The sequence below is a fragment of the Maribacter sp. 4G9 genome (assembly GCF_002742265.1).
Lineage (GTDB): Bacteria > Bacteroidota > Bacteroidia > Flavobacteriales > Flavobacteriaceae > Maribacter.
The window spans coordinates 115,343-173,013 of record NZ_MDGL01000126.1 but is presented as its reverse complement, the minus strand read 5'-3'; the positions used below and the strand labels follow the sequence as shown (position 1 = coordinate 173,013).

Here is a 57,671-nt window from a genome sequence, read left to right as displayed (position 1 = left end):
AATACTTGGGGAAAGTACCAATAAACAATTGTTGTGAAAGAGCTTAGCGATGAAGTGTAGCTCTTGAAAAACGTTATTCACTCATATTTGAGGCTTCCAGAACGATAAAGACAGCCAATAGGCTGTCTTTTAAATCTTTAGATTATTTAGTGATATTATTCGAAAATAATGAATTCAGACCTTCTATTAACATCGTGTTTGGCAGCAGAACATGGTACTCCATCAGCACATTCATTCAACAATTTTGATTCCCCAAAACCTTCACTTAACAACCGGTCTTTTGAAATGCCCTTTTTCACCATATAATTAACAGTAGATTCCGCTCTTTTTTGGGATAACCATAAATTATAGGCAGCAGGCCCCCTACTATCCGTATGGGAATTGACCTTAATCTTCAAACTAGGATATTTTTCCATGGCCGCAATTACCTTTTCTATCTCTACTTCAGAGTCCTTTCTTATATTGTATTTATCAAAATCAAAATAAATCGTACTTAATTGCAAGAGTTTTGCCAAGTCGTCGCCATATCCGGCCGTTATACGGTCCCTTTCTAAATAAAAATCAATGATTTTTGGTTTACCATCAGATACTCCAATATACTCTTCATGAGGCGTATATCCTTCCATCAAAGCCCTAACAAAATTACCCTGATTGCAATCCAGCACTAGACTATAGGTTCCCTTAGAATCCGTAATCGTCGATAAGAGCTCTTCATTGTCCTCATTGATTACCTTAATAGTGGCACCAACCAATACTTGATTGGAAATCTTATCCCTTACCGTTCCCGTTACTTGTTGGATGCAATCAAATACCAAGAGTTCATTCTCTACAAACCCATAAATATCATCATAGCCCATTCCCCCTTCCCTATTGGAGGCGAAATAACCTTTTTTGTTTTCCTCGCTAAAAATAAAGGTAAAATCATCTTTAACGCTATTAACGGGATCGCCAACGTTCATAACGTTGCCATTAAAGTCCTTACGCTTTATTTTTGTCCCAAAAACATCCAAACCGCCCAATCCCGGATGTCCATCCGAAGAAAAATAGAGTATCTCCTCTTCGGTTACAAAAGGGAATGTTTCCCGGGCCTCTGTGTTTATATTACTTCCAAGATTTACCGGGGTACCAAAAGTACGATCCTTGTTAATTTCCACCATAAAAATATCAGAAGCACCTAGAGTCCCTGGCATGTCCGATGCAAAGTATAAGGTCTTTTCATCCGGACTCAAGGCAGGGTGTGCAACAGAATATGAATCGCTATTAAAAGGAAGTTCCTCTACCTCTCCCCAAGTACCATCTTCCATCATTTGTGCTCTAAAAATTTTCAGCCTAATGATGCCCTGCTCATCTTTTTTATATTTACCTTCTATAATGTTATTCCTAGTAAAATATAGGGTCTGACCATCCTTGGTTGTTATGGAGGTAGATTCATGTAAACGGGTATTTACATATTCATCCAACTTGACGACCTTGTTTAGGGATGCACTATCGGCATCTACTTTATATAAATCCAAAAAATCCTTCCCGTTCCATGTATGTCTATTTCTGGCAAAGTTCCCTGTGTCCCTATCGGAAGAAAAAATAAGCCCCTGTTCATAAAAAGACGGAGCAAAATCTGAATATGCCGAATTATATGAAAAGTTTTTTATTTCATATCTACCAGAATTCCTTTTAATTTCAGCCAGGTAATCCTCTGTACTCTTATATTGTTGTGCCCTTACATCATTGGAAGTGATTTCTGAGAACCTAGCCATTATTTCACCTGCCTTATCATATTTCTTCAAGGATTTTAAGGTTTGGGCATATTTGAAATAATCTTCTGCGGTTACTTCCGATTGAAATTCATTCACCAGTCTATCAAAGGTTTCACCTGCTTCCTTATATTCGGCATTATAGTAATACGAATTGCCCAATTTTCGCAGTAAATCAGCCGATACATACCCTTTGTCCAAGACCTTTTTATAAATATCGATGGCCGGACTAAAGGAATACTCTTCGTACTTCTCATTTCCCTTTTTTAAATACCGCTCTTGGGCAAATGATAGTCCAGAAGCCAATTGAGTGGTTATTATCAAAAAAAGGATAAATACTTTTTTAAACATGTGCATATTTTAGAAGAATCGAGGTGATACCAAACGTTGAAAAGATCTGACCAACTCAAACCTTAAAAAGACTTCAAAAGAGCCATCATTGAACTGGGTTCCACCAAGTTCCGTAGTTTCCCTATCATAGGCCAATCCTAACAAAAACTGTTCGGATATTTGAAAACCTACCAAAGCACTTGCTGCAGCGTCCCATCTGTATGCCGCACCAAAGGTAAATTTATCATTGAACATAAAATTGGCAGACAGGTCCACCTGTAAAGGGGCCCCTCCAACCACCTTGGTCAAAAGTGCCGGTTTAAATTTTAAATTTCCGTTCAGGTCAAACACATAACCGGTAATGACATAAAAATTGATTCTTTCTTTCGATAAAAATTCCAAGGCATTTGCATCAGTTTGGGAATTATCAAAGTGTTCCGTCTGTAATAGATTTGGAGCGGATAAACCTAGATAGAAATTATTGGTATGGTAGTACATCCCCAATCCAAAATTTGGCGAAAACCTATTTTCGATATTATCCGTACTTACAGGTTCCGCATCAAAATTTCTTAGTTTATTAAAGTCTAGGCTCAGAATATTGCCACCCGCCTTAAGTCCAAATGAAAGTTTTGCCTCCCTTGAAACATCTATGGTATAGGAAACCATTGCATCCAAATAAGTCTCCTGTACCGTACCATCTCCAATTTCGTCATTTACAATGGACACCCCATAGCCCAATTTGCTGTTTCTGATAGGGGAATGTAGGTTTAAGGTAAACGTACTTGGCGCACCTTCCAATCCGATCCATTGAGAACGGTATAGTCCTGCCATACTTAATTGCCCCCTAGATCCTACATAGCCAGGATTAACAGTCATGGTATTGTACATGTACTGAGTATATTGCGCATCCTGTTGCGCGCTTGCCCCATTTAAAAAGATAAAAGTAACAGCTAAAAAAGTTAGAATACAGTATCTGATTTTCATATAGTTATGCTTTTATCTGCTGATGTAAATATACTCACTATCCACAAAACTTTCCCCCTCCAAAGTCGTATAGTTAAATATGTAAAAGTATACCCCCGAAGGTAAATAATCTTCCACGCTCAGAGTAGATCGGCCCCTTGAACGGCCATCAAAAACATTATTTTGGTTATTATAGTTTTCCCCTTCGTAAACCGAAACTCCCCATCTATTAAAAATTTTCAAGGTACTTTGTCTTATATTTTCCGTACCTCGGATAAATAGAAAATCATTTTTACCGTCGCCATTGGGTGTCAACAATTGATTTACCTCGACCTTTAGGCTAATAATTTCCTCTACCAAAACACTTACGGTCGCCGTATCACAGTTACCTTCTGCATCACAAACCGTATACTCAAAACTATCCGTTCCATTAAATCCTTCCCGTGGAGTATAGGTTACCGTATCATCTGAAATATCGTCCGGGGTTCCGCCGTCGTTTATTTCCACTGTTCCATTTGCTGGGTCAGTTACCGTTAATTCCCCATCCGTAGGTATTCCCATATCATTATTCAGTATATCTATTTGGATGGAGGTATCCTGTGGTGTGGAGACTTCGTCATCGACGACATCCAACATCTGTGGCGTACCCACATTTATAGTTACCGTAGCGGTATCACAGTTACCTTCCGTATCACAAACCGTATACTCAAAGGTATCCGTTCCGTTGAAACCGGCATCTGGGGTATAGATTAGTACATCATCCGTGATGTCGTCCGGTGTTCCACCATCATCTATGGCTACGGTTCCATTGCTTGGCTCCGTAACCGAAAGTTCCCCATCTGCTGGTATCCCCACATCATTTGCTAAAACATCAATATCCGTTACTGTGTCTTGCGGTGTTGAAACCTCATCATCGACTACGTCCAACATCTGTGGTGTTCCCACCGTAATGATTACTGTGGCGGTATCACAGTTTCCTTCGTTATCACAAACCGTATACTCAAAGGTGTCCGTTCCGTTGAAACTGGAATCGGGGATGTAAAATAAAATATCGTCCGTGATATCGTCCGGTGTTCCGCCATTGTTAATTTCCACTGTTCCATTTGCAGGATCAGTTACGGTCAATTCCCCATCCGCTGGAATTCCCGTGTCGTTTGCCAAAACGTCTATTTCTACGGCCGTATCCTGAGGTGTATTTACTTCGTCATCTACTACATCCAATACCGGTGGTGTACCAACGATTATCGTAACCGTAGCTGTATCACAGTTTCCTTCCGAGTCACAAACCGTGTACTCGAAGGTATCCGTTCCGTTAAAACCGGTATCCGGGGTATAAATTAGTACATCATCCGTGATGTCGTCCGGTGTTCCACCATCGTTAATTTCCACTGTTCCATTTGCAGGATCAGTTACGGTCAATTCACCATCCGCTGGAATACCCGTGTCATTGGCCAATACATCGATATCGACAACCGTATCCTGTGGCGTGGAAACTTCATCGTCCACCGCATCCAGCATCTGAGGTGTTCCCACCGTTATGGTTACAGTAGCGGTATCACAGTTACCTTCCGTATCACAAACCGTATACTCAAAGGTGTCCGTTCCGTTAAAACCGGAATCCGGGGTATACATTAGTACATCATCCGTGATGTCGTCCGGTGTTCCGCCATCGTTTATCTCCACTGTTCCATTGGTTGGCTGCGTCACAGTAAGTTCTCCATCCGAAGGGATGTTTATATCATTCTCCAATACGTCTATTTCAGTTGTAGTGTCCTCAGGAATAGAGACCTCGTCGTCCACAACGTCAACAATGTCTGTCGTTGGATCTAAATAATCCGGAGTTCCATCGTTGTCCGTATCATCATTAGTCGGGTCGCCATCCCTGTCTTGGTCCTCGTCGGGTGTGTCGATACCGTCCCCATCGTCATCCAAATCGCGATAGTTCACGTCCTCGGTTCCGTCCGTGTCAGGTAGATCATTCGCCGGATTGTCAATCTCATCGTTCACGTCGAAACCGTCGTTGACATCATTACCCTCATAGCCGTCGTCCAGTCCGTCACCATCGGTATCGATACCCGTAAAGTTTTGGTCCGGGATACCGTCAAAATTGAAGTCGTTCCCCTCGTTGTTGTCCGGTACCAGATCATTGTCGGAGTCGTCGTCCAAATAGTCGACTTCATCGGTACCGTCCGTATTGACAGGGGTGAGTCCTCCGAGGTAGGCGCTGTTCACGCCATCATTGCTTAGATAGGTTGCATCATCGTCATTGTTGGGGGCAATGTACCCTGAAGTCGTCTGCGCCTCCACATTGTCCGGGATTCCGTCATTGTCGCTATCGATGTCCAAATGATTTGGGTATCCGTCACCATCGGAATCTAATGGATTTGTCAACGGGTCATTGTCTCCGTCAAGGTTGGAATCCTCCACCGTATCCAATATACCGTCGTTGTCATCGTCCAGATCGGCACTATCAGGAACCCCGTCACCATCGGTGTCAATTGTAGCACAAACATCAGGCTTAATGTACAAATGGACCCAATTTTCCAAATTTGTAGAAGTAGTAAAAAATTTAAGTAAACTGACATTCTTCTTCGAATACCATCTCGCCGCCTCAGGAAGAAAAAAAGAATTACTAGAAATATTTTCAACATAATATTCGTTTATGTTGGTAACGGATTGAATTGTATTTGGCAAATCATCAGTACTTAGGATGTAACCAACATTATCAAAGGCCTCGATTCCATCACGCTTGTGAGCCTGCAAATACCTGGAGTGTTCGGCGATTACATAAACGGGGGTTGTTCCTGAAAAACTGAAAACCAATGAATTGTTCTGGTTAACAGAAAAGAAATTCCCATAAACATTTTGATTCCCAAAACTGACAGATACAATAACACTTCCCTGAGGCAAGTTCCATTTACTGCTAATATCCTGTTCAAATTCTTCATAAATGTTATTCTGATTTAATTCAGAAATGTCAAAATCCTTAGTAAACAATTCCAAAAACTGATAGTCGTTACAATCATTATAGTTCCCCTCCAATATACCGCTATTGGAATGTGGGTTATTTAGTTTGGAGCCAATTACCAAATGAGCATTTGCGGCAAGAAAACCAATTAAGAACGTGAAAAGAATCATCCAATGTTTCGACTTAGAAACAAATATTCTATTGCCTAAATTTTTTATTTGCATAATGATAAGTTTTAAAACATATCACCAAAGCATGTAAGTCACGGGTTGTAGGATTTGGGATTCTCCTAAAGGGAAATTGCATGCAAGATACGTTCTTAAAATTCAAGTATTGTTTAATTCGGATAAGTTGTTAATAAATCTCTTTAAACTGTGAAAAAATACTTACATTCTCCCTATTCATAGTCTTTAAGATACCTTTTAACTTTAAAAGTCACTATCCTATTTAACCAAATTGAGAAACAAATACATCCCATTTACAAAGTGTTCAATTTAGCTTACTTTTGCGGCAAATTTTGACCGAATGAGTTTCAAAAAAGAGATTGAAAGAAGAAGGACTTTTGGTATTATTTCACATCCGGATGCAGGTAAAACTACACTAACCGAAAAATTACTATTATTTGGGGGAGCCATTCAAGAAGCAGGCGCAGTTAAAAACAATAAAATCAAGAAAACTGCCACTAGTGATTTTATGGAAATTGAACGCCAGCGAGGAATTTCCGTGGCTACTTCTGTTTTGGCCTTCATCTATAAGGATAAAAAAATTAATATTCTCGATACTCCCGGACACAAAGATTTTGCCGAAGACACTTTTAGAACATTGACCGCAGTGGATAGCGTTATCGTAGTCATAGATGTTGCAAAAGGTGTGGAGGAACAAACCGAGAAATTGGTGGAAGTGTGCCGTATGCGAAAAATCCCCATGTTGGTCTTTATAAACAAACTGGACCGGGAAGGACAGGATGCTTTCGACCTAATGGATGAACTGGAACAAAAACTAGGTCTTTCAGTTACCCCACTTAGTTTTCCCATTGGTATGGGCTACGATTTTAAGGGCATCTACAATATTTATGAAAAAAACATCAATCTATTTAGTGGTGACAGCAAAAAGAATATAGAGGAAACTATTGCCTTTGATGATATTGAAAGTCCAGAATTGGAAAAGATCATCGGCACAAAAGCAGCCGAGAATCTCAGAGAAAATCTAGACCTTGTTTGGGGTGTCTATCCGGACTTTAATAAGGAACTTTATTTAAAAGGGGAACAGCAACCGGTGTTCTTTGGTTCCGCATTGAATAACTTTGGGGTAAGGGAATTATTGGATTGCTTTATAGAAATTGCTCCTTCCCCAAAAGATAAAATGGCTGAGGAACGCTTGGTAAAGGCAGATGAAAAAAACCTGACAGGATTCGTATTTAAAATTCATGCCAATATGGACCCCAAGCACAGGGATCGTTTGGCATTCGTAAAGGTAGTGTCCGGTACGTTTGAACGGAACAAGCCTTATCATCATGTTCGGCTGGACAAGAATTTGAAATTTTCCAGTCCCAATGCATTTTTTGCGGAGAAAAAGGAAATTGTTGATGTTTCCTATCCTGGGGATATCGTTGGGCTCCATGATACTGGAAATTTTAAAATTGGAGATACCTTAACGGAAGGTGAAGTCCTGCACTATAAGGGTATTCCTAGTTTTTCACCCGAGCACTTTAGGTACATCAACAATGCAGATCCCATGAAGTCCAAACAGCTATATAAAGGGATTGACCAATTGATGGATGAAGGGGTTGCTCAGCTATTTACATTGGAAATGAATGGTCGAAAAGTAATTGGAACCGTTGGGGCCTTACAGTTCGAGGTAATCCAATATCGTTTGGAACACGAGTATGGTGCAAAATGTAGTTATGAAAATTTTCCTGTATATAAAGCCTGTTGGGTTGGGACGGAAAACACTAAAAGCGATGAGTACAAGGAATTTATCCGTGTAAAGCAAAAGTTTCTTGCCAAGGACAAAAGAAATCAGTTGGTATTTTTGGCCGATTCCCAATTCTCCCTGCAAATGACACAGCAAAAATATCCTTCCGTAAAACTATATTTTACTTCTGAACTAGAATAAAAAAGTCCCGCTTTCAAGCGGGACTTAACTTTTTTATGCCTCTCCTGTAGGACCAAAGTTTAAAGGTATGGTCGGTTGTTCATAATCCTTTATAGTACCATGGGCCTTTTCAAACCGCTGAACATTGTCATTTAATGCCTTTAAGAATTTTTTGGCGTGCTGGGGCGTCAAAATAATTCTACTTTTGACCTTTGCCTTTGGAGCACCGGGCATCAAACTAATAAAATCAACTACAAATTCTGATACAGAATGATTTATTATGGCCAAATTGGAGTATATACCCTCTGCCGTTTTTTCATCCAACTCTATATTGATTTGTTTCTGATTTTGATTTTTAGTTTCGCTCATACTATGTACAAATGATATTAAAAAAGAAAAAGCCCTCATATATGAGGGCTTTAATATTAGAATCTTAAGGCCTCTTTTCTAGCCATGATTTCATCGTATTCTTCCTTGGATCCTACGATTATGTTTTCATAGTCCCTCATACCGGTACCTGCAGGTATTTTATGTCCTACGATTACATTTTCTTTCAGACCTTCCAAAGTATCCACTTTACCACTAACGGCTGCCTCGTTCAAGACTTTGGTTGTCTCCTGGAAGGAGGCCGCTGATATAAACGACTTGGTCTGTAACGAAGCTCTAGTAATACCTTGGAGTATAGGAGTTGCTGTGGCAGCAACTGCATCCCTTGCTTCTACCAATGCCTTATCATTTCGTTTAAGAACTGAATTTTCGTCCCTTAGCTCCCTTAAAGTAACGATTTGACCTGGTTTAAGGTTATCAGAATCACCTGCTTCCATAACGACTTTCTTACCAAAAATCTCATCATTTTCGATAATGAAGTCATCTTTATGAATCAGTTGGTTTTCCAAGAAAATAGTATCTCCCGGATCTTCAATCCTTACTTTACGCATCATCTGTCTTACAACAACCTCAAAGTGTTTATCATTGATTTTCACACCTTGTAAACGGTATACTTCCTGTACCTCGTTAACCAAGTATTGTTGTACAGCTGATGGACCTTTTATCGCTAATATATCCTCTGGAGTAATAGAGCCATCAGAAAGTGGCATTCCCGCCCTTACGTAGTCATTTTCCTGAACTAGGATTTGGTTGGAAAGCTTTACCAAGTATTTCTTAACTTCTCCGAGTTTGGATTCGATAATGATTTCTCGGTTACCCCTTTTAATTTTACCAAAAGAAACAACACCATCAATCTCCGAAACAACCGCTGGATTGGAAGGATTACGTGCCTCGAACAATTCGGTTACCCTTGGAAGTCCACCGGTAATATCCCCTGCCTTAGCGGACTTACGAGGTATTTTGACCAAGATTTTACCTTCTTTGATCTTATCTCCATCGTCCACCATAATATGCGAACCAACAGGAAGGTTATAAGAACGTAATGTTTCTCCTTTATTGTCCTGAATAAGAAGCGTTGGAATCAACTTTTTGTTTCTGGATTCAGAAATTACCTTTTCTTGGAAACCTGTCTGTTCGTCAATCTCAACTTGGTAGGTAACACCTTGTTCAATGTTTTCGTACGCAATCTTTCCAGGGAATTCAGAAACGATAACTCCGTTATATGGATCCCAAGAACAAATTAGATCACCCTTTTGAACCTTAGCGCCATCCTCAACAAAGAGTTGTGAACCATAAGGTATATTATTTGTGCTTAGGGTAATACCAGTTTTGGCATCCACTACTTTAATTTCGGTAGTTCTGGAAATAACGATATCTACAGGCTTACCTTCTGAATTTTCACCCTTAACGATTCTCAAATCCTCTATTTCGGCGATACCGGCGAATTTTGCTTCAAGTTTGTTATCCTCAGAAATGTTCCCAGCAATACCACCCACGTGGAAGGTACGCAAGGTCAACTGAGTACCAGGCTCACCGATGGACTGTGCAGCTACAACACCAACAGCTTCACCTCTCTGTACCATTTTATTGGTAGAAAGGTTTCTACCATAACATTTGGCACAGATTCCCTGTTGCGCCTCACAAGTCAATGCTGATCTTACCTCTACGGTTTCTACGGGAGAAGCCTCAATTTTCTTAACATCGGACTCCATAATTTCCTGACCGGCAGTCAATAATAACTCCTCAGTAATTGGATCATAGACATTATGTAATGAGACACGCCCAAGAATACGTTCTCCTAAAGTTTCAACAATTTCCTCGTTCTTTTTTAGGGCTTGAACTTCAACACCTCTTAAAGTTTCACAATCTTCTATATTGATGATAACATCTTGGGATACATCCACCAAACGACGTGTTAGGTAACCTGCATCCGCCGTTTTAAGGGCCGTATCCGCAAGTCCTTTACGTGCACCGTGCGTAGAGATAAAGTATTCAAGGATTGAAAGACCTTCCTTAAAGTTGGAAAGAATCGGGTTTTCAATAATTTCACCACCACCGGCCGTAGATTTTTTTGGTTTTGCCATCAATCCACGCATACCTGTCAACTGACGAATCTGCTCTTTAGATCCCCTCGCACCGGAATCCAACATCATATATACCGAGTTGAATCCTTGTTGATCCTCCCTAATACGTTTCATGGCCAATTCGGTCAACATGGCGTTTGTAGAAGTCCAAACATCAATTACCTGATTATAACGTTCGTTATTGGTTATTAGACCCATGTTATAATTAGCCATAATATTATCTACCTGTCCGTTGGCATCGGCAATCATTTCATGCTTCTCCTTTGGAATAATAATATCCCCTAAACTAAAGGACAATCCTCCCTTAAAGGCGAACTCGTATCCCATAGTTTTAATCTTATCCAAGAAATCAGCAGTAGTAGGCACATCGGTAACGGATAAAATATCCCCAATAATATCCCTTAAGGATTTCTTGTTCAATACTTTGTTAATATATCCAGCCGCTTCAGGTACTTCCATGTTGAACAATACCCTACCTACCGTGGTTGGGATAATCTGGTAAACCAGCTCCCCGGCTTCATTGAAATCTTTGGCCCTTACCTTAATTCCCGCATTCAAGGCCACTTTACCTTCGTTGAAAGCAATTTCAACCTCTTCCGCAGAATAGAATGTCAAACCTTCTCCTTTTACTGGTACCTCTGGTGTGGATATACGTTCTTTGGTCATGTAATACAGACCCAAAACCATATCCTGTGAAGGTACAGTAATTGGAGAACCGTTAGCCGGGTTCAAAATATTATGGGAAGCCAACATCAACAATTGAGCTTCCAAAATGGCCTCTGGGCCCAATGGCAGGTGAACGGCCATCTGGTCACCGTCAAAATCCGCGTTGAAAGCGGTACATACCAATGGATGCAGACGAATTGCCTTACCTTCTATTAATTTAGGTTGGAATGCCTGAATACCCAAACGGTGCAACGTAGGAGCACGGTTCAGTAATACAGGGTGCCCTTTCAATACATTTTCAAGGATATCCCAAACAACAGGTTCTTTCTTGTCTATAATTTTTTTGGCAGACTTAACGGTCTTTACAATACCCCTTTCAATCAATTTTCTAATGACAAAAGGTTTGTAAAGCTCAGCGGCCATATCTTTTGGAAGACCACATTCGAACAATTTCATTTCTGGTCCAACAACGATAACCGAACGTGCCGAATAATCTACACGTTTACCCAATAGGTTCTGACGGAATCGTCCTTGCTTACCTTTCAAGGAATCAGAAAGCGATTTCAAGGGTCGGTTAGACTCGGTTTTTACTGCCGATGCCTTTCTGGTATTATCAAAAAGTGAATCGACCGCTTCTTGAAGCATACGTTTCTCATTTCTAAGAATAACTTCAGGAGCTTTGATTTCTACCAACCTTTTCAGACGGTTATTTCTGATAATTACCCTTCTATACAGATCGTTCAAATCCGAAGTCGCAAAACGACCACCGTCCAAAGGAACCAATGGACGTAATTCTGGCGGTATAACCGGAATTACTTTCATGATCATCCACTCTGGAAGGTTTTCACGGTTATCTTGAGATTCCCTCAAAGCCTCAACAACCTGAAGCCTTTTTAAAGCTTCGGTCTTTCTTTGTTTTGAAGTCTCCGTATTTGCCTTATGTCTTAATTCAAAAGAAAGTTCCTTCAAATTGATTCTGCCCAAAAGATCGATCAAACACTCGGCACCCATCTTCGCAATGAACTTGTTCGGATCGGTATCCTCCAAGTATTGATTCTCTTGTGGAATGGATTCCAAAATGTTCAAATACTCCTCTTCGGTCAAGAAATCCATTTTTTTAATTTCCTCACCTTCAGGACCTTTGGCAATACCAGGCTGAATTACCACGTATCTCTCGTAGTAAATAATCATGTCCAATTTCTTGGAAGGAAGGCCTAACAAATAACCAATTTTGTTGGGCAATGACCGGAAATACCAAATATGTGCAACTGGCACTACCAAATTGATGTGACCTACTCGATCCCTACGTACCTTTTTCTCGGTAACCTCAACACCACAACGGTCACAAACAATACCTCGGTAACGGATTCTTTTATACTTTCCACAGGCACATTCGTAATCCTTTACAGGTCCGAATATACGCTCACAGAACAATCCGTCACGTTCTGGTTTGTGCGTTCTATAGTTAATTGTTTCAGGCTTTAAAACCTCTCCCCTGGACTCTGCCAAAATTGCTTCTGGCGAAGCCAATCCGATTGAAATTTTATCAAACCTTTTTACTTGGTTATTATCTTTTATTCTAGCCATAATAGCGTACTGATAATGATTTTAATTGTGTTTAAAATAGCCCCAAAAGACCATTGCTTATTCTTCCAATCGAATATCCAAACCTAATCCCTTAAGTTCGTGCATCAATACATTGAAAGATTCTGGTAAACCGGGTTCTGGCATCGTCTCACCTTTTACGATGGACTCATAGGTCTTTGCCCTACCGATAACATCATCCGACTTAACGGTCAATATTTCCCGCAAGGTTGCAGAGGCACCGTAGGCCTCCAAGGCCCAAACCTCCATTTCTCCAAATCGCTGACCACCAAACTGGGCTTTACCACCCAATGGTTGCTGCGTAATTAAAGAGTATGGCCCTATAGAACGAGCGTGCATCTTATCATCTACCATGTGACCTAGTTTCAACATATAGATGACTCCCACAGTGGCAGGCTGGTCAAAACGCTGTCCCGTACCACCGTCATATAAATAGGTGTGTCCAAATCTTGGGATACCGGCGTCATCAGTATATTTGTTTATTTCATCCAACGATGCACCATCGAAAATAGGCGTAGCGAACTTTCTACCTAATTTTAGTCCGGCCCAACCCAATACGGTCTCATAAATCTGACCAATATTCATACGGGAAGGTACACCAAGAGGGTTCAACACAATGTCCACAGGCGTTCCATCTTCCAGGAACGGCATATCTTCTTGACGTACTATTCTGGAAACGATACCCTTGTTACCATGACGACCGGCCATTTTATCTCCTACTTTAAGCTTACGCTTCTTGGCTATGTAAACTTTGGCCAATTTCATGATTCCTGCAGGTAATTCATCACCAACGGAAATCGTAAACTTATCCCTTCTCAGGTTCCCTTGAAGGTCGTTCAATTTAATTTTATAATTATGAAGCAAGTCTGCGACAGAATTATTGGTATCGGCATCCGTAGTCCAACTTCCACCCACCAAGTGGGCAAAGTCATCAACAGAGTTCAACATTTTCATGGTATATTTCTTACCTTTTGGCAATACTTCCTCACCTAGATCATTCAATACACCTTGAGAAGTTTTACCATTTACCAACGTAAACAGTTTTTCAATCAAGATATCCTTTAATTCTTGGAACTTAACTTCATATTCCAATTCCAATTTGGATAGTTCCTCCTTATCCTCAGAACGCCTTCTCTTATCCTTTACAGATCTTGAGAAAAGTTTCTTATCTATAACGACACCTCTAAGGGATGGTGAAGCTTTCAGGGAGGCATCCTTTACATCACCGGCCTTATCACCGAAGATAGCACGCAATAATTTCTCCTCTGGCGTAGGATCGGATTCTCCTTTTGGAGTAATCTTACCAATTAAAATGTCGCCAGGTTTCACTTCTGCACCTATACGGATCATACCGTTTTCATCCAAATCCTTTGTTGCTTCCTCCGAAACGTTTGGAATATCATGTGTAAGCTCTTCAGCACCTAATTTAGTATCACGGACCTCTAAAGAATATTCATCTACGTGGATGGAAGTAAATATATCCTCCCTCACCACTTTTTCAGAAATTACGATAGCATCTTCAAAGTTATATCCCTTCCAAGGCATGAACGCTACGGTAAGGTTCCTACCCAACGCCAATTCTCCTTTCTCGGTCGCATAACCTTCGCACAATACCTGGCCTTTTTTAACCCTATCCCCTTTCTTTACGATTGGCTTCAGGTTAATGCTGGTACCTTGGTTTGTTTTTCTGAACTTCACCAAGTAATATGTCTTTTCATCCTCGTCAAAGGAAATCAATCTCTCTTCGTCCGTTCTATCGTACTTTATAGTGATTTTTTCAGCATCCACATATTCGATGGTACCATCACCTTCAGCATTGATCAATACCCTTGAATCAGAAGCTACCTGCCTTTCCAGACCGGTACCTACAATTGGAGATTGTGGTTTAAGAAGTGGCACTGCTTGACGCATCATGTTCGATCCCATCAATGCACGGTTCGCATCATCATGCTCCAAGAAAGGAATTAGGGATGCGGAAATAGATGCAATCTGGTTTGGTGCAACATCAGTATAGTGAATTTCAGCAGGATCAACTACCGGGAAATCACCTTCTTCCCTTGCAATAACCTTATCGGTATCAATCTGGCCATTTTCCTTAAGAGGAATGTTTGCCTGTGCAATCTTCATTCCTTCCTCTTCCTCGGCACTTAGATAGACGTAATTCTCCAAGTCTACTTTGGAATTCTCAACTTTTCTATATGGAGTTTCCAAGAAGCCCATTGGGTTTACCTTTGCGAATACAGAAAGGGATGATATCAAACCAATGTTTGGTCCTTCGGGTGTTTCTATAGGACATAAACGTCCGTAGTGTGTATAGTGCACGTCACGTACCTCAAAACCGGCCCTTTCCCTAGAAAGACCCCCTGGTCCAAGTGCCGATAACCTTCTTTTATGTGTTATCTCCGCCAATGGATTCGTTTGGTCCATGAACTGGGACAGCTGGTTGGTACCGAAGAAGGAATTGATTACCGAAGATAAGGTCTTCGCATTGATCAAATCGATCGGGGTAAATACCTCGTTATCACGTACGTTCATACGCTCACGAATCGTTCTTGCCATACGGGCAAGACCCACCCCAAACTGTTGTGATAATTGCTCACCTACCGTACGAACGCGACGGTTTGAAAGGTGGTCAATATCATCAATCTCCGCTTTCGAGTTAATTAACTCTATTAAATATTTTATAATGGTTATGATATCTTCCTTGGTCAAGACTTGTTTGTCCATTCCTATATCAAGACCCAATTTCTTGTTCATTCTGTAACGACCAACTTCACCTAAGTTGTAGCGCTGATCGGAGAAGAACAATTTATCGATAATACCCCTTGCCGTTTCTTCATCGGGCGGCTCGGCGTTACGCAATTGCCTGTAAATATGCTCAACAGCCTCTTTTTCTGAGTTCGTTGGGTCTTTTTGAAGTGTGTTGTGAATGATGGCATAATCAGACTGCGCATTGTTCTCCTTGTGTAAAAGAATAGTTTTAACGTCAGCCTCCAAAATTTCGGCAATATGCTCCTTTTCCAGAATCGTATCACGATCTAGGACAATTTCGTTTCTCTCGATTGAAACTACCTCGCCTGTATCCTCATCCACAAAATCTTCATGCCACGTGTTCAATACCCTTGCCGCCAATTTGCGACCAAGAACTTTTTTGAGTCCGGCATTGGAAACTTTCACTTCCTCCGAAAGATCAAAAATTTCCAAAATATCCTTATCCCTTTCAAACCCGATTGCCCTAAATAAGGTAGTAACGGGTAATTTTTTCTTTCTGTCGATATAGGCATACATGACACCATTGATATCGGTTGCAAACTCTATCCAAGATCCTTTAAAAGGAATCACCCTGGCAGAATATAACTTGGTCCCGTTGGCGTGAAAAGATTGTCCAAAGAAAACACCAGGAGACCTGTGCAACTGGGATACAACAACTCTTTCCGCTCCATTTATTACAAATGTACCACTTGGCGTCATGTAAGGAATGGTCCCTAAATAAACATCCTGAACTATTGTTTCGAAATCTTCGTGTTCTGGATCAGTACAATATAGTTTTAACCTCGCCTTTAATGGCACGCTATAGGTAAGACCTCGCTCTATACACTCTTGGATGGAGTATCTTGGCGGATCGATAAAATAATCTAAAAATTCCAGTACGAACTGATTTCTTGTATCAGTAATTGGAAAGTTCTCCATGAAGGTATTGTACAATCCTTCATCACCTCTTTGATCAGATTTGGTTTCAAGCTGGAAAAAATCTTGAAAAGATTTGATCTGAATATCCAAGAAATCCGGATAGTGCGGAGTATTCTTAGCGGATGCAAAATTTATTCTTTCAGTCTGATTTGTGAACATCTACGGACAGTGTTTTGATCGTGAGTACTATTTGGGTAGTATACCTCTTTATATACCTAATTCTATAAAAAGGCTTAGGTCTAACCGCAGAATGCGAAAAGACCTAAACCAAATGCAATATGGTTAAAGCTATTATTTAAGCTCAACTTCCGCTCCTGCTTCTTCCAATGATTTTTTGATACCTTCCGCTTCGTCTTTAGAGATACCTTCCTTAACAGCCTTTGGTGCGCTATCAACGATATCTTTAGCATCTTTCAATCCTAAACCGGTCAATTCCTTAACCAATTTAACTACTGCTAGCTTGGAAGCTCCTGCAGATTTCAATATTACATCGAATTCTGATTTTTCCTCTACGGCTTCTCCAGCATCAGCGGCACCACCACCAGCAGCAACGGCTACTGCAGCTGCAGCAGGCTCGATACCATACTCATCTTTTAATATAGCGGCCAACTCATTTACTTCCTTTACTGTAAGGTTAACCAATTGTTCTGCGAAATCTTTTAAATCTGCCATTTTCTATCGTTTAATAAAATTTTAAAATATACTTAGTTTTTAGTGCGTACTTATTTTTCAGATAATGTTTTAAGGATACCGGCAAGTTTACCTCCACCAGATTTAAGTCCGGAAATAACATTTTTAGCTGGGGATTGTAACAATCCAATAATTTCCCCTATCATTTCCTCCTTGGACTTAATGCTTACTAAAGCATCCAAAGTTTCATCACCTATATAAACTGCTTCCTCAACAAAGGCACCTTTTAATAAAGGCTTATTTGATTTTTTCCTGAAATTCTTGATAAGCTTTGCCGGAGCATTGCCAACTTCAGAGAACATTAAAGAGGTATTTCCCTTCAATACTTCAGGTAGTTCACCAAATTCCTTTTCGGAAGCTTCCATTGCCTTTGCCAGCAATGTATTCTTAACTACTGCCAGTTTGATATTTGCCTTAAAACAAGCTCTTCTTAAATCAGAGGTTGTTCCAGCGTCCATTCCAGAAATATCCGCTAGGTAAATAATGGAATTCTCACCCAACTGCGTAGTTAAATCCTGTATAACCGTTGCTTTTTCTTCTCTTGTCATAATTGATATTTTTAACTAGCAGTGCTTAAACTGACTTTGGGTCCAATTGAACACTTGGGCTCATGGTGCTTGAGAGAAAAATACTTTTCATGTAAACACCTTTGGCGGCAGTTGGTTTCATCTTGTTCAATGTTTCCAAAAGCTCCTTAGCATTGCCTGCAATTTTATCGGGAGAGAAAGAAACTTTCCCTATTGCGGCATGTACGATACCCGTCTTGTCAACTTTAAAATCAATTTTACCAGCTTTCACCTCAGATACGGCCTTTTCAATATCCATTGTCACTGTACCTGTTTTTGGATTGGGCATTAAACCTCTTGGTCCAAGAACACGTCCTAAAGGACCCAGTTTACCCATAACGCTTGGCATAGTGATGATTACATCAACATCTGTCCAACCGTTTTTAATTTTATCCAAATATTCATCCAATCCAATATAGTCAGCACCTGCTTCCTTTGCTTCGGCCTCCTTATCTGGTGTAACCAAAGCCAAAACTTTAACATCTTTACCGGTTCCATGAGGAAGTGTTACCACCCCACGCACCATTTGATTCGCCTTACGTGGGTCTACACCTAAACGCACGGCAATATCTACGGATGCATCAAACTTTGTACTTGTTATCTCTTTTACTAAAGCAGAAGCCTCTTCCAAGGAATACAATTTGTCCTTTTCAATTTTAGAGTGCGCTTCCTTTTGCTTTTTTGTCAATTTTGCCATTTAATTGCTTTTTAAGATTTTAAAAAGGTCTTTTACCTGCAACCTTCATACCCATTGAACGAGCGGTCCCGGCAATCATACTCATTGCCGCTTCAATCGTAAATGCATTAAGGTCTACCATCTTATCTTCAGCAATCGCCTTGATTTGATCCCAGGTTACACTACCCAATTTTACCCTGTTAGGTTCGCCAGATCCCTTTTTAATCTTAGCCGCTTCCAATAGCTGAACTGCCGCTGGTGGTGTTTTTACGACAAAGTCAAACGACTTGTCTTTATACACGGTGATAACAACTGGTAAAACCTTACCTTGCTTGTCCTGCGTACGAGCGTTGAACTGCTTACAGAACTCCATAATGTTAACACCGGCAGCACCTAAGGCGGGTCCAACCGGTGGCGATGGATTCGCTGCACCTCCCCTAACTTGTAGTTTAACTACTTTACCTATTTCTTTTGCCATTGTTTAAAATTAAATTGAAAGTGTGTTAATGGAAGCAACACTACTTTTAAATATGTAACAATTATCTTAAATCTTTTCTACTTGCATATAGCTTAGTTCCAATGGCGTTTTTCTACCGAAAATCTTTACCATTACCTCAAGCTTACGCTTTTCTTCATTAATTTTTTCAACGGTACCGTTAAACCCATTGAACGGGCCATCGATAACCTTTACAGTTTCCCCAAAAACAAAAGGTATTGCAACACTATCCGTATTTATGGTCAACTCATCTACTTTACCTAACATCCTGTTAACCTCAGATTTTCTTAGGGGTACAGGATCACCTCCTTTTGTTTCCCCCAAGAAGCCAATTACATTAGTAATGGAGCGTATTATATGCACCATTTCACCACCTAAATTGGCCTTCACCATAATATAGCCCGGAAAGTAAACCCTTTCCTTATTGATTTTTTTTCCGTTCCTAATTTGAATTACCTTTTCAGTTGGAACCAAAACCTCTTCTAAATAATCAGAAAAACCATGCCTATCGACCTCACTTTGGATATATCCCTTAATCTTGTTCTCCTGACCACTTACAGCCCTAACCACATACCATTTCTTTTCCAATACTTCTGACATAGAGCTCAAATTAATTTAAGACGTAATCAAAATACAGTTGAACTACTTTGCTGAATACCGTATCCACTCCCCAAGTCGCCAAGGCGAAAATGATGGAAAAAACAGCGACCACTACCATTAAGTTTGAGGCCTCAGCCCTGGATGGAAGGGTAACATTATTCCTGAGTTCTTCAACGGATTCTTTTATATATGTCAACATGTCTACTGTATTAAGTTCAAAAAAATCTAGGAATGTAACTTCCACAATTGCAAGTTTTGCTTTAAAATGAGATTTCCCTTGATTATGCCACGGGATAAACTTCTCGTTTTTTTGCCTTGCCAATTTTTCAGCACGGGAGGAGAGACTCGAACTCCCGACACCTGGTTTTGGAGACCAGTGCTCTACCAACTGAGCTACACCCGTATGTGTGCATCAAATTAATAAAAGTGACACACATATGTATTTACATTTAAAGGTATCCGCCTAAAAGACGGACACCCTTAAAGTATATTATCCATAAATAATTGGATTAATCCAAAATCTTAGTCACCTGACCAGCACCTACAGTTCTACCCCCTTCACGGATAGCAAAACGAAGACCTACGCTAAGTGCAATTGGTTGAATTAATTCAACGGTAATTGTAAGGTTATCACCTGGCATTACCATTTCTACACCAGAAGGAAGGGATATGTTACCAGTTACGTCTGTTGTCCTTACATAGAACTGAGGACGATAATTGTTATGGAAAGGAGTATGACGACCACCTTCTTCCTTTTTCAAGATATACACCTCAGCTTCAAATTTGGCATGTGGCTTTACAGAACCTGGCTTACAGATAACCATTCCACGGCTAATTTGAGATTTCTCAATACCTCTTAACAAGATTCCAACGTTATCTCCCGCTTCACCTCTGTCCAAAATTTTACGGAACATTTCAACACCGGTAATAGTTGAAGATAATTTTTCAGCCCCCATTCCAATGATATCTACAGCATCACCAGTATTAGCGATACCAGTTTCAATTCTACCAGTTGCAACAGTACCACGACCTGTGATAGTAAATACGTCCTCAACAGGCATCAAGAATGGCTTATCCACATCTCTTTCTGGCAATTCGATCCAACTATCAACAGCATCCATCAATTGCATAACAGTATCAACCCATTTCTGTTCACCGTTCAAAGCACCTAAGGCAGAACCAGAAATAACAGGTCCGTTATCACCATCGTACTCGTAGAAAGAAAGTAATTCCCTTACCTCCATTTCAACTAGCTCCAACAACTCCTCATCATCAACCATATCCACCTTGTTCAAGAAAACAACGATTCTAGGGATACCTACTTGGCGACCCAATAGGATGTGCTCACGAGTTTGTGGCATAGGACCATCTGTAGCGGCAACAACCAAAATAGCGCCGTCCATCTGGGCAGCACCGGTAACCATGTTTTTTACGTAATCCGCGTGACCTGGACAGTCAACGTGCGCGTAGTGACGGTTAGCTGTTTGGTACTCAACGTGCGATGTATTTATTGTGATACCTCTTTCCTTTTCCTCTGGAGCGTTATCGATAGAATCGAAACTTCTCTTTTCAGAAAGACCTGCGTTTGACAGAACCTCTGTAATAGCTGCAGTCAATGTAGTTTTACCGTGATCCACGTGTCCAATGGTACCAATATTTAAGTGTGGTTTGGAACGATCGAAAGTTGCCTTTGCCATGTTTATTTAATTTTTATTCTTAGTTTATATTAGTGTACAAATTTATACCTTAATTGAGCCAATGACGAGATTTGAACTCGTGACCTCTTCCTTACCAAGGAAACGCTCTACCCCTGAGCTACACCGGCGTAAAGTGTTGAATCCACCTGCGATATGGCAGACTCCTGCCTTCGCAGGAACGACAATAAAGTCAAGAAAATAGAGCGGGAGACCGGGTTCGAACCGGCGACATTCAGCTTGGAAGGCTGACGCTCTACCAACTGAGCTACTCCCGCTTATAAATTTTCAAAATTTCAATTCAATACTTATAGACAAAGCTATGTGGGGAGAGCAGGATTCGAACCTGCGAAGACATAGTCAGCAGATTTACAGTCTGCCCTCGTTGGCCGCTTGAGTATCTCCCCGCTTTATCAGTATTTTAAGAACTTAGGAGCCGATGGAGGGACTCCCTTCGACCACGCTCAGGATAAACTTCTCGTCCCAACAAACACCAAGTATTTTTTTATTTACTTTTTGTTTGCACCCCAATGCTTTTTCACTATTCCAGGAGCCGATGGAGGGACTCGAACCCACGACCTGCTGATTACAAATCAGCTGCTCTAGCCAGCTGAGCTACATCGGCACTTTTCATGCTTTTTTTAGCATAAAAAAGTCCGCTATTTCTAACGGACTGCAAATGTATAGATTTATTTGTTTTTTCAAAACAAATTTCAAAAAATTTTAATCATGCGTTGGCTCTTAATTTTTGCTTTCTCTTAATCAATTTTCTTTCCAAAGAATTACATGCCGTATCCACTGCCTCTTCAAACGATTTACATTGTTTTTTGACCATGAAATTATTCTTTGGGACATTCAACTTAATTTCCACAATCTTGTTTTCTTTGGAACTGGTATTCTCTACCTTCAAATAAACATCGGAACTAATAACCTTATCATAAAAAGTCTCCAATTTATCCAAACGGTTTTGCAGAAAATTTATCAATTTGACATCTGCATTAAAATTAACGGATTGTGCGTTTACTTTCATAAGCTGGGATTTAATGCCCCTTTTGCGATTTAGGGACGGAATTAAACAATCTATTTGTTTTTCCCTCTAGGGTGGGAAGAAGCATGTATTTTTTTAAGTTCAGCTATACTGTTATGCGTATAAACCTGCGTGGATGCCAAACTTGAATGGCCTAGCAACTCCTTGACAGAATTCAAATCAGCACCTTTATTCAAGAGATGTGTTGCAAAGGTATGCCTTAATATATGAGGGCTCTTCTTAACCTTGGCAGACACCTTTCTAAAATACTTATTTATAATTCTATAAACAAGGGTTTCGTATATTTTATTGCCTTTATCCGTCAATAATAAAAACTCTGAATTTTCAGGCGATAGCATTGCGTTTCTTACTAATAAATAGTCCTTTATAAGTGTTATGGTCTCCCTCATTAAAGGAATGATTCGCTCTTTGTTCCTTTTTCCCAAAACCTTTATGGTTTTTTCTTCAAGGTCCACGTCTTTAAGCTTAAGGTTTACCAACTCGGCCCTTCTAATTCCGGTAGCATATAATATATGTATCACAAGCATATCTCTCGTGCCTTCAAAATCATCGGAATAACTTATTACGTTCAGTACATGTTCCATTTCCATCTCAGAAAACGGAGTTTCCAATTTTTTTGGGGTTTTCAAGGCCCTATGCTTTGACAGAGGATTCGTTTCTATAGATTCAATCTTTTGTAGAAATTTATAGTATGCCTTAAGGGAAGCTATTTTCCTGTTTATCGTCCTATTGGAAATACCTGTGTCTGACAAGGTCACTATCCAACTCCTAATTATGGTGTAGGCAATAGTGTCAATGTTCCCTATCACAAATTCCGATTCGCAAAAATCCTTAAACTCCAAAAGATCTTTGCAATACGCCCTAACCGTGTGACCGGAATATTTTTTCTCCAAGGCAAGGTAGTCCGTGAATTGATCTAAAAGCATGTGCCAAAGTTAGGAATTGCTTCAGAGAAAACACCAAAAACAAAAAATCCCGCAAGATGCGGGATTTAGCTTATATAATATCAACTTCTAAAATTCCTCTTGGTCCCTTAGACTTTGAATGTATTGTGCTTTTTGTATTTGAGCTCTTCGCTCTACTGAAGGCTTAGTAAACTGTTGACGTTTTCTCAACTGCCTCATTGTACCTGTCTTATCAAACTTTCTCTTGAAACGTTTTAAAGCTCTATCTATGTTTTCTCCTTCTTTTACTGGTATAATTAACATGGGCTACAACCTCCTTTCTTTTGTGATTAAGGCAGCAAAGATAAAAACTAATTTAATATGGGCAACAATATTTCTCATTAATTGGTTGCGGGACGGTATTCCTTTTTATCTATGATAATCTTTGCGATGATTTCTCTAAGTATTTCCGAGGTTCCTCCACCAATAGGTCCCAATCTGCTATCGCGCAGCAATCGTGCCATGGGGTAGTCCTCAATGTACCCATAACCTCCTAAAAACTGTAGGCAATCGTAAGCGACCTCATCGGCCATTTTGGTGGATTTAAGTTTGGAAATGGTCGCCTCCTTCACAACATATTCCCCTTTGTCCAATCTGCTCGCCACATAATAATTGTATTGCTTACAAATTTCTATATCAGCATGTAAGTCAACTATTCGATGACGTAATGCCTGAAATTTATTTATGGTCCTTCCAAAAGCTTCCCGCTCAGACATGTACTGCATGGCATATTCCAAAGCATATTCTGCCCTGGCATGGGCATTCACGCCCATGATCAATCGTTCAAGGCTAAAATGTTCCATTATGTAGGAAAATCCCATGTTCTCCTCACCCAATAAGTTACCCGCAGGAACCTGCACATTGTCAAAAGCCAATTCGGCCGTATCCGAAGCACGCCACCCCAGTTTGTTCAGCTTATTTGCTGTAACACCCTTACTCTTACGGTCTACTACAAAAATGCTGATGCCCTTGTTTCCCAAAGCAATATCCGTCTTGGCGGCGACTACCATATAATCTGCATAAACACCATTTGTAATAAAGGTCTTGGAACCATTTAAGACATACATATCCCCTTTCTTGACCGCCGTAGTTCGCATTCCCGCCACATCGCTACCCCCAAAAGGTTCAGTAACGCAAAGACATCCTATCATTTTACCTTCTACACTAGGAACCAAGTATTTTTCCTTTATGTGTTGGTCCGCCTCTTTGTTCAGATGCGTCATGGCCAGATATGCATGTGCCCATATTGCTGCCGCGAAACCACCTGAATTGATTTTCTGCAGTTCCTCTAAAAGGATAATGGTGTAGAAGATATCTAGTCCCAAGCCACCAAAATCTTCGGGGGTGGCCAAGCCAAAATAGCCCATTTCACCGAACTTTTCCCAAATAAACCTTTCTATAGTCCCATTTTTCTCCCATTCCTCTATGTGGGGAACAACTTCCTTCTGTAAAAAATCCTTCAGGCTTTGCCTAAATAGAAGATGTTCTTCAGTGAAGTAAATATTGTTCATAGCATTATTTTTTGAGCGACAAATATAAAGGAAATCTATCAATACGGTCGGCCGGAAAATTCTCGATTTGCGTCAATTCGCGAAAGGATAGAATTTCACCGTTTTTAACCCGATAACTTACAATTCCTTCCGCAACACTCCTGGATATATACACTATTTTGGACAGTTCCCCTACCGATGCAGTATTGATATCTATTTTTTGAATTTCAGGTATGTTCAACACCTTGTATTTCTGAAGGATTCGTTCAGCGACAGTAGGCTCCAGGCCATATACGTCATACAGCTGGTCGTCCAACAAAAATCCGCCCAATCTATCCCTAAACTTTATAATTCTTTCGGAAAGTACATTCCCAACCCCATAAATGTCTTTAAGTTCTTCAAGTGTCACCCCGTTCAAATCCTTCATCGGAACAGATATCGATTTAGTACTTTTCTCTAGGTTGGTTGCATTCTTCAAAGTCTTTGTTTGACTATTGGCCCATTCCGGAAATTTAAAAAAGGGCGATATGAGATTCAATAAAGAATCAGAGACGCCGGTCACTTTCTGAAATTCTTCCTTGGAGTATACGTACAGGTCTTTATCCCTGAACTGGTGAAGACGATCGATTTCCTCTACGGACAGACCCAATGTATATCCTTTGAAATCCGATATGAAATTTGGATTGAAAGGGTAGAGTTTCAGCGAATCGCTTTTTTCACTTTCCTCTTTTATGTTATCAATTTTTACTTGCATATCCCTGTCCAAAACGATTGGTTCAAAATATACATTTGAAAAATGATTATACAACCAAAAAGAGGCTTGTACCAATACGATTAGTAAAAGCAAAAAGAAAATCCCACTTCGTTCCTGTTTTGTAAACTTGAAGTGGGATTTTTTCAATGATAACAGATTAAAACTATTCAGTAACGGCTTTTACCTTAAGTTTGATGGCATCCATATATTTTTTAAGCTCTCCCTTTACCTTAGGTGCCAAGATCACAATCCCGATCATATTTGGGACCATCATACCAAAAATCATTGCGTCTGAAAATCCGATTACGGAACCCATACTCGCAGAGGCTCCTACAATTACGAATAGACAGAAAATAATCTTATAGGTATACTCGGTTTTCTTTGTTCTTCCAAAAAGGTATGCCCAAGCCTGATAACCGTAATAGGACCACGAAATTTGGGTACTGAAAGCGAAAAGAATCATGGCTACCGTTAAGACGTATGGGAACCAGCTAATTACCGAACCAAATGCCCCTGAAGTCAACAAGATGGCATCGGCATCATTAAGACCAGCGTTTCCTGGGTCAACATTACCTGTTATAATAAGTACCAAGGCCGTCATTGTACATACGACCACGGTATCTATAAAGGGTTCCAATAGGGCTACCAAACCTTCTGAAGCAGGGTACTTTGTTCTTACCGCAGCGTGGGCTATTGAAGCAGATCCAACACCGGCCTCATTTGAAAAGGCCGCCCTTCTAAACCCTTGAATCATGACCCCAACGGCACCACCAACGATTCCCACAGGTGCGAAAGCACCTTGAATAATCTCATTGAAGGCCCAACCGATCATATCAAACTTGGCTATCAGCACAAAAAGGGAGGCTCCTACATAAATCACGACCATGAAAGGAACAATCTTATCCGTAACCTTGGCAATGGATTTAATACCCCCAATGATGACTATTCCAACCAAAACCGCCATGACCAATCCAAAAGCCCATCGGTAACCATAAAGAAAGGACTCGGTCCCACCTGTCATATTTTCAAAAAGCTGCACGGCTTGGTTTACCTGAAACATATTACCGCCTCCAAAAGAACCGCCGATACACATAACAGCAAACGCTCCGGCCAATATCCTCCCTAAGCTCTTGTTCTTAAGCCCCTTGTTCAAATAATACATGGGTCCTCCAAAAATAGTCCCATCCTTGCCAACGTCCCTATATTTTACACCTAAGGTACATTCCACAAATTTAGAGGCCATTCCCAAAAATCCGGCGATGATCATCCAAAAGGTAGCGCCCGCCCCACCAATGGAGACCGCTACGGCAACACCAGCAATATTACCCAGTCCAACGGTTGCGGATAGCGCTGCCGTAAGTGCCTGGAAGTGCGATACCTCCCCATTGGAACTTTCATCCCTTATGGTATCCAAAATATCACCATCGACTACAATCTCGTCCTTGTTATCCGCCAGATGCTTATCAAGGCTTTCCACCTTGTTCAAATCCACTCCGCCAGCAATACCATCTTCCCCATAAAGCTCCTTGGCCCCATATTTCTCAATATCCTCATACTTGCCCATTACAACCTTTAAGGCCGTCCATACCCCTGTAAAATTTATAAAACGGAAATAGATGGTAAAGAAACCTGCCCCCAATATCAATGGGAACAATACCCAATATATTTTTACATTCTCTGAAAAAGGTATCTGATAAAAAATAAACTCTACGAACCACCCTGTTAGGTCTCCGAAAACTTTATCGATTTTTTCATCTATCCCCATTTCATCGGCCTCTTGGGCCATGGACAAAAAAGGCAACAGGAAGGAACAAAGACTTAGAAGTTTATACTTCATACTTTTTTTGATTTTTAGTTAGTTAGTTTGGCAATATCACAAAAAAAATGAACCCAATCAAATTATAACGTTGAATTAACTCAAGTCAATATGGAACATTTCATTCAACTTTTTTATTTGCTCAGGTCTGCCTAAAACGATTACCTTACTTTTTGGCTGCAATTGAAGGTCCGCTTCAGGATTAATTATGTATTCGCCATCCGGTGCAATATAACCTATTATCGTACATCCGGTTTTTTTTCTTAGGTCCAGATCTCGTAAAGAATTACAATCTACCTGATTCGAGAAGTCCTCTATGGCCACTTCTTCCAAATTGGTGGTATGCTCCCCTTCCACCGATAGTTTGTCCATAAAGGTTATAAGGTCGGGCATTACGACCAATGAGGCCATATGGTCACCACCTATTTTATCGGGCATGATCACTTTATTGGCACCCGCAAGCTGTAATTTATGTTGGGAAGTAACCTGAGAAGCCCTACTAATGATAAATAGATTCGCATTCAATTGGCGTGCGGAAAGTACCACAAATAGATTGGCCGCATCATCTGGCAATGTAACGATCAAGTATTTGGCCCTCTCAATTCCGGCAGCGAGCAATACCTCATCTTCATTGGCATCGCCCTCCATAAAAAGGATCTCATCATCATATTTTTCCAAAAGCTCCTTGTCCCTTTCAATTACCACAAAAGGCTTTTTATACGCTTTAAGCCTTTCTACCGCCTGCATGCCGTTTCGACCAAAACCACAGACTACTACATGATTTGATAATTTATCGATCCTATTTTTCACTTTCTTCAATTTTAATATTTGCGGACTGTTTCTATTCAATAGGTATTCCGTGATAACGGAAATAGCAAAACCAAAGATAAACACACTGGTAACTATCAAAACGACAGTAAACATTTTCCCTTGAATATCCATGGGACGAACTTCAGAAAAACCTACGGTCGTAACCGTTATTATAGTCATATACAAGGCATCCATCCAAGAATAATCCTCAATATAACGATACCCCAAAATCCCAAAAAATAGCACCACTATCATTAATAGTAAAGCCACATAGAGTTTGGAACGAAAGAGCTTAATCATGACTATAAATCAAATACAGATGTTCTTTTGGTATAGATCAAATCCTTGATTTTCAACCAAAATGCCAAAAACAGATATAGGGCAAATCCAAATCCCAGGGTAACAAAAGTTAGATAGATAAAGGAAGTCCTCACAACCCTGGCCCTGATTCCAAGACGGTCCGCAATTCTCCTACAAACTTCAAATCCTCGCTTCTGAAGATAATGCAACAAATTATATAACATGTTCATAGGTATAAAATTAGGATTTTAAATTCAATAATTTAGCCCCAACGGCACACTGCAAGCATTTATTCCTAGTACAATAGTTGTTGTATAATTGTAATAGGGACTGGCTTTCAAAAGCGGAATTCACAGGAACATCCAAATGCCTAAAATTATCGATAATACTATTCTTTTCTTCATCAATATTTTGAATCAGGGAAAGTAGGGAGTCCGAATTGTAGTTCCCCTTATTTCTCAAATAACAGAATCTAACGGGAATTATCGTATTAATAATCAAAAGGTCCACAAATTTCTTGGAAATGCTCTTTGGCGATTTTTTTGATTCCTTTCCAAAGTTGAAATGTGTGTCCCAATAGGAGCTCGCCCTTATTTTAAAAAGCCCATATATCTCTTCTTTTGAACAATGTACCAAGTCGCGGAATAAATTATTTGAGGATGAATACAACATGGCGAACTGAGAAAGTCGAATAGTTGGAAAGTTGGGTGGCCTCAATTTAAAAAATGAAACTTTGGCCGCGCTTGTCAAATCCAGTTCGTATTTGGATTTTAAGTATCCAAAAGTTTTTTTCAGTTCAATATAATATGCATCCAAAATATAATCTGACTCCAACAATCCTGACATCCCGAATAATAGACATTCCAATTCAAACGGCTGCCCTACCAAGTGCCTCACCTGGGAAAAATTCAAATTCTTTCCCAAGCTGAAAAATGCCTCTCCATTGATTTTTGACCCAAAGTTCTTTAACAAAAGTGTAAACAAAACCTTTTCCCAGTCATTGCCAAATTCGTCCAATAGATTCAAGATGACCTTGGACTTTTCTTCCAACCGCTCCAAATACAAGCGATCTTGCCAGTTTTTAAAATCGAATCTAGAAACTTCATTTATATCCTTACCGCAATTGATAAACTGGCCGGAATTTCCCTTCATCAATTTTTGATATCCATCCAACAAATGGGAATCTATCAAGTTTTTTAATTCTAGGGTAGGTATTTCAGACCCGTCTTTTCTATAAACCGATACATCATCGTTCCAAACCACATGAAGTATGACATTGTCATAACTATTATCCTGTTCATGATGATGTACGTACCAGTCCGAAGCATTTATATGAATTTCTACATTCCCGGCCCAAAGTTGGTTCCCTATCCGTACTTGGGCATTAAAAAAATCTGGGCCGCTCAAAAGATTGTGGGAGCCTGCATTAAGAATTATAAGATTCTCCCCACCTGAAGTCTTTAACCCCTGGCTAGGATACTTTTTGTAATTCCAGATGTAGTGCAACAAATCTTCCCGCATGTGGCAGAATTAAAAAGACCCGCACAAGGCGGGTCTCCAATTTAAGTATTTAAATTCAATTTATTCGGCTACCTCACCTTCCCAGTTCATAAATCCTCCCTCCAAGTTGAAGGCGTTTTCAAAACCAAGACTGTTCATAATGGCACATGCCTGTCCAGAGCGATTGCCCGACCTACAGTATACATAATAATTCTTGGATTTGTCCAATTTCTCAAGTTCATCAATAAATCCCTGTCCTTTATAGATATCGATATTCTTGGAATTGGGAATATATCCTTCCTCTACCTCAGCCTCTGTTCGTACATCGAGTATAAAGGAATTATCATCTTCAGATAACTTGGAGGCCCACTCCTCTTTGGATAAATCTGCCATAATTTTTTTTTCAAAAATAGCGGATCTATTTAAATCGTTAAAAAAATATTTTAACAAAAATTTAATTCCAAAAAATTAGGAATGAATCGTTGCTTAACCATACATTTGTATATACAAATATTGTTTGTACATGAACGTTGAGGATATTATAAGAACCCGAAAAGAAATACCCTTGGAAGCCAGGACCCTCATCCATTTGACTTTGGTTAATAACAAAGTCAATGAAATCATGTCGGCCACCTTAAAACCTTTTGGGATTTCCATCCAACAATTCAATGTATTGCGTATCCTAAGGGGTCAAGAGAATAGGCCTGCAAACCTTTCAACCATCAATGAAAGGATGGTCACAAAAATGAGCAATACCACCAGATTGGTGGACAAATTATTGGCCAAAGACTATGTCATCAGAAAAATATGTCCTCAAAACAGACGAAAAGTAGAAATAAAGATTACTTCAAAGGGTTTGGATGTTTTGAATGAAATAGATGGCATAAAAATTGAAATGGAAAAAAAAATTCTTAAAAAATTTACTAAACGCCAATTAAAAGAGTTTAATGTTTTATTAGATAAATTTTAAAAAAACCATGAATAAAATAATCGAGGACTTAAATTGGCGCTATGCCGTTAAAAAATTTGACACCAATAGAAAGGTTAATATTATAGATTTAGAAACCTTAATTGAAGCAACAAGGCTTAGTGCCTCATCCTATGGTTTACAACCCTACCATATTTTCATTATTGAAGATGAAAAAATTAGGGAAGAACTAAGAAAACATTCATGGAATCAATCTCAAATCACAGATGCCTCCCATCTCATGGTTTTCACTATTAAAGAATCCTTTGGGGAAGAATTAATTGATGATTACATCGATAATGTGGTAAAGACTCGTGATATATCCAGTGAATCGGTTATGGGATACTCAAACTTTATGAAGTCAAAACTTATGGGGCTACCCAATGAGCTAAAAAGCAGTTGGACCTCCAGACAGGTATACCTTGCCCTTGGAAACCTCATGACAGTAGCGGCCTCCATGAAAATTGACACGTGCCCTATTGAAGGTTTTGAAAATGAGAAATATAACGAACTGTTGGGATTGAAAGATTCCAACCTCAACGCTATAGTGGTTTTGGCCGTTGGTTACAGGGCATCATCCGATGAAACCCAACACTTACCAAAGGTTAGATATCCCAAAGAAAGATTATTTACCCATTTATAATTATTTAAGAATATTACTAACAATTAAATTAAAGACATGAAAAAAACAATTTTAAGCTTGGCATTAACCATGATTTTCGGATTTTCTGCAACCGCAAACGCTCCCATTGATGGAGAGAAAAAAGATGTAAACGTCAGTGAAAGTAAAGTTACTTGGAAAGGTTATAAAGTAACTGGATCACATGAGGGAACCATAGATTTAAAATCCGGCCATTTGGTTATGGATGGTAACAAATTAACAGGAGGTGAGTTCGTAGTGGACATGACTTCGATAACCAACTTGGACATGGCCTCTGGAGAAGGAAAGGAAAAATTGGAAGGGCATTTAAAATCCGACGACTTTTTTGGAGTTGAAAATTATCCTACCGCCAAATTGGTAATTACATCCGCAGAATCCATGAACAAGAATTCCTATTCTGTAAAAGGTGACTTAACTATTAAAGGAAAGACGAACCCGGTAACTTTTGTTGTATCCATCTATGAGAATAAAGCTACGGCCACTCTCAAGGTAGATAGGGCAAAGTATGATGTACGATACGGCTCTGGAAGTTTCTTTGATAACCTAGGAGACAAAACAATCTATGATGAATTTGATTTGGTCGTAGATTTGGCTATCTAACATTCTACTTCTAAATTACTTAAACAAAAGACCTCTAGGAATTTACCTAGGGGTCTTTATTTTTTTATATATAAAATTGGTGCATTTCAATTTCCTTTCTATATTTACGCCAATGAAAACAATGAAAAATACTTGGTGGTGGAATAACTTACGACAGCATTCGTGAGCTAGTACTCCATGTAAAAAATATAGAGGCTTGTCATCACGACAGGCCTTTTTTAATTTATAACGTTTATCATGTCCTACACATTAAAGACATACTCAAAGAAAATACTTGCGGACACTATTACGCCCGTCAGTGTGTATTTAAAAATTAGGGATAAGTTCCCCAATAGCATTTTGCTTGAAAGCAGCGATTACCATGCAAATGACAACAGTTTTTCCTATATCTGTTGCAACCCTATTGCTTCGATAAAAATTCAGGATGAAAGAATTTACAAGGAATTTCCCGATGCCAGAAATGAAACTCTTGAAATTATAGAGGATACAGATGTAGTCTCGGAAATTGATTCTTTTGCCAAAAGTTTCAAAATAACTGAACAGGATTATAAATTTATAACCAACGGACTTTTTGGTTTCATGGCCTATGACGCCGTTCGTTATTTTGAAGATGTGGAAATTTCCAAAAAACCACACTCGGTCGAAATTCCGGATATCTATTATGCCGTCTACCAAAATGTAATAGCCATAAACCATTTTAAAAACGAAGCCTACATTTTTGCGCACTGTTATGATTCGGGGAATAATATTTCCGAAATAGAACGATTGTTGAACGTTAGGACATTTGCCTCCTACAATTTCTCCAAGGAGGGAGAAGTCAAAACAAACTTACTGGATGATGAATACAAGGAGCATGTGGAATTGGCTAAAAAGCACTGTCAGCGCGGTGATGTATTTCAATTGGTATTGTCCAGAAGGTTTTCCCAAAAGTTTAAGGGAGATGAATTCAATGTTTATAGAGCATTGAGGTCTATAAACCCATCTCCTTACCTTTTCTTTTTTGATTATGGCGATTTTAAAATTTTTGGAAGTTCTCCCGAAGCACAGTTGATCGTTAAAAACGGTAAAGCGGAAATACATCCCATTGCAGGCACCTATAAACGTACTGGAAACGACGAAAAAGACGCGGAACTGGCCAAAAAATTGGCCTTGGACGATAAGGAAAACAGCGAGCATGTGATGCTTGTAGATTTGGCCAGGAACGATTTAAGCCGAAACGGTAATTTGGTCAATGTGGACACCTATAGGGAGGTGCAGTATTTCTCCCATGTAATCCACTTGGTCTCCAAAGTTACGGGCATGAAAAAACCGGACATCCCCACCCTAAAAATTGTGGCGGATACCTTTCCTGCAGGAACCTTGAGTGGAGCACCCAAGCACATGGCTATGCAACTTATTGAAAAATATGAAAAAACGAGCCGGAGTTATTATGGAGGAGCTATAGGCTTTATGGATTTTAATGGCAATTTTAACCATGCCATCATGATCAGAACCTTCTTAAGTAAGAATCATGAACTTCATTTCCAGGCTGGTGCCGGGCTAGTTGCGGCATCCAATGCCGATGATGAGTTACAGGAAACGTACAATAAATTAGGGGCTTTGAATAAAGCCCTGGAAATCGCAGAAACTATCTAGATGGCAAGAAAGATATTAATGATCGACAATTACGATAGTTTCACCTATAATTTGGTTCACTATCTCGAGGATTTGGATTGCGAAGTAATTGTAAAACGAAACGACCAATTACATTTGGAAGACGTAGACGATTATGATGAAATTGTGCTTTCCCCAGGACCCGGAATCCCTGATGAAGCAGGCCTTTTAAAACATATTATTGAAAAGTATGCGCCAACCAAGCGTATTTTTGGAGTCTGCCTGGGACAACAGGCCATTGCCGAAGTCTTTGGAGGGTCCTTGGTCAATTTAGACCAAGTTTACCATGGGGTAGCAACTAAAATAAGAATTACGGTGGATGACTATATTTTTGACGGAATCAATAAAGAAATTGAAATAGGCAGATATCACTCTTGGGTGGTAGACCCCAATTTGCCGGACTGCCTTGAGGCAACTTCTATAGACGAGAACGGACAGATTATGTCGCTTAGACACAGGGATTACGATGTTAGGGCCGTACAGTTTCACCCGGAGTCGGTTCTTACTCCTAGTGGAAAAAAGATATTGGAAAACTGGTTAAATGGCAGCTCACTTTCCACCAAAGGGGAAACAAGCATGAATAAGAAAAATAGTATTAATTAATAATACCCAATAAAAAGCCCTCCCCTTTGGGGAGGGTTGGGAGGGGCTTATGAAAGAAACACTAAATAGACTCATCAATCACGAAATCCTGGAAAAAGAGGACGCGAAACAGATTTTGGTGAACATTGCCAAAGGGGATTACAATACCAGTCAGATTGCGGCCTTTTTAACGGTATATATGATGCGAAGCGTCACTATTGAAGAATTGGAAGGATTCCGTGATGCTTTGTTGGACCTATGTTTGGCCGTTGATTTATCGGAATACAACCCAATAGATCTTTGTGGAACCGGAGGGGACGGAAAGGACACCTTTAATATTTCTACTTTGGCCTCCTTTGTAACCGCAGGAGCAGGTGTTAAGGTAACCAAGCACGGCAATTACGGGGTTTCATCAAAATGTGGGAGTAGTAACGTGATGGAATTCCTAGGCATTAGGTTCAGCAACGAGGCGGATTTCCTAAAAAAATCCATTGAGGAAGCTGGTATTTGTGTGCTCCATGCTCCCCTATTCCATCCCGCTATGAAAAATGTAGCACCTATTCGAAGGGAATTGGCGGTAAAGACCTTTTTTAATATGTTGGGACCTATGGTAAACCCTGCATTTCCAAAAAATCAAATGGTAGGTGTTTTCAATTTGGAATTGGCAAGAATGTATGGCTATCTATATCAAAATACCGATAAGAACTTTACGGTTCTGCACGCTCTGGATGGCTATGATGAAATCAGTTTAACCGGAGACACAAAAACGATTTCCAATGGGTTCGAATCAATCCTTAGGCCTTCGGATTTTGGTATTTCCAGTATTGCAGCATCCGAAATTGAAGGTGGCGAGGACATCCCGGAATCCGCTCAAATTTTTATGAACGTATTGAATGGCAGGGGAACGGAAGCTCAAAACAATGTCGTCTGTGCCAATGCAGGAATTGCCATCAGCACTGTCAATGGTATTGGTCCCAAAGAAGGATTTGATTTGGCCATGGAATCCTTAAAAAGTGGTAAAGGCCTAACCGCTCTAAAGAAATTACAAGCCATTAGCGCATCATGAATATTTTAGACAAAATAGTTGCCGACAAGAAAAAAGAAGTCGCCCTGAAAAAATCCATAATTCCCGCATCACAATGGGAAAAATCGGTTCTTTTTGGGAGAGATAGAAATTCATTGGCGGAAGCTTTGAGAAAAAGTGAAACGGGCATTATAGCGGAACACAAAAGGAAATCTCCTTCTAAGTCCACCATTAATCAAAATACCAATGTGGGTCAGGTGGCCCAAGGATATCAAAAGGCAGGTGTTTGTGGCATTAGCGTTTTAACCGATATTAAATATTTTGGGGGGTCTTTGGAAGATCTGTTGTTGGCAAGGGCATCGGTAGATATCCCGCTTTTGAGAAAGGAATTCATTATTGATGAATACCAACTTTTGGAAGCAAAGGGCCATGGGGCCGATGTGATTCTTTTGATAGCGGCCATATTGACACGAACTGAAATTAAGAAGCTCTCGGAATTTGCCCAGTCGTTGAATCTTGACGTACTATTGGAGGTCCACAATAAGGAAGAACTTAAGAAATCCATCATGCCAAGTTTGGATATGCTGGGCATCAATAACCGGAATCTAAAGACGTTCGATGTCAGCTTGGATACCAGCAAGGAATTATCCCAACTTATTCCAGATGATTTTGTAAAGGTTTCAGAAAGTGGTATAAGTTCCATTGAAGCCATTAAGGCTTTAAAACAATTTGGTTATAAAGGGTTTCTAATTGGTGAAAATTTTATGAAAACGGAAAAACCTGGCCAAAGTGCTGCAGAATTCATTAAATCGTTGGAACAATGAAATTGAAGGTCTGTGGCATGAATCACAATATTGCCGAAGTAGCAGCCATTAGGCCAGACTACCTTGGGTTTATCTTTTGGGATAAATCCAGTCGTTTTTTTGATGGGGAAATACCAACGTTTCCCGAAACTATAAAGAAAGTGGGTGTTTTTGTCGATGCATCAATTGATGAGATTTTATACACAATTTCAAAATACAGTTTGGATGCCATACAATTGCATGGCGATGAAAGTATGGAGTATTGTAGTGAATTAAAGCATAGGCTTTTAGCGTCAATGGAAATCATTAAAGTTTTTTCCGTTAAAAATGAATTTGATTTTTCGGTACTCAAGTCCTACGAATTTCCTGTGGACTATTTTTTATTTGATACCAAAGGGGAGTTACCAGGCGGTAACGGTTATACCTTTGATTGGTCGGTACTCAAAAACTACCCCTCAACCAAACCATACTTTTTAAGCGGGGGGATTGGACCTGAAAGTATCCAAGATATTCGTAATTTCTTAAAAAGACCCGAAGCTACATATTGCCATGCTTTAGATGTAAATAGTAGGTTCGAGGAAAGACCAGGTTTAAAGAACATTGAAAAGCTAAAACTGTTTAAAGCGGCACTAAGTATTTAATACGAAAGATTATGACATACCATGTAAACGAAAAAGGATATTACGGTGAATTTGGCGGAGCATTTATCCCTGAAATGTTGTATCCCAATGTTGAGGAATTGCGCCAAAAATATTTGGAAATAATGAAAGAGGATTCCTTTCAAAGGGAATTCCACCAACTTTTAAAGGACTATGTAGGTCGCCCTTCTCCTTTATATTTTGCTAAAAGGCTATCAGAGAAGCATGGCACAAAAATCTACTTAAAAAGGGAAGACCTCAACCATACCGGAGCCCATAAGGTCAACAATACAATAGGACAGATTTTAATGGCCAAGCGGTTGGGTAAGACACGTATCATTGCGGAAACCGGAGCCGGTCAGCATGGGGTGGCTACGGCTACCGTGTGCGCCCTCATGGGAATGCAATGTATCGTTTATATGGGTGAAATCGATATCGCACGGCAGGCTCCCAATGTTGCCCGCATGAAAATGTTGGGTGCCGAAGTAAGACCCGCCACGTCAGGAAGTAAGACCCTTAAGGATGCTACGAACGAGGCTATAAGGGATTGGATCAATAATCCAGTGCATACCCATTATATCATTGGTTCGGCCATTGGACCACACCCCTATCCTGATATGGTGACCCGTTTTCAATCGGTCATTTCCGAAGAAATAAAATGGCAATTAAAAGAAAAGGAAGGGCGTGAAAACCCTGATTATGTCATCGCTTGTATTGGAGGTGGAAGTAATGCAGCGGGTACTTATTACCACTTTTTGGACGAACCTGAAGTTGGTATTATTGCCGTGGAAGCAGCGGGTAAAGGCATAGAATCCGGGGAAAGTGCGGCGACATCTGCCTTGGGTAAACTAGGTATTATTCATGGATGTAAAACCATGTTGATGCAAACACCTGATGGCCAGATTACAGAACCCTACTCCATTTCCGCAGGATTGGATTACCCGGGTGTTGGGCCCATGCACTCGCACTTGTACAGGTCTGGCAGGGCCGAGTTCTATTCCGCAACAGACGATGAGGCCATGACAGCGGGATTGGAACTTTCCCAATTGGAGGGAATTATCCCGGCCATTGAATCTGGCCATGCCTTTGCCATTTTTCAGCATAAAAAATTTAAGCCAGACGATGTTCTGGTCATCAGTTTGTCCGGTAGGGGCGATAAAGATTTACGGACGTACATTGATTATTTTAAGCTAGCCTAAACCATGAATAATAGAATAGTACACAAATTAAATTCGGACAAAAAATTATTGTCTATCTATTTCACTGCGGGCTATCCTTCCTTGAACAACACGGTACAAATCATTGAGGAGTTGGAAAGGAATGGCGTGGATATGATTGAAATAGGCTTGCCATTTAGTGACCCTTTGGCTGACGGACCTACCATACAGGAGAGTTCTACGGCCGCTTTAAAAAACGGAATGACCACGGAGGTCCTGTTCAACCAATTAAAGGATATTCGCAACACCGTTTCCATTCCCTTGATTATCATGGGCTATTTTAATCCCGTATTGCAGTATGGGGTGGAGGCATTCTGCAGGAAATGCCAGGAAATTGGTATTGACGGACTCATTTTACCTGATTTACCGTTGGATGTCTATGAATCAGAATACCGAGAAATTTTTGAAAAATACGGCTTAGTAAATGTTTTCCTAATTACCCCGCAAACCAGCGAAGAACGCATCCACCAGATTGATAAAGCCTCCAATGGTTTTATTTATATGGTAAGCTCCGCAAGTGTGACCGGCTCCAAATCGGGCTTTGGCAGTGAGCAAGAGGCCTATTTTGAACGCATTGCTTCCATGAATTTAAAAAATACACAGATCGTGGGCTTTGGGATTAAAGATGCGGAGACCTTTCAACAGGCCACCAAAAAGGCCAAAGGTGCTATCATCGGTTCGGCATTTATAAAATATCTTACCGAAAAAGGAGAAAAAAATATCTCTGAATTCATAAAATCAATTCGATGAAATTTATAGACGACTGGAAAATAATTATCCTGTTATGCCTTACTTTAGGTATGGCCCCTTTCTTTCCGGAACCCCATATTTGGGGAAAATTTAAATGGATTTTGGGCGGTGCCAGGGGCATGGCATTTATGGATTGGTTCGATGTCCTTTTGCATGGTTTTCCCTTTATCTTGCTAATTCGGAAAATTATTCTTTCCTTAATCAAAAAGTAGTTTCATTTGAATCCGTAGCCCTATCTTTAAAGATAATTTGAGTCGATACACCAAGCAGAACACATTTATGAAATGAGCCATAACAAGTCTTGATACTTACTGAGATGATTAATGGCGAATTGCATCTGACCTATAAAAACAATAAGAATAAACAGATGAAAAGAATTTTACCCTTTGTACTATTAATTGCTACAGTTTGCAATGTTACCGGTCAAGATGCGGTGTCCTTAAAATCTAAGGTGCGTAAAACCATTGAAGAATTGAAGGATTTTGTGGCCATTCCAAATGACGCCCTTAATGCGGATGACATAGATGACAACATACTTTGGTTACGCAATAAATTTAATGAACGCGGCTTTAACACAAGTATTCTTGAAACGGAGGGACTTCCCTTGTTTTTTGCCGCACTGCCCATTGACGATACCAAACCGACACTACTTTTCTATATGCATTTTGATGGGCAATCCGTGGACCCATCCAAATGGAATCAAAAAGACCCTTATGTTTTGGAATTAATGTCTGACAACGAAGGACAATGGCAAAAAGAGTCCTTTGATGCTTTGGATACGGATATCAACTATGATTGGCGCCTATTTGGGCGTTCCACTTCGGATGATAAAGGGCCTATTGTCATGTTCCTGAACACTATGGATTTATTAAAGGAAAACGATGTTGACCTACCTTTTAACATAAAGGTGATTTTGGATAGCGAGGAGGAGAAAAGCAGTGCCCCATTGCCAAAAGCCGTAAAAACCTATAGGGAACTTTTGGAGGCCGATTTTTTGATTATCAATGACGGGCCCGTACATGCATCTGGCAAACCTACCGTTGTATATGGATGCAGGGGTATCACCTCATTGTCACTGACTACATTTGGCCCTGTAAAACCACAGCATAGCGGACATTATGGAAATTATGCCCCAAACCCAGGTTTTATTTTGTCCAAATTATTGGCTTCTTTCAAGGATAACGAAGGTAGGGTAGTAATCCCTGGATACTACGATGGTATTACGTTGGACGATGCCACCCAAGCTATTTTAAAAAGCGTTCCTGATGACGATGCCGAGATAAGGGAAAGGCTCCAATTTAATTTGGCCGATAAAGTAGGGTCGTTCTATCAAGAATCGCTGCAATTTCCAAGTTTGAACATACGGGGATTGGGCTCTGCATGGATCGGTGAAGAGGCACGCACCATTGTTCCCGCAACGGCAACAGCTGAATTGGATCTGAGATTGGTACCGGAATCGGATGGAAACCGACTCAAAAAATTGGTCAAGGAGTTTATCAAAAATCAAGGTTTTTATATAACCGATACACTACCAACAAAAGAGGAGCGACTGAACCATGAAAAAATAATCATGATTACCGAAGGTTCCGTAACAGATGCCTTTCGAACGGATTTGGGCGATGCCTATGGAATGTATATTGTAAATACCTTGGAAACTAAATTTGAGCAGGATGTGGTGCAGATCAGGATTATGGGAGGAACCGTTCCAATCGCTCCCTTTGTAAACGAATTAAAAATCCCGGCATTTCTCGTCCCATTGGTGAATCCTGATAACAACCAACACAGTCCGAACGAGAATCTAAAAATTGGGCAAATTGCCTATGGTATTCAAGCCTATTATGCTCTTTTGAGTACTCCGCTCGTAAAATAAGTTTGGCTTTAACACCTACTAACAAAGGTTTAATGCGACCTTAACGGAGTTTGCCCTAAGTGTTTCTTATCTTACGTATGAACAATAAAAAGAAACACAATGGGAATTATAAAAGATAAAAGAAAATTTAAACGAACAAAGGAACAGGAAAATCCTACAAATCCTACTGGCAATACAAGAATCGATACCAATAAATTTGATATCGACGAAAAGACAATTAAAGACCAGCAGAACAAAAAATAATTGTCTGAATAATCATAACTGAAAAGCCCGGTTCCAAGAACCGGGCTTTTTTTAGTTTAAGAACAACATAATCTTATGCAGAATTTCTACTAGCGTTTATGTTTCCGTAGAGTGAACGTGTAACAATTTTTTCATATAATTCCTTATGTTCAGTACCCTGACTAATTTTCTGAAGTGCATATTGCTGGATGACCAATAAGGGCAACACTATATCTTCCCGTATTTTTATGGACTCCCTAGAAATAGCTTCCTTCTGCATTAACACTTCCATTCCTGATAATTGTAAGAGCATCTTTTTGGAAAGTTCAAATTCTTGGAGTAAAATCTCCCAAAATGCACCATATTCATCATCCTCCTTCATATAACTTGTGAGTTCAAAATAACATTTGGAGAGGCTCATCATGCTGTTCATCATCAAAGCCTGAAAAAATGGAACCTCATCATATAATTTCTTGGCTTCTTCAAAACGACCTTCATCCTCCATCTTTTTAAGGGCACTACCTATACCAAAATATCCAGGTACATTTTGCTTCAATTGACTCCAGGAACCTACAAAGGAAATCGCCCTCAGATCTGACAATTCCAGTTTTGCCTTATTTCCCCGTTTACCGGGTCTACTGCCAATATTCGCCTTGGTATAGTATTTTAAGGTACTCATGTTCTCCAGGTAAGGCATGAATTTCTCATGGTGTTTCAAGGCATCGTATTTTTCAAAACTCAACTCAGCGAGTTCCTCGATCAAGGCCCTGGACTCATCGGAGATTAATATTTCCTTCCCCAAAATAGAGTTGGAAAGTCCGGCAGTCAACAATTGCTCGCTGTTATAAATAAACTGCTCCTTAGTACCGTAGGTGCTTGTAATGGTCTGCCCTTGAATAGTCAATTGTATTTCATTATTGGCCACCTTACTGGTCTGCGCGGCATAAAAACGATGTGTCTTACCGCCTCCCCTTGCCGGTGGTCCTCCCCTACCATCAAAGAATATGGCAGCTACTCCATTATTTTCGCAAACTCCGGAAAGGGTTTCCTTGGTCTTTAAAATGGACCAATTTGCCTTCAGATATCCACCATCCTTGGTTCCATCGGAAAAACCGAGCATTATGGTCTGCTTATTGCCCCTGTTGGCAACATGTTCCCTGTACTCCTTTAAACCGAACAACTTTTGCATGGTGGCTTCAGAATTATCCATGCCTGCCATGGTCTCGAACAATGGCACTATATCAAAAGTTATTTTTTTATCGGCCCAACCACACCACCTAAACAGTCCGTATACAAAAAGTATACTAAATATATCCTCTGAGTTACTAATGATGTATCTATTACAGCCTTCCTCACCATTTTTTTCCTGGATAGTTTTCAATTGCGATATATTGGCTATGGTATCCTTTACAATATCCTCTGAAAAATCGTGGGCTGATAGTTGAAAGTTTTCGTGCAATAAAATCCTAACCAGTTCATCTTCGGTCAACTCGTTCAAATCCTCCTTTATGAAGTTTTTATGCTTAAGAACTTCGGTCATGACTTTGGTGTGCATACTATGATCCTGACGGATATCGATTGTTGCAAAATGGGTCTTGAAGATTTTGACCTTGTCAATGAACTTATCCAAATCCTTCAGGTACAAGCTATTGTATTTATCGATCAAGGCCTCTCGTATCTGTATCAATGGATTTATGATTTCATCGTACCCAACATCCTTGGTACTGTCGAACATTGCTGAATATAGATTGGAACGCAATTCGTTCATGGGATCTTGAACGGCCTTAAAGGTTAATTTGTGCTGTAGACGCTTAAGGTCGTTATAATAACACTTCATCAAGTTTAAGCGTAGCTCGTTCATAACATCTTTGGTAATGTCCGCGGTTACAAATGGATTCCCATCCCGATCGCCACCAGGCCAAAATCCTAGTTTTACAATGTTATGATTTTCAAATTTTTTGGAACCTGTACTACCCTTGATGTATGAGTACAAGTCACCAATAGCATCATAATACACATGTCTTAAAGTGTAAATAATGTTCTTGGCCTCATCCAAAGGGGTAGGTTTTTTGGCATTTATTAAGGAGGTTAGCCCCAATTGCTGGAGGGCCACGTCAATCTCGTCTATCCGATCCTCAAGAATCAGCGTTCGCAAATTGGTAATTATATCAAGAACGGCAGGGGTATAAAATTGAGTGGGATGCGCCGTTAATACGATCCTTGCGCTGAAATTATCTAGCTTTTCACCAATTTGGTCCCAGGCACCGTTACGCTCCACCAATTGAAAATAATCCTTAAGGGACAATGAACTGGAATGTTTTTGTAATTTTGGAAATGCGGCATCCTCCACACTATCATACAATACTACTTGTCGCTCTACATATTGGATCACGCGGAACATAAAGTCTATCTTTTCCTTTTCCGTTTCAAGGCTAACGAACTTTTCAAAGAACATGTCCAAAATTTCACGTGGGTTTAAGCCATTCTTTAGACCCTTTTCAGACTGGTCCATAAGAAGAGGGATTAACATACCCACGTTTTCTATATTACTATAAGGTAAATTTAGGAACAGACTATTGTATACATTAAATTTATTTTCAACGGATTTTTTAAATTCCTCCAATCTTTCTGATTGCTGCATAAATCACTTATTTTTTTGATTAATAACATCACTTTCCCACCTTCCTTCATCCATAAAGATCGATATTCTATAGAAATGGAAAGCACGAATATGCTTAAATAACAAAATAGATTTCCTTTACCACAAAAACAACAGTTTTGACAACAATAATTAAAGGAGACCGAAAATCCTGTGTAGTTTTACCTTGTAATCAAGTAAATAATTTTTTCATTTTCATATAGTGTTCTCGTAAAAGAGTCTTGCCGAAAAGCAAGGCTCTTTTTAGTTCTACAGAATTAGAAGTACTGAGCGTACTGCATGACCCTGTAATCCACCGTACTAAAATTGGGGTCCACCATTTTCAGTTTTTTATATTCAGGAATGCTCCCAACTGCCCGGTTTGCCGCCCCAGATGGTGCTATCAAGGACACGGTCGTAATTCTTAGATTCGTTTTTGGGTGAACAAATTCATGAATCCTAGGAACTTGGTCGGATTTCACGGTCAAATGCAATCCATGTTCCTTTAGATGTCTTCTAAAAAAATACTCGGGACCGTTCTTGCTATTTCCCCCAGTGAACAATAATGTTTTTACCGAAGGATATTTCTCCAAATAATAGAGTAGGTTACGTAGTTTGATATTTTGCATTCCCAAATCAGAGGCATCCACTTTCTCCCGTTCCGCGGAAGCAACAATATCACAGATTCCAATCTTATTCTGCATCAAAAATTCCTTTCGCTGCACAATGGCCTTCTCGGAAGTTTCAAAGAGCAGTTCCAACTTAAAAATTTCGTTCAAAATGGGCCATAATTGACCGTCCCTGCTGCCATAACAAAAATTTACATCGCCCTCTTTTAAGGCTCCTGTAGTGAATCTAGGCGGGGGAAGGGTGCCTACGATCAGCTTGGTAACACCTTTAAAAAGAAACGGATTATAAGGATGGGTGTGCAAGAACAAACCAAATAGTGTTAATTAAACGGTATCAAATCTATTGAAATAGAAGTTTAACTCCAATTTCGTAACTTTAAGAAATAAACAAAATGAGTACATCCAGTTGGGTTGTTGCAGGGAACAAATGTTTGTTTTCGATGCTACCCTTGTTGCAATTTAATCTGGATTATTAAGTAAAACTGAAAATGATATGGGAAAAGGGGACAAAAAAACAAAGCGCGGCAAAATTGCCAATAACTCCTATGGGGCCAGAAGGCCTAAAAAAATAAAACGAAAACTTACCGTTGAGGAGAAAATAAAGGTCGGGAAGAAAAAATAGAACTAATAATCTATCCTAAAGTTGAATTCCACCTGGTTTTCCTCATCCAGACCCAATTCATAGGTGTAAAAGCCTATTGGCAAGGAATCTATGGCCAATACTCCTGGAGTGTACTCAAAGCTGGTGGAATCAGAAATTATTGTCAATCCCATTTCTTCGGGAGCTGAGTCAAATTCATAATATTCGGAGAACTCCCCGGCCGGAATGTTCTCATATACCGTATCCTTTTCGTTGACCCTCACCTCGTTAAAATTTAAATCTGTATTGTTCCTAATGCGGATATTCACCATATCCACATCATCGTCACGATCGGTACAGGATAACAGAACTACTGAAAAAATTATGACTACATGTAAGAACCTTTTCATTCTTTTTATGTTAGGATACACTATACTAGCAGAACGAAAAGAAGGAAAATATATTATTAACGGATAAATACGGGCTCGTTTTCTTTAAGGGTATGTTCTTGACTGAACTGATAATCATCCAAATCAAATCCTTTGATATCGTCCAAACTTGATGCATTGGAATCCAAAATATAGCGTACCATGGAGCCACGGGCCTTTTTGGCAAAGAAGCTTATGACCTTTAAGGTATTGTTTTTCCAATCCTTAAAAACCGGAGTGATTACAGGAACTTTTAGATTCTTTTGGTCAAGGGCGCTAAAATATTCATTGCTGGCCAAATTCACGAACAACTCTCCTTCTTGCAATTCCTTGTTAAGATGGTCTGTCAGCTCCTTTTTCCAGAATTCATATAGGTTTTTTTTCCTTCCTACCTTTAAGGAGGTTCCCATTTCCAGTCTATAAGGCTGTATCAAATCCAATGGTTTTAGGATACCGTAGAGTCCGGATAGGATTCGTAAAGTATTTTGCAGATCATCCAATTTATCTTCCGTAATGGAATATGCATCCAGACCTTGATATACATCGCCATTGAAAGCATATACCGCAGGTCTGGCATTTTCCTCGGTAAAGGGAACAGAGAAATTTTGGTTGCGTTCCCAATTCAATTGGGCCAAATTATCAGAAATGGACATCAATTCTGAAAGTGCCTTGGGTTTTTTCTTGACGAGGACCTTGTTAAGCGTCTCGGCCTGTTTTAAAAATTCGGGTTGCGAAAATCTATCGGTGGGCAGAGTGCTTTCAAAATCAAGGGATTTTGCAGGAGATATTACAATTTTCATTTCTTTCTATTAATTCCGATGGCGTACATCCTATTCTCAATATCAAAAATATATGTTTTTTATCCGATGCAAAACAGATGGCAAAAAAGAGTTCTGATAGTCCTATCAACTACTTCTATAAACCGGTTAGGGAGTAATTCCGCCACTTTTCTATACAGGATTGCATATCCTCTGGAATTACGGAATCAAACCTCATTTTCTCGCCTGATACTGGGTGGATAAAACCTAGGGTCTTGGCATGTAAGGCCTGTCTTGGCAGGACCTTAAAAGCATTTTCAACAAACTGTTTGTATTTTGTAAAGGTGGTACCTTTTAAAATTTTGTCCCCGCCGTACCGTTCGTCATTAAAGAGTGTGTGACCTATGTATTTCATATGTACTCTTATTTGATGTGTTCTGCCGGTCTCCAATTTACAGGACACCAGGGTGACATATCCCAGGCGTTCCAAAACTTTATAATGGGTAATTGCTTCCTTTCCATCCTCCCCTTCTGGAAAAACATGCATTTGAAGTCGGTTTTTGGGGTTTCTCCCAATATTACCGATGATAGTACCCTCATCCTCCTCAACATTTCCCCATACTAAAGCAATATACTCTCGCTCAGAGGTTTTATCAAAAAACTGCTTGGCCAAGTGCGTCATGGCCGCTTCCGTCTTGGCAATTACCAACAGTCCAGAAGTATCCTTATCAATCCTATGGACCAGACCAGGCCGTTCACTACTATTGGTGGGTAAATTTTCAAAATGATAAATAAGGGCGTTTATGAGGGTGGCAGAATAATTTCCATGCCCGGGATGCACCACCATGCCCGCAGGCTTGTTCACTACCAAAAGAATATCATCCTCATAGACGATGTCCAATGGAATATTCTCAGGAACCAATAGATGTTCATGGGGCGGGTGTTCAAAAAGCACCTTGACTTCATCCCCTGCCTTTACCTTGTAGTTGCTTTTGACAATGGCATCATTAACCCAAACATGACCATCTTTCGCAGCTTGTTGTATCTTGTTACGGGTGGCATTTTCAACGAAGTTCATCAAAAATTTGTCCACCCTTAGAGGGTCTTGTCCTTTGGAGGCTACAAATCTGTAATGTTCAAAAAGATCATCGTTATCCTCTTGCTCCAAATTCGTTGTAGAAATCATATTATTCGGAATCTTCTTGGATGATGGCTCCTCCGGTCACTTTGCCGTTACCGCAAATCAATTCTATTTTAGAAGTTTTGGGAAGCTTATCCCCTGGCTTGATGTCCTTACCCTTGTATTTTATGTAATACACCATGTCCTTGCCAAGTTGATCGATATAGGTAACTTTTTGAACATCCAATCCAACTGCCTTCAACATGGAGGACGCATTCCGCTTGGTTACCTGAATGATTTTTGGCACCGTAACCTTTTTATACCCGGACGGGTTTACCGTAAAGTAAATCTTTCTATTGGTCTTAACTTTCGTACCAGCGGACGGATTCTGTTCTATTATTGAAAATCTGGGATACTCAGGATTGTAATTTGCGGAATCCACCACTTCATAACGTAATCCCGCGTTTTCGACCTTTTGTCGCATTTCCATTACTGAAAGTTTGGAAAAGTCCGGCACCTCAACAAACTCGCCATGATTGGTGGAACTGTTCAACCACCTGAAGACCAAGAAAATCAATACTGTTAAAACCCCTATGGCCAGACCAATTTGTATCAGGAAAGTTTTACTCTTTAAAAACCTAAAAAAATTTCTCATCTAAATCTTTGATTGGTACAAATATAGTAAATGCCATTTTACAAAAAGCCGGTTTAATAATTGGTCAAAAGGGATTTAAATCTTCGATCGAAAATTCTCCTCTTTTTTCTTTAACGGGAATAATCCATCTTTGTGTTATAAACCTCTAGTTTAATTCATGAAGAAAAATATAGCGATCATAATGGGGGGCTTTTCCAACGAGTACAATATTTCCTTGAAAAGCGGTAAGGTAGTCTTCGATTATTTGGACAAGGAAAAGTTCAACTGTTTTCCAATTCATATTTCCAAGACAAAGTGGGTGTTTGTAGATGGGAACGAAAATGAGACCCCTGTAAACAGACATGATTTTTCCATAGAAATCAAGGGTAAGAAAATCAACTTTGATTGTGTTTTCAACGCCATTCATGGATCTCCTGGAGAAAATGGATTATTACAGGCCTATTTTGAACTATTGAAGATTCCCCAGACTTCGTGCGATTTTTATCAAGCAGCACTAACATTTAATAAAAGGGATTTGTTGAGTGTTTTAAAACCTTACGGGATTAAAACGGCAACTTCGTTTTACTTAAACAAGGGAGATGAAGTCAATGAGGCGGAAATTATAGAAAAAGTTAAACTCCCCTGTTTAGTAAAGGCCAATAAATCTGGAAGCAGCTATGGTATTTCTAAAGTATACCAAAGGGAAGAGCTTAAAACAGCCATCGAATTGGCTTATAAGGAAGATGATGAGATAATCATTGAAGGTTTCTTGGATGGTATAGAGGTATCCGTTGGTGTGATAACCTATAATGGGAAAACCAAGGTTCTACCCATTACGGAAATTGTTTCCGAAAATGATTTTTTTGATTATGAAGCAAAATATGAAGGAAAGTCGCAAGAAATTACCCCTGCAAGAATTTCAAAAAGACAAGAAGAAAATGTAAGCGCTTTGGCCAAGAAAATTTATGAGGTCTTAAAGATGAAGGGTTTCACCAGAAGCGAATTTATCTTCGTTGGCGATGAGCCCTACCTATTGGAAGTAAATACGACCCCAGGATTGACCAAAGAAAGTATATTACCAAAACAGGCTCAGCAGGCAGGTATAAGTCTTGGATCCCTTTTTGAAAATGCCATACACGAAGTTCTGACTTAAAATGAGTATTTTTAAAGGGTATCAATAATTGCTTATATGAGGCGAGCCATCTTCCCGGGATCATTTGATCCCCTTACCCTAGGTCATCATGACATTATCATGCGTGGTATTACCCTATTCGATGAACTTATTATAGCCATTGGGAAAAACGCCGAAAAAAAATATATGTTTACACTAGACGAACGAATGTCGTTCATCAAAAAGGCCTTCACCAACGAACCTAAAATTAAGGTCCTTACCTATGAAGGACTAACGGTGGATTTTTGCAAGAAAGTAAACGCCAATTATATTTTAAGAGGTCTAAGGAACCCGGCGGATTTTGAATTTGAAAAGGCCATTGCCCATACCAATCGTAAACTTTCTGAAATAGAAACCGTTTTTCTGCTAACATCCTCAGGAAAGTCTTACATCAGTTCTTCCATTGTGAGGGACGTCATTAGAAACGGTGGGGATTATACAGGGCTGGTACCAGAATCTGTAAGAGTCTCGCACTAATTTTATTCTTGATTAAAATCAAATCCATTCAATAACGATTCTTATTTTCTTACACGGCGAATTTGTTGGATTTACGATTCCCATTTAATTAAATACCACAAATATTTGATGGTTCACAACAAAGTTTATCTTAAATTGTAGTCCTCTGATATATTTGTAAGAAATTACGTATATATGTTGCTAGGCCCTCAAATTAGATCCACTTCATATTTAATAAAGCAGTTACCCACACTAACTGTTTTTATTGATTGTGAATTTAGAATTATCCATGCTTCGGACAAATGGTTGTTTACGTTTGGCGAGAATAGTAACGCAATATTTGGACGAAACCTATTTGAAATATTCCCGGATCTAAGTATAAAATGGCAAACAGTTCTGAAAGAATGCTTTAACGGAAAATCCAACCCCATGGGTGTGCAGAAATTCAGGGATACCTTTCAAAAAGAAAAGTGGTACGAATGGTCCAATAACTGTTGGTACGATGAAGCTGAGAATATAGTTGGGGCAATCATTCAAATCATAGATGTAACCGAAGCAATAGAAAATGAACTGGAGCTTGAAAAAATCAAACTACAGTTAAAGCAACAATCAGAGATTTCCAAAACTGGCAGATGGGAATATAATATTATAAATGATACTGTGGAATGGTGCGAAATTACCAAGGCCATACATGAAGTAAATCAAGACTATGTGCCCAAATTGGACACCAGCATTCAATTTTATAAGGAAGGATATAGCAGAAATGCCATTTCCATGGCGATTTTCGAGGCACAGGAAAAAGGAACACCTTGGAGTTTAAAACTACAGATCATTACGGCATCGGGAAAAGAAAAGTGGATCCTGGCGGCCGGCAAACCTATTTACGAGAAGAGGAATCTTATTGGTTTTACAGGAACATTTCAGGACATAGATGAACAAGTTCTTGCCAACATCGAAATAAAAAAGAGTGAAAAGCTTTTAAGGACTTTGATAGATAACCTGCCTTTGAATGTCTATGTAAAGGATACCAATTCTAAAAAAGTATTGGTCAATAAGGCCGAGTGCCTTTATTTGGGCTCTAAAAATGAATCAGAACTTCTAGGTAAGGACAATTTTGACATTTATGATTATGAGACCGCCAAAAAGTTCACCGAGCAGGATATAAAGGTAATGTCCAGTTTAGAACCAATATTGGGAGAAGAGGTAGTCAGCTTAAATAAAAAGGGAGTGGAAACAACCGTTCTTACTTCAAAAATTCCTTTGCTCGACGAAAGGGGGAAAGCCAACGGCCTCATAGGTATCAGTGTGGATATCACCAACATAAAACAAAAGGAGAAAGAGTTACGAAACCTGATTGATGTTACTTCCCTACAAAATAAGAAGCTCATTAATTTTGCCCATATAGTCTCACATAACCTTCGTTCCCACACCGCGAATTTTTCTATGTTATTGGACTTTTTACAGCACGAGGAGGACGAAGAGGAGAAGACCAAATTACTGGGGATGCTCAACTGTGCTTCAGGAAGTCTATTGGAAACCATAGAAAATCTCAATGAAGTCCTCGCTATCAATACGAACGTCAATTTGGAAAAAAAAGTAATCAATCTACATGACAAGGTAAATAACGTAGCTCAAAATTTGGAAGAGTTTATCACCGAAAATAATGCCCACATTATAAATAACATTTTTGAAGACCGGACTTTAAAGGTCATACCACAGTACCTTGATAGTATTTTGATAAACTTTATTACAAATGGAATAAAATATAAACATCCAAATAGACAACCCAAGATCTCTCTTGATCTATTACAAAAAGAAAATCAAAGTGTTTTGATAATTGAGGATAACGGCTTGGGAATCGATTTAAAGAAATACGGCAATAAGCTTTTTGGTATGTACAAAACCTTTCATTCCCACGAAAATGCCCGGGGAATGGGCCTTTACATCACAAAAAATCAAATTGAGGCCATGGGTGGTAAAGTTGAAGTTGAAAGTAAAGTTGGAGTAGGTACCACTTTTAAGATTTTTTTTAATGAGGAAAATTAGATGTATCGGGATAGTAGATGATGATCCAATAACCGTTTTTGGTATACGGAAAATGCTGAACCAAGTAGTGGAGTGTGAGTGTATTGAGGCCTATAAAAATGGTAAGATAGCTTATGAGGCCCTTAACAAAAAGTTTCTGGACAATGAAGACATACCCCAAGTACTTTTCTTGGATATCAATATGCCCATAATGGACGGGTGGCAGTTTTTGGAGGAGTTCCTTAAACTACCCATAAAAAAGAGGATTCGAATTAATATAGTAACCTCGTCCATAGATCCTTTCGATAAAAAAAAGTGGGAGTTTTATAAAAATAAGACACACCATTTGATAACATTCAATAATAAACCTATCAACAAACAGGATATCGCAGAAATAACCAAGGTTGCCTAAATAGGGTGTTTGGTGTTTTTGGCTACTTTTGCAATGAGCACATCATAATTGTATTATTATCCGATGAAGTTTGTTGTCATGAAAAAGTTTTGTTTATCCCTTTCTTTAATCTTGGTCTTAGTCGCTTGTGAGAACAAAACGGAAGACGTTGCACTGGATTTCCCTACTACGTTTGAAACCTCGGGTGGCACCAGAACTGCCACCTATGAGGAGGCGATCGATTTCTATTTGAAATTGGCGAAAGAGTTTCCCGAAATAAATATCCAGACCATTGGCAAAACGGATAGTGATAGACCACTTCATTTGGTGACCTATAACTTGGATGGGGATTTCAATTTCAACAAAATAAATAAGGAGAAAACAGTTTTGTTCATTAATAACGGTATTCATCCCGGTGAGAGCGATGGAGTTGACGCAACAATGCTCTTATTTAGAGATCTGGCGAGCGGCAAAATACCTTCTCCAAAAAAAACGGTGGTGGTGACCATTCCAATATACAACATTGGCGGCGCTTTGAATAGAAACTCAACGTCAAGGGCAAATCAAAACGGACCCGAGTCCTATGGTTTCCGTGGAAATGCCCTTAATTATGATTTAAATAGGGATTTTATAAAGACGGATACCGAAAATGCCAGGACCTTTGCTCAAATTTTTCATTTAGTAAAACCGGACGTGTTTATTGACAACCATGTAAGTAATGGAGCGGATTACCAATATACCCTAACACATTTGTTTACTCAGCACAATAAACTTGGTGGCGAATTGGGCCCCTATCTCCATGAAACGTTCATGCCCGCACTGGTAGATTCATTGGCTGCGGACAATTGGGAGATTACACCTTATGTGAACGTTTTCAACAAACCCCCAGAAGTCGGATTTTCCCAATTTTTGGACCACCCAAGATACTCCACGGGATATACCACACTCTGGAATACTTTGGGCATGATGGTAGAAACGCATATGTTGAAACCCTACAAAAAAAGGGTAGAGGGCACGTATGGGTTGATGAAAAAAATGATAGCCCTTTCTGAAATACAGGGCGATAAGATAAAAGAATTGAGGAGCAGATCAAACGTTGGTTTTTTAGAAAGGGAATATTATCCCATTCATTGGCAGGTGGATAGTACTGAAACTACCAAGATTACATTTAAAGGGTTTCAGGCGGATACAATCCTTAGTGAGGTAACTGGATTCGAGCGATTAAAATTCAATCGGGAAAAACCTATATCGAAGGAGGTTACCTATTACGATTATTTTAAGGCAACGGACTCCATTAAAATTCCCGAAGCCTACATAATAAAAAAACAATGGAAGGAGGTAATAGACCTTTTGACCATTAACGGTATAAAATTGAAGGCTTTTGAAAAGGACACCCTAAAAAACGTTGAATCCTATACTATAGATAGTTTTAAAACGGCGAGCAGACCTTATGAGGGGCACTATCTCCATTACGATACCAAGGTATCATCCGCATTGGAAAGCATTGCATTCGAGGCCGGGGATATTCTGGTGCCCACACATCAAGAAGGTATTAGATATTTACTGGAAACCTTGGAACCCGCGGCAGTGGATTCCTTCTTTAACTGGAATTTTTTCGATACCATTTTACAACAGAAAGAGGGCTTTTCTCCATATGTTTTTGAGGATACCGCACTGGCAATGCTTCAAAACGATTCGGTTTTAAGGCAAGAATTTGAGTCAAAAAAACAGCATGATACCGAATTTTCAGAAAATTGGTACGCCCAGCTAGACTGGTTGTTCAAGCGATCAGAACTGTATGAAAAAGCCCATAATCAATATCCTGTTTATAGGGTGTTGGAAAATAGGGATTGAGGTCGTTGGATTCTACTGGGAAGAGAATCTGGCCTAATCGCCCTCGAACAAAATTTTAATGTTCGCATAGGAGTTTTGAAGGGCCTTTTGAATCTTTTTGGGCCCTTTCCATTTCACCTTTACGATTCCCTCCTTTTTCTCAGGTTTGAGCTTTCCAGAATAATCGGTCTTCATAGCGTACCAATGTACCTGTTTTAAGGTAATGATACCGTTATTCTTAAATATATGGTAGGTTGTCCTAAGAAAATTCTCGACCCTTATCCCTTTGACACCCGTCTCCTCCATAACCTCCCTAACGGCACAGTCCTCTATGGATTCACCTTTATCAAGCTTGCCCTTTGGCAAATCCCATTTATCGTTCCTGTAAATAAACAAGACCTTTCCCAATGGATTCGTGACCACACCCCCGGCGGCAACGACCAAGGGGATTTCCTGTGTAAATTTTTTTAGGATTTCTTCCGAATTGGGATGGTAGATATAGGCTTCGGTGAGCTTTTTCTTTTTTAATGCCTTAATGGCACTGTTGATAGATTCTTGATTCAGAAGAAAATACTCGCCACCAGCTGTTTCGGAGAGTTTATTTGTTAAAATCAGAGGCAGTTCATTGACAAAAACTTTATACATTTGCGACATGGTTTTAAACAAAAACACGGCTAAAAAAACAGCTGAGCTTCTGCTGCAAATTAATGCAATAAAATTGAAACCCGAAAATCCTTTTACTTGGGCCTCAGGATGGAAATCCCCTATTTATTGCGACAATAGAATTTTACTTTCGTACCCCAGTATACGGAACTATATCAAGGAAGAAATGGCCAAACAAGTTGAGTCCTTATATGGCAAGCCCGATGTTATTGCAGGTGTGGCAACCGGTGCGATAGGAATGGGAGCTTTAGTGGCCGATGCCCTTGGACTGCCCTTCATATATGTGAGGCCCGAACCCAAGTCACATGGTAGGCAAAATCAAATTGAAGGCTATTTGGAACCGCATCAAACGGTAGTGGTCATTGAGGATCTGATAAGTACGGGAAAAAGCAGTTTAAACGCCGTAGAGGCATTACAGGCTCAACAGGCCAAGATTAAAGGTATGTTGGCCATTTTTACCTACGGTTTTGAAACGGCTAACCTCAATTTTGAAGAAAAAAAAGTGGAACTTCACACCTTGAGCAATTATGAGTATTTAATCGAACAGGCATCGGAAACGAACTATATCAAAGAGGAGCAACTAAATACATTAATGGAATGGAGGAAAGATCCTTCGAAATGGTTACAATAAAATATGTTTATAGAATCGCCAAAATCAATTGTATCAAAAAGTAAGGAGGATACCTTCAATTTCTTGAACGACTTATCCAATTTTGAAAAATTGATGCCTGAAAATATTGATAAGTTTGAAGTGTTGAATGAAAACAGGTTCCTATTCTCGTTAAAGGGAATGCCTGAAATAGTACTGGAAAAAAAGGATCAAATACCTTCTTCCAAACTTGTTTTGGGCGCTGCCAGTGAGAAACTCCCATTTACCCTTACGGCAGATATAAACGAGTTGGAGGAGACAAAAAGTGAGGTTACGCTGAGCTTCTCAGGAGAGTTCAATGCCATGATGGCAATGATGATAAAATCGCCTATCACCAATTTCATGAAAACCTTGTCCTCCAATTTGGAGAAAATCTAGTAAAGTAAGGTAATTTCCTTTATATCAAACTCGGCAAGGCTGTCATCCTCTAATTGAACCCTTAATCTTCCGTTGCCCGATACACCTTGAATGATTCCACTGAACATTTTTCCGTCCCTAGATTGGAACGTACTGGCCACACCTTTTCTGAAGAGTAAGGATTGATATTCCTTAAATACATCCTCTGAATGTCCTGTTTCAAATTGGGCAAATCCCAATTTTAAATTTTGTAATAACCTCTGTAATACCAAATCCAAATCATACATCTGCCCGGTTTGATTGAATAAGGAAGAAGCTTTGGGGTTACCCGGAAAAGAGGTCTGGTTTACGTTCAACCCAATTCCAATGACCAAGGATTTCAATGCTGCCCCCACCAGGTAATTTTCTATCAAGATACCACAAATCTTCTTGGAACCTGACATTATGTCGTTAGGCCACTTTACCTTAATCTTTGGGATTTGAAATTCTGCCAAGGTTCTAAAAACAGCTATGGAAACAATCATATTGAGCATAAAATGCTGTTCCAATTGAAATCCTGATATCTTTTTTAATACACTGAAAGTTAGGTTTTTACCTGGTTCAGTCTGCCAACTACCATCCATCTGGCCCCTCCCCTTGGTCTGATGCTTGGCCCATACAACGGTATAATCATCGACAATATCCGTCCTAGACAAATCCTTTAAAAAGGTATTTGTGGACTCCGTGGCATCAAGTTTGATTATTTGCATAGTAATTTGTTTGGGCCAATCTTTAATCAATTATTAAAAACTAAGCCTTAAAGAGCAAAAAAACAATAACTTTGCAAAAACTAAAACTTTTGAATGCAGAAAAGGAAAACTAGTGCAGATGAGTTAATTGCATTGATTTTACAGGGAATAGAAGAAGTAAAAGGACAAAACATAAATTTACTTGACCTAAGAGATATTGAAAATACTGTTTGCGACTACTTTATTATTTGTAACGGTACTTCCAACACGCATGTGAATGCAATCGTTGGTTCCATCCAAAAAACAGTCAGTAAGGCAAGTAAGGATAAACCTTGGCATGTGGAAGGTACGGATAACGCCGAGTGGGTCTTAATGGACTACGTAAATATAGTGGTCCATGTTTTCCAAAAGCACATCAGGGAATTTTACGATATTGAAGGCCTATGGGGTGATGCCAAATTCACCACCATAGAAAGTAGCGTTAATAATTAAAAAAAAATAATGGCAAAAGAGAATAGTACGAGTCCCAAAAAACCAAAATTCAGCTCTTGGTGGATCTATGGTTTGGTAGCAGTATTGCTTATTGGATTTCAATTGTTCAGTAGCGACGATTTGGCAAGTACCAAAAAAACGACTACATCGGAATTACAGGAATATCTAAGAAATGGGGATGTTAAGAAAATATTGATCATTACCAACACCAATCAGGCAAAGGTATTTCTTACAGATGAGGCGATGACCAAGGAGGTTCATAAGGATGTTTCTGAAAAATCGTTTTTACCTACCTCGGGGAGTGTGCCCCAATACACTTTGGATTATGGCGATCTACAGATTTTTCAAAATGAAATCACCGAGATAAAAAAGGATAACAACCTTGATACCATCATTGAATTTGGAAAAGAATCCACTGCCATTTTAGACTTTTTACTTTCATTGTTGCCATTTGTTCTTATCATTGGTATATGGATTTACCTGATGAGAAGGATGTCTGGCGGCGGCGGCGGCGGAGCAGGGGGCCAAATTTTCAACATTGGCAAATCCAAAGCAAAACTATTTGATGAAAAAACGGATACCAGAACCTCGTTTAAAGATGTTGCGGGATTGGAAGGTGCCAAGGAAGAGGTTGAGGAAATTGTAGAATTTCTAAGAAATCCAGACAAATACACATCTCTTGGGGGAAAAATTCCAAAAGGGGCGTTGCTAGTAGGACCTCCAGGTACTGGTAAAACCCTATTGGCCAAGGCCGTTGCGGGAGAGGCAAAAGTTCCTTTCTTCTCACTATCAGGATCAGATTTTGTTGAAATGTTCGTGGGAGTAGGTGCCTCAAGGGTGAGGGACCTTTTCAAACAGGCCAAGGACAAATCCCCAGCGATTATTTTTATTGATGAAATCGATGCCATTGGTAGGGCAAGGGGCAAAAATAATTTTACCGGATCCAATGATGAAAGGGAAAACACTCTGAATCAGCTTCTTACCGAGATGGATGGATTTGGAACTAACACCAATGTTATCGTATTGGCGGCAACCAACCGTGCCGATGTTCTCGATAAGGCCTTGATGCGTGCAGGGAGATTCGATAGACAAATTTATGTGGACCTTCCGGATATCAGGGAACGAAAGGAGATTTTTGAAGTACACTTAAGACCAATAAAAACGGCCGAAACGTTGGATTTGGATTTCCTAGCTAGACAAACACCAGGAT

55 protein-coding genes and 5 tRNA genes (1 of these 60 cut by a window edge) are annotated in these 57,671 nt (G+C 39.6%); 24 read left to right on the top strand and 36 right to left on the bottom strand.

What is annotated here, in order from left to right; genetic code table 11:
- Positions 1–155: 155 nt before the first annotated feature.
- From BFP75_RS13110 to BFP75_RS13100, 3 genes are read right to left on the bottom strand one after another with little or no spacing between them, the layout of a single operon-like run.
- Positions 156–2,102, bottom strand: coding sequence for an OmpA family protein (locus tag BFP75_RS13110; protein WP_099545839.1), 1,947 nt, complete (start codon positions 2,100–2,102; stop codon positions 156–158).
- 9 nt (positions 2,103–2,111) lie between these two features.
- Positions 2,112–3,065, bottom strand: coding sequence for a type IX secretion system membrane protein PorP/SprF (locus BFP75_RS13105; RefSeq protein ID WP_099545822.1), 954 nt, complete (start codon positions 3,063–3,065; stop codon positions 2,112–2,114).
- A gap of 12 nt (positions 3,066–3,077) precedes the next feature.
- On the bottom strand, positions 3,078–6,236 hold the full coding sequence (locus BFP75_RS13100; RefSeq protein WP_123803450.1) for an Ig-like domain-containing protein: 3,159 nt from the start codon (positions 6,234–6,236) through the stop codon (positions 3,078–3,080).
- 301 nt (positions 6,237–6,537) lie between these two features.
- Here BFP75_RS13100 and BFP75_RS13095 point away from each other — a divergent pair, with 301 nt between their 5' ends.
- Positions 6,538–8,127, top strand: a complete 1,590-nt coding sequence (locus BFP75_RS13095; protein WP_099545820.1) for a peptide chain release factor 3 — start codon at positions 6,538–6,540, stop codon at positions 8,125–8,127.
- 33 nt (positions 8,128–8,160) lie between these two features.
- Here BFP75_RS13095 and BFP75_RS13090 read toward each other — a convergent pair whose 3' ends face one another.
- The 25 genes from BFP75_RS13090 to BFP75_RS12970 form a co-directional block, all read right to left on the bottom strand.
- Positions 8,161–8,475: a DUF3467 domain-containing protein gene (locus tag BFP75_RS13090; protein ID WP_099545819.1), complete on the bottom strand. Its 315-nt coding sequence runs from the start codon at positions 8,473–8,475 to the stop codon at positions 8,161–8,163.
- A 56-nt stretch (positions 8,476–8,531) separates the two neighbouring features.
- Positions 8,532–12,830, bottom strand: coding sequence for a DNA-directed RNA polymerase subunit beta' (gene rpoC, locus BFP75_RS13085; protein ID WP_099545818.1), 4,299 nt, complete (start codon positions 12,828–12,830; stop codon positions 8,532–8,534).
- Positions 12,831–12,887: 57 nt separating this feature from the next.
- Positions 12,888–16,697 carry a DNA-directed RNA polymerase subunit beta gene (rpoB, locus tag BFP75_RS13080; protein WP_099545817.1) on the bottom strand — a complete coding sequence of 1,270 codons (3,810 nt, stop codon included), beginning with the start codon at positions 16,695–16,697 and terminating at the stop codon, positions 12,888–12,890.
- A 132-nt stretch (positions 16,698–16,829) separates the two neighbouring features.
- Complete coding sequence (gene rplL, locus BFP75_RS13075) at positions 16,830–17,210, bottom strand: 50S ribosomal protein L7/L12 (protein WP_099545816.1); 381 nt, start codon at positions 17,208–17,210, stop codon at positions 16,830–16,832.
- A 50-nt stretch (positions 17,211–17,260) separates the two neighbouring features.
- On the bottom strand, positions 17,261–17,776 hold the full coding sequence (gene rplJ, locus BFP75_RS13070; RefSeq protein ID WP_094997913.1) for a 50S ribosomal protein L10: 516 nt from the start codon (positions 17,774–17,776) through the stop codon (positions 17,261–17,263).
- 25 nt (positions 17,777–17,801) lie between these two features.
- Positions 17,802–18,491, bottom strand: a complete 690-nt coding sequence (gene rplA, locus BFP75_RS13065; protein ID WP_099545815.1) for a 50S ribosomal protein L1 — start codon at positions 18,489–18,491, stop codon at positions 17,802–17,804.
- A 19-nt stretch (positions 18,492–18,510) separates the two neighbouring features.
- On the bottom strand, positions 18,511–18,948 hold the full coding sequence (rplK, locus tag BFP75_RS13060) for a 50S ribosomal protein L11 (RefSeq protein WP_099545814.1): 438 nt from the start codon (positions 18,946–18,948) through the stop codon (positions 18,511–18,513).
- A 66-nt stretch (positions 18,949–19,014) separates the two neighbouring features.
- Entirely contained in the window at positions 19,015–19,566 is a 552-nt protein-coding gene (nusG, locus tag BFP75_RS13055) for a transcription termination/antitermination protein NusG (RefSeq protein ID WP_099545813.1), read from the bottom strand.
- A 10-nt stretch (positions 19,567–19,576) separates the two neighbouring features.
- Positions 19,577–19,765: a preprotein translocase subunit SecE gene (gene secE, locus BFP75_RS13050; protein ID WP_099545812.1), complete on the bottom strand. Its 189-nt coding sequence runs from the start codon at positions 19,763–19,765 to the stop codon at positions 19,577–19,579.
- 131 nt (positions 19,766–19,896) lie between these two features.
- Positions 19,897–19,969: transfer RNA gene (locus BFP75_RS13045), tRNA-Trp, on the bottom strand.
- Positions 19,970–20,075: 106 nt separating this feature from the next.
- Positions 20,076–21,263: an elongation factor Tu gene (tuf, locus tag BFP75_RS13040; RefSeq protein ID WP_099545811.1), complete on the bottom strand. Its 1,188-nt coding sequence runs from the start codon at positions 21,261–21,263 to the stop codon at positions 20,076–20,078.
- Positions 21,264–21,319: 56 nt separating this feature from the next.
- Positions 21,320–21,391 (bottom strand) — tRNA-Thr (locus BFP75_RS13035).
- Between the two features lie 74 nt (positions 21,392–21,465).
- A tRNA-Gly gene (locus BFP75_RS13030) sits at positions 21,466–21,538 on the bottom strand.
- A 47-nt stretch (positions 21,539–21,585) separates the two neighbouring features.
- Positions 21,586–21,667: transfer RNA gene (locus BFP75_RS13025), tRNA-Tyr, on the bottom strand.
- A 144-nt stretch (positions 21,668–21,811) separates the two neighbouring features.
- Positions 21,812–21,885 (bottom strand) — tRNA-Thr (locus BFP75_RS13020).
- 102 nt (positions 21,886–21,987) lie between these two features.
- A complete protein-coding gene (gene hpf, locus BFP75_RS13015) occupies positions 21,988–22,290 on the bottom strand; it encodes a ribosome hibernation-promoting factor, HPF/YfiA family (RefSeq protein WP_099545810.1) in 303 nt (100 codons plus the stop codon).
- 50 nt (positions 22,291–22,340) lie between these two features.
- Entirely contained in the window at positions 22,341–23,234 is an 894-nt protein-coding gene (locus BFP75_RS13010; protein ID WP_099545809.1) for a tyrosine-type recombinase/integrase, read from the bottom strand.
- A gap of 87 nt (positions 23,235–23,321) precedes the next feature.
- Positions 23,322–23,516 (bottom strand): 30S ribosomal protein S21, encoded by a 195-nt coding sequence (gene rpsU, locus BFP75_RS13005; RefSeq protein WP_099545808.1) that lies wholly within the window; start codon positions 23,514–23,516, stop codon positions 23,322–23,324.
- Positions 23,517–23,593: 77 nt separating this feature from the next.
- On the bottom strand, positions 23,594–24,763 hold the full coding sequence (locus BFP75_RS13000) for an acyl-CoA dehydrogenase family protein (RefSeq protein ID WP_099545807.1): 1,170 nt from the start codon (positions 24,761–24,763) through the stop codon (positions 23,594–23,596).
- Positions 24,764–24,767: 4 nt separating this feature from the next.
- On the bottom strand, positions 24,768–25,643 hold the full coding sequence (locus tag BFP75_RS12995) for a ComEA family DNA-binding protein (RefSeq protein ID WP_240531783.1): 876 nt from the start codon (positions 25,641–25,643) through the stop codon (positions 24,768–24,770).
- 16 nt (positions 25,644–25,659) lie between these two features.
- The gene (locus BFP75_RS12990; protein ID WP_099545805.1) at positions 25,660–27,333 is read right to left on the bottom strand and encodes an alanine/glycine:cation symporter family protein; all 1,674 of its coding nucleotides are present in this window, start codon (positions 27,331–27,333) and stop codon (positions 25,660–25,662) included.
- 75 nt (positions 27,334–27,408) lie between these two features.
- On the bottom strand, positions 27,409–28,422 hold the full coding sequence (locus BFP75_RS12985) for a potassium channel family protein (RefSeq protein WP_099545804.1): 1,014 nt from the start codon (positions 28,420–28,422) through the stop codon (positions 27,409–27,411).
- A gap of 2 nt (positions 28,423–28,424) precedes the next feature.
- Positions 28,425–28,652 carry a PspC domain-containing protein gene (locus BFP75_RS12980; protein ID WP_099545803.1) on the bottom strand — a complete coding sequence of 76 codons (228 nt, stop codon included), beginning with the start codon at positions 28,650–28,652 and terminating at the stop codon, positions 28,425–28,427.
- Positions 28,653–28,662: 10 nt separating this feature from the next.
- A complete protein-coding gene (locus BFP75_RS12975) occupies positions 28,663–29,943 on the bottom strand; it encodes a DUF2851 family protein (protein ID WP_099545802.1) in 1,281 nt (426 codons plus the stop codon).
- Between the two features lie 60 nt (positions 29,944–30,003).
- Positions 30,004–30,315, bottom strand: a complete 312-nt coding sequence (locus BFP75_RS12970; RefSeq protein ID WP_099545838.1) for a rhodanese-like domain-containing protein — start codon at positions 30,313–30,315, stop codon at positions 30,004–30,006.
- A 130-nt stretch (positions 30,316–30,445) separates the two neighbouring features.
- Here BFP75_RS12970 and BFP75_RS12965 point away from each other — a divergent pair, with 130 nt between their 5' ends.
- The 13 genes from BFP75_RS12965 (at position 30,446) to BFP75_RS21860 (ending at position 40,930) form a co-directional block, all read left to right on the top strand.
- Positions 30,446–30,892, top strand: a complete 447-nt coding sequence (locus BFP75_RS12965) for a MarR family winged helix-turn-helix transcriptional regulator (RefSeq protein ID WP_099545801.1) — start codon at positions 30,446–30,448, stop codon at positions 30,890–30,892.
- A 7-nt stretch (positions 30,893–30,899) separates the two neighbouring features.
- Positions 30,900–31,532 carry an NAD(P)H-dependent oxidoreductase gene (locus BFP75_RS12960; RefSeq protein WP_099545800.1) on the top strand — a complete coding sequence of 211 codons (633 nt, stop codon included), beginning with the start codon at positions 30,900–30,902 and terminating at the stop codon, positions 31,530–31,532.
- A 36-nt stretch (positions 31,533–31,568) separates the two neighbouring features.
- The gene (locus tag BFP75_RS12955; RefSeq protein WP_099545799.1) at positions 31,569–32,150 is read left to right on the top strand and encodes a YceI family protein; all 582 of its coding nucleotides are present in this window, start codon (positions 31,569–31,571) and stop codon (positions 32,148–32,150) included.
- A gap of 237 nt (positions 32,151–32,387) precedes the next feature.
- A complete protein-coding gene (locus BFP75_RS12950) occupies positions 32,388–33,785 on the top strand; it encodes an anthranilate synthase component I family protein (protein ID WP_099545798.1) in 1,398 nt (465 codons plus the stop codon).
- Complete coding sequence (locus BFP75_RS12945) at positions 33,786–34,406, top strand: anthranilate synthase component II (protein ID WP_099545797.1); 621 nt, start codon at positions 33,786–33,788, stop codon at positions 34,404–34,406. It abuts the gene before it with no gap.
- A 49-nt stretch (positions 34,407–34,455) separates the two neighbouring features.
- Positions 34,456–35,451: an anthranilate phosphoribosyltransferase gene (gene trpD, locus BFP75_RS12940; RefSeq protein WP_099545796.1), complete on the top strand. Its 996-nt coding sequence runs from the start codon at positions 34,456–34,458 to the stop codon at positions 35,449–35,451.
- A complete protein-coding gene (gene trpC / locus BFP75_RS12935; RefSeq protein ID WP_099545795.1) occupies positions 35,448–36,233 on the top strand; it encodes an indole-3-glycerol phosphate synthase TrpC in 786 nt (261 codons plus the stop codon). Before trpD ends, trpC begins: the two co-directional genes overlap by 4 nt.
- Positions 36,230–36,853, top strand: coding sequence for a phosphoribosylanthranilate isomerase (locus BFP75_RS12930; RefSeq protein ID WP_099545794.1), 624 nt, complete (start codon positions 36,230–36,232; stop codon positions 36,851–36,853). Before trpC ends, BFP75_RS12930 begins: the two co-directional genes overlap by 4 nt.
- Before the next feature lie 11 nt (positions 36,854–36,864).
- The gene (trpB, locus tag BFP75_RS12925; protein ID WP_099545793.1) at positions 36,865–38,049 is read left to right on the top strand and encodes a tryptophan synthase subunit beta; all 1,185 of its coding nucleotides are present in this window, start codon (positions 36,865–36,867) and stop codon (positions 38,047–38,049) included.
- Positions 38,050–38,052: 3 nt separating this feature from the next.
- Complete coding sequence (gene trpA / locus BFP75_RS12920; protein WP_099545792.1) at positions 38,053–38,817, top strand: tryptophan synthase subunit alpha; 765 nt, start codon at positions 38,053–38,055, stop codon at positions 38,815–38,817.
- The gene (locus tag BFP75_RS12915) at positions 38,814–39,029 is read left to right on the top strand and encodes a hypothetical protein (protein WP_099545791.1); all 216 of its coding nucleotides are present in this window, start codon (positions 38,814–38,816) and stop codon (positions 39,027–39,029) included. The genes trpA and BFP75_RS12915 overlap by 4 nt, the downstream gene beginning before the upstream one ends.
- 155 nt (positions 39,030–39,184) lie before the next feature.
- The gene (locus BFP75_RS12910) at positions 39,185–40,687 is read left to right on the top strand and encodes a M20/M25/M40 family metallo-hydrolase (RefSeq protein WP_099545837.1); all 1,503 of its coding nucleotides are present in this window, start codon (positions 39,185–39,187) and stop codon (positions 40,685–40,687) included.
- Positions 40,688–40,786: 99 nt separating this feature from the next.
- Positions 40,787–40,930 carry a hypothetical protein gene (locus BFP75_RS21860; RefSeq protein WP_165776594.1) on the top strand — a complete coding sequence of 48 codons (144 nt, stop codon included), beginning with the start codon at positions 40,787–40,789 and terminating at the stop codon, positions 40,928–40,930.
- A gap of 73 nt (positions 40,931–41,003) precedes the next feature.
- Here the strand turns inward: BFP75_RS21860 and BFP75_RS12905 are convergent, their stop codons facing one another.
- A complete protein-coding gene (locus BFP75_RS12905) occupies positions 41,004–43,550 on the bottom strand; it encodes a phosphoenolpyruvate carboxylase (RefSeq protein WP_099545790.1) in 2,547 nt (848 codons plus the stop codon).
- 275 nt (positions 43,551–43,825) lie between these two features.
- A complete protein-coding gene (locus tag BFP75_RS12900; protein WP_099545789.1) occupies positions 43,826–44,485 on the bottom strand; it encodes a uracil-DNA glycosylase family protein in 660 nt (219 codons plus the stop codon).
- Positions 44,486–44,669: 184 nt separating this feature from the next.
- On the opposite strand from BFP75_RS12900, the gene BFP75_RS12895 reads away from it, so the two are divergent.
- Positions 44,670–44,798, top strand: coding sequence for a 30S ribosomal protein THX (locus BFP75_RS12895; protein WP_099545788.1), 129 nt, complete (start codon positions 44,670–44,672; stop codon positions 44,796–44,798).
- Between the two features lie 2 nt (positions 44,799–44,800).
- Here the strand turns inward: BFP75_RS12895 and BFP75_RS12890 are convergent, their stop codons facing one another.
- The 4 genes from BFP75_RS12890 to BFP75_RS12875 all read right to left on the bottom strand — a co-directional run bounded on the left by BFP75_RS12890 (position 44,801) and on the right by BFP75_RS12875 (position 47,717).
- Positions 44,801–45,166: a hypothetical protein gene (locus BFP75_RS12890; protein ID WP_099545787.1), complete on the bottom strand. Its 366-nt coding sequence runs from the start codon at positions 45,164–45,166 to the stop codon at positions 44,801–44,803.
- A 56-nt stretch (positions 45,167–45,222) separates the two neighbouring features.
- Positions 45,223–45,984, bottom strand: a complete 762-nt coding sequence (gene yaaA / locus BFP75_RS12885) for a peroxide stress protein YaaA (protein ID WP_099545786.1) — start codon at positions 45,982–45,984, stop codon at positions 45,223–45,225.
- 115 nt (positions 45,985–46,099) lie between these two features.
- Positions 46,100–47,128, bottom strand: coding sequence for an RluA family pseudouridine synthase (locus BFP75_RS12880; protein ID WP_099545785.1), 1,029 nt, complete (start codon positions 47,126–47,128; stop codon positions 46,100–46,102).
- A 1-nt stretch (position 47,129) separates the two neighbouring features.
- Complete coding sequence (locus BFP75_RS12875; protein ID WP_099545784.1) at positions 47,130–47,717, bottom strand: PASTA domain-containing protein; 588 nt, start codon at positions 47,715–47,717, stop codon at positions 47,130–47,132.
- Between the two features lie 157 nt (positions 47,718–47,874).
- Between BFP75_RS12875 and BFP75_RS12870 the strand changes: the two genes are divergently transcribed.
- The 5 genes from BFP75_RS12870 (at position 47,875) to BFP75_RS12850 (ending at position 53,593) form a co-directional block, all read left to right on the top strand.
- Complete coding sequence (locus BFP75_RS12870; RefSeq protein WP_099545783.1) at positions 47,875–48,849, top strand: D-alanine--D-alanine ligase; 975 nt, start codon at positions 47,875–47,877, stop codon at positions 48,847–48,849.
- 36 nt (positions 48,850–48,885) lie between these two features.
- Positions 48,886–49,344, top strand: a complete 459-nt coding sequence (coaD, locus tag BFP75_RS12865) for a pantetheine-phosphate adenylyltransferase (protein ID WP_099545782.1) — start codon at positions 48,886–48,888, stop codon at positions 49,342–49,344.
- A gap of 174 nt (positions 49,345–49,518) precedes the next feature.
- Positions 49,519–51,369 (top strand): PAS domain S-box protein, encoded by a 1,851-nt coding sequence (locus BFP75_RS12860; protein ID WP_099545781.1) that lies wholly within the window; start codon positions 49,519–49,521, stop codon positions 51,367–51,369.
- Positions 51,356–51,760, top strand: a complete 405-nt coding sequence (locus tag BFP75_RS12855; protein ID WP_099545780.1) for a response regulator — start codon at positions 51,356–51,358, stop codon at positions 51,758–51,760. The genes BFP75_RS12860 and BFP75_RS12855 overlap by 14 nt, the downstream gene beginning before the upstream one ends.
- A 78-nt stretch (positions 51,761–51,838) precedes the next feature.
- A complete protein-coding gene (locus BFP75_RS12850) occupies positions 51,839–53,593 on the top strand; it encodes a M14 family metallopeptidase (protein ID WP_099545836.1) in 1,755 nt (584 codons plus the stop codon).
- Positions 53,594–53,626: 33 nt separating this feature from the next.
- Here BFP75_RS12850 and BFP75_RS12845 read toward each other — a convergent pair whose 3' ends face one another.
- The gene (locus tag BFP75_RS12845; protein WP_099545835.1) at positions 53,627–54,217 is read right to left on the bottom strand and encodes an NUDIX hydrolase; all 591 of its coding nucleotides are present in this window, start codon (positions 54,215–54,217) and stop codon (positions 53,627–53,629) included.
- Positions 54,218–54,224: 7 nt separating this feature from the next.
- Here BFP75_RS12845 and pyrE point away from each other — a divergent pair, with 7 nt between their 5' ends.
- Both pyrE and BFP75_RS12835 read left to right on the top strand, forming a co-directional pair.
- A complete protein-coding gene (gene pyrE / locus BFP75_RS12840; RefSeq protein ID WP_099545779.1) occupies positions 54,225–54,866 on the top strand; it encodes an orotate phosphoribosyltransferase in 642 nt (213 codons plus the stop codon).
- A 3-nt stretch (positions 54,867–54,869) separates the two neighbouring features.
- Positions 54,870–55,262 carry an orotate phosphoribosyltransferase gene (locus BFP75_RS12835; protein WP_099545778.1) on the top strand — a complete coding sequence of 131 codons (393 nt, stop codon included), beginning with the start codon at positions 54,870–54,872 and terminating at the stop codon, positions 55,260–55,262.
- On the opposite strand, the gene BFP75_RS12830 is transcribed toward BFP75_RS12835, so the two are convergent.
- Positions 55,259–55,990: a biotin--[acetyl-CoA-carboxylase] ligase gene (locus BFP75_RS12830; protein WP_099545834.1), complete on the bottom strand. Its 732-nt coding sequence runs from the start codon at positions 55,988–55,990 to the stop codon at positions 55,259–55,261. The two genes, BFP75_RS12835 and BFP75_RS12830, sit on opposite strands and share 4 nt — an antisense overlap.
- Before the next feature lie 93 nt (positions 55,991–56,083).
- Here BFP75_RS12830 and rsfS point away from each other — a divergent pair, with 93 nt between their 5' ends.
- Positions 56,084–56,461: a ribosome silencing factor gene (gene rsfS, locus BFP75_RS12825; protein ID WP_099545777.1), complete on the top strand. Its 378-nt coding sequence runs from the start codon at positions 56,084–56,086 to the stop codon at positions 56,459–56,461.
- Between the two features lie 9 nt (positions 56,462–56,470).
- Positions 56,471–57,671, top strand: partial view of an ATP-dependent zinc metalloprotease FtsH gene (gene ftsH / locus BFP75_RS12820; protein WP_099545776.1) — the 5' portion only. 803 nt of this gene lie beyond the right edge of the window; 1,201 of the gene's 2,004 nt are visible here — the first part of the coding sequence; it begins with the start codon at positions 56,471–56,473; its stop codon lies off the right edge, out of view.

What these genes read in the sequence shown, in the direction of transcription:
- hpf (WP_099545810.1), bottom strand. Translation starts at nt 22,290, where the DNA reads ATGAAAGTAAACGCACAATCCGTTAATTTTAATGCAGATGTCAAATTG.
- BFP75_RS12895 (WP_099545788.1), top strand. Translation starts at nt 44,670, where the DNA reads ATGGGAAAAGGGGACAAAAAAACAAAGCGCGGCAAAATTGCCAATAAC.
- BFP75_RS12990 (WP_099545805.1), bottom strand. Translation starts at nt 27,333, where the DNA reads ATGAAGTATAAACTTCTAAGTCTTTGTTCCTTCCTGTTGCCTTTTTTG.
- BFP75_RS13095 (WP_099545820.1), top strand. Translation starts at nt 6,538, where the DNA reads ATGAGTTTCAAAAAAGAGATTGAAAGAAGAAGGACTTTTGGTATTATT.
- BFP75_RS12905 (WP_099545790.1), bottom strand. Translation starts at nt 43,550, where the DNA reads ATGCAGCAATCAGAAAGATTGGAGGAATTTAAAAAATCCGTTGAAAAT.
- BFP75_RS12950 (WP_099545798.1), top strand. Translation starts at nt 32,388, where the DNA reads ATGTCCTACACATTAAAGACATACTCAAAGAAAATACTTGCGGACACT.
- BFP75_RS13100 (WP_123803450.1), bottom strand. Translation starts at nt 6,236, where the DNA reads ATGCAAATAAAAAATTTAGGCAATAGAATATTTGTTTCTAAGTCGAAA.
- BFP75_RS12860 (WP_099545781.1), top strand. Translation starts at nt 49,519, where the DNA reads ATGTTGCTAGGCCCTCAAATTAGATCCACTTCATATTTAATAAAGCAG.
- BFP75_RS12870 (WP_099545783.1), top strand. Translation starts at nt 47,875, where the DNA reads ATGAAGAAAAATATAGCGATCATAATGGGGGGCTTTTCCAACGAGTAC.
- trpB (WP_099545793.1), top strand. Translation starts at nt 36,865, where the DNA reads ATGACATACCATGTAAACGAAAAAGGATATTACGGTGAATTTGGCGGA.
- BFP75_RS12875 (WP_099545784.1), bottom strand. Translation starts at nt 47,717, where the DNA reads ATGAGAAATTTTTTTAGGTTTTTAAAGAGTAAAACTTTCCTGATACAA.
- BFP75_RS21860 (WP_165776594.1), top strand. Translation starts at nt 40,787, where the DNA reads ATGGGAATTATAAAAGATAAAAGAAAATTTAAACGAACAAAGGAACAG.
- trpD (WP_099545796.1), top strand. Translation starts at nt 34,456, where the DNA reads ATGAAAGAAACACTAAATAGACTCATCAATCACGAAATCCTGGAAAAA.
- BFP75_RS13110 (WP_099545839.1), bottom strand. Translation starts at nt 2,102, where the DNA reads ATGTTTAAAAAAGTATTTATCCTTTTTTTGATAATAACCACTCAATTG.
- BFP75_RS12975 (WP_099545802.1), bottom strand. Translation starts at nt 29,943, where the DNA reads ATGCGGGAAGATTTGTTGCACTACATCTGGAATTACAAAAAGTATCCT.
- BFP75_RS12910 (WP_099545837.1), top strand. Translation starts at nt 39,185, where the DNA reads ATGAAAAGAATTTTACCCTTTGTACTATTAATTGCTACAGTTTGCAAT.
- rplL (WP_099545816.1), bottom strand. Translation starts at nt 17,210, where the DNA reads ATGGCAGATTTAAAAGATTTCGCAGAACAATTGGTTAACCTTACAGTA.
- BFP75_RS13090 (WP_099545819.1), bottom strand. Translation starts at nt 8,475, where the DNA reads ATGAGCGAAACTAAAAATCAAAATCAGAAACAAATCAATATAGAGTTG.
- BFP75_RS12945 (WP_099545797.1), top strand. Translation starts at nt 33,786, where the DNA reads ATGGCAAGAAAGATATTAATGATCGACAATTACGATAGTTTCACCTAT.
- rpoC (WP_099545818.1), bottom strand. Translation starts at nt 12,830, where the DNA reads ATGGCTAGAATAAAAGATAATAACCAAGTAAAAAGGTTTGATAAAATT.
- BFP75_RS12930 (WP_099545794.1), top strand. Translation starts at nt 36,230, where the DNA reads ATGAAATTGAAGGTCTGTGGCATGAATCACAATATTGCCGAAGTAGCA.
- BFP75_RS12985 (WP_099545804.1), bottom strand. Translation starts at nt 28,422, where the DNA reads ATGATTAAGCTCTTTCGTTCCAAACTCTATGTGGCTTTACTATTAATG.
- rplK (WP_099545814.1), bottom strand. Translation starts at nt 18,948, where the DNA reads ATGGCAAAAGAAATAGGTAAAGTAGTTAAACTACAAGTTAGGGGAGGT.
- BFP75_RS12845 (WP_099545835.1), bottom strand. Translation starts at nt 54,217, where the DNA reads ATGTATAAAGTTTTTGTCAATGAACTGCCTCTGATTTTAACAAATAAA.
- yaaA (WP_099545786.1), bottom strand. Translation starts at nt 45,984, where the DNA reads ATGAAAATTGTAATATCTCCTGCAAAATCCCTTGATTTTGAAAGCACT.
- coaD (WP_099545782.1), top strand. Translation starts at nt 48,886, where the DNA reads ATGAGGCGAGCCATCTTCCCGGGATCATTTGATCCCCTTACCCTAGGT.
- BFP75_RS12850 (WP_099545836.1), top strand. Translation starts at nt 51,839, where the DNA reads ATGAAAAAGTTTTGTTTATCCCTTTCTTTAATCTTGGTCTTAGTCGCT.
- BFP75_RS12970 (WP_099545838.1), bottom strand. Translation starts at nt 30,315, where the DNA reads ATGGCAGATTTATCCAAAGAGGAGTGGGCCTCCAAGTTATCTGAAGAT.
- BFP75_RS12965 (WP_099545801.1), top strand. Translation starts at nt 30,446, where the DNA reads ATGAACGTTGAGGATATTATAAGAACCCGAAAAGAAATACCCTTGGAA.
- rplA (WP_099545815.1), bottom strand. Translation starts at nt 18,491, where the DNA reads ATGGCAAAATTGACAAAAAAGCAAAAGGAAGCGCACTCTAAAATTGAA.
- rpsU (WP_099545808.1), bottom strand. Translation starts at nt 23,516, where the DNA reads ATGTTAATTATACCAGTAAAAGAAGGAGAAAACATAGATAGAGCTTTA.
- rplJ (WP_094997913.1), bottom strand. Translation starts at nt 17,776, where the DNA reads ATGACAAGAGAAGAAAAAGCAACGGTTATACAGGATTTAACTACGCAG.
- BFP75_RS12955 (WP_099545799.1), top strand. Translation starts at nt 31,569, where the DNA reads ATGAAAAAAACAATTTTAAGCTTGGCATTAACCATGATTTTCGGATTT.
- secE (WP_099545812.1), bottom strand. Translation starts at nt 19,765, where the DNA reads ATGTTGACATATATAAAAGAATCCGTTGAAGAACTCAGGAATAATGTT.
- nusG (WP_099545813.1), bottom strand. Translation starts at nt 19,566, where the DNA reads ATGTCAGAAGTATTGGAAAAGAAATGGTATGTGGTTAGGGCTGTAAGT.
- rsfS (WP_099545777.1), top strand. Translation starts at nt 56,084, where the DNA reads ATGCAGAAAAGGAAAACTAGTGCAGATGAGTTAATTGCATTGATTTTA.
- BFP75_RS12830 (WP_099545834.1), bottom strand. Translation starts at nt 55,990, where the DNA reads ATGCAAATAATCAAACTTGATGCCACGGAGTCCACAAATACCTTTTTA.
- BFP75_RS12855 (WP_099545780.1), top strand. Translation starts at nt 51,356, where the DNA reads ATGAGGAAAATTAGATGTATCGGGATAGTAGATGATGATCCAATAACC.
- tuf (WP_099545811.1), bottom strand. Translation starts at nt 21,263, where the DNA reads ATGGCAAAGGCAACTTTCGATCGTTCCAAACCACACTTAAATATTGGT.
- trpA (WP_099545792.1), top strand. Translation starts at nt 38,053, where the DNA reads ATGAATAATAGAATAGTACACAAATTAAATTCGGACAAAAAATTATTG.
- pyrE (WP_099545779.1), top strand. Translation starts at nt 54,225, where the DNA reads ATGGTTTTAAACAAAAACACGGCTAAAAAAACAGCTGAGCTTCTGCTG.
- BFP75_RS13105 (WP_099545822.1), bottom strand. Translation starts at nt 3,065, where the DNA reads ATGAAAATCAGATACTGTATTCTAACTTTTTTAGCTGTTACTTTTATC.
- BFP75_RS13010 (WP_099545809.1), bottom strand. Translation starts at nt 23,234, where the DNA reads ATGCTTTTAGATCAATTCACGGACTACCTTGCCTTGGAGAAAAAATAT.
- rpoB (WP_099545817.1), bottom strand. Translation starts at nt 16,697, where the DNA reads ATGTTCACAAATCAGACTGAAAGAATAAATTTTGCATCCGCTAAGAAT.
- BFP75_RS12960 (WP_099545800.1), top strand. Translation starts at nt 30,900, where the DNA reads ATGAATAAAATAATCGAGGACTTAAATTGGCGCTATGCCGTTAAAAAA.
- BFP75_RS12980 (WP_099545803.1), bottom strand. Translation starts at nt 28,652, where the DNA reads ATGAACATGTTATATAATTTGTTGCATTATCTTCAGAAGCGAGGATTT.
- trpC (WP_099545795.1), top strand. Translation starts at nt 35,448, where the DNA reads ATGAATATTTTAGACAAAATAGTTGCCGACAAGAAAAAAGAAGTCGCC.
- BFP75_RS12835 (WP_099545778.1), top strand. Translation starts at nt 54,870, where the DNA reads ATGTTTATAGAATCGCCAAAATCAATTGTATCAAAAAGTAAGGAGGAT.
- BFP75_RS13000 (WP_099545807.1), bottom strand. Translation starts at nt 24,763, where the DNA reads ATGAACAATATTTACTTCACTGAAGAACATCTTCTATTTAGGCAAAGC.
- BFP75_RS12880 (WP_099545785.1), bottom strand. Translation starts at nt 47,128, where the DNA reads ATGATTTCTACAACGAATTTGGAGCAAGAGGATAACGATGATCTTTTT.
- BFP75_RS12890 (WP_099545787.1), bottom strand. Translation starts at nt 45,166, where the DNA reads ATGAAAAGGTTCTTACATGTAGTCATAATTTTTTCAGTAGTTCTGTTA.
- BFP75_RS12915 (WP_099545791.1), top strand. Translation starts at nt 38,814, where the DNA reads ATGAAATTTATAGACGACTGGAAAATAATTATCCTGTTATGCCTTACT.